Source organism: Micromonospora cabrerizensis, from assembly GCF_022230955.1.
GTDB classification, from domain to species: domain Bacteria; phylum Actinomycetota; class Actinomycetes; order Mycobacteriales; family Micromonosporaceae; genus Micromonospora; species Micromonospora cabrerizensis.
Window position 1 is genome coordinate 1 of sequence record NZ_JAKKFI010000123.1, and the last position, 45,276, is coordinate 45,276.

At 70.1% G+C, this 45,276-nt stretch carries 39 protein-coding genes and 2 tRNA genes; 22 read left to right on the plus strand and 19 right to left on the minus strand.

The genetic code is table 11. The annotated features are described in order from the left end of the window. Nucleotides 1-25 precede the first annotated feature (25 nt). Both LADH09A_RS30295 and LADH09A_RS30300 read right to left on the minus strand, forming a co-directional pair. Nucleotides 26-1,063 (minus strand): hypothetical protein, encoded by a 1,038-nt coding sequence (locus LADH09A_RS30295; protein WP_238649087.1) that lies wholly within the window; start codon nucleotides 1,061-1,063, stop codon nucleotides 26-28. Further along, nucleotides 1,063-1,332, minus strand: a complete 270-nt coding sequence (locus LADH09A_RS30300) for a hypothetical protein (protein ID WP_238649088.1) — start codon at nucleotides 1,330-1,332, stop codon at nucleotides 1,063-1,065. The genes LADH09A_RS30295 and LADH09A_RS30300 overlap by 1 nt, the downstream gene beginning before the upstream one ends. 451 nt (nucleotides 1,333-1,783) lie before the next feature. Between LADH09A_RS30300 and LADH09A_RS30305 the strand changes: the two genes are divergently transcribed. The 6 genes from LADH09A_RS30305 to LADH09A_RS30330 all read left to right on the plus strand — a co-directional run bounded on the left by LADH09A_RS30305 (nucleotide 1,784) and on the right by LADH09A_RS30330 (nucleotide 7,232). Beyond that, nucleotides 1,784-2,239 (plus strand): GNAT family N-acetyltransferase, encoded by a 456-nt coding sequence (locus LADH09A_RS30305; RefSeq protein WP_274530395.1) that lies wholly within the window; start codon nucleotides 1,784-1,786, stop codon nucleotides 2,237-2,239. A gap of 9 nt (nucleotides 2,240-2,248) precedes the next feature. Further along, a complete protein-coding gene (locus tag LADH09A_RS30310) occupies nucleotides 2,249-2,728 on the plus strand; it encodes a hypothetical protein (protein WP_238649090.1) in 480 nt (159 codons plus the stop codon). A 76-nt stretch (nucleotides 2,729-2,804) separates the two neighbouring features. Then, nucleotides 2,805-4,001, plus strand: coding sequence for an MFS transporter (locus tag LADH09A_RS30315; protein WP_238649091.1), 1,197 nt, complete (start codon nucleotides 2,805-2,807; stop codon nucleotides 3,999-4,001). 198 nt (nucleotides 4,002-4,199) lie between these two features. Beyond that, nucleotides 4,200-4,988: a hypothetical protein gene (locus LADH09A_RS30320; RefSeq protein ID WP_238649092.1), complete on the plus strand. Its 789-nt coding sequence runs from the start codon at nucleotides 4,200-4,202 to the stop codon at nucleotides 4,986-4,988. Nucleotides 4,989-5,018: 30 nt separating this feature from the next. Beyond that, entirely contained in the window at nucleotides 5,019-5,963 is a 945-nt protein-coding gene (locus LADH09A_RS30325; RefSeq protein WP_238649093.1) for an RNA polymerase sigma-70 factor, read from the plus strand. An 81-nt stretch (nucleotides 5,964-6,044) separates the two neighbouring features. After that, nucleotides 6,045-7,232 carry an NAD(P)/FAD-dependent oxidoreductase gene (locus tag LADH09A_RS30330; protein ID WP_238649094.1) on the plus strand — a complete coding sequence of 396 codons (1,188 nt, stop codon included), beginning with the start codon at nucleotides 6,045-6,047 and terminating at the stop codon, nucleotides 7,230-7,232. A 129-nt stretch (nucleotides 7,233-7,361) separates the two neighbouring features. Here LADH09A_RS30330 and LADH09A_RS30335 read toward each other — a convergent pair whose 3' ends face one another. Then, the gene (locus LADH09A_RS30335) at nucleotides 7,362-8,438 is read right to left on the minus strand and encodes an aldo/keto reductase (protein WP_238649095.1); all 1,077 of its coding nucleotides are present in this window, start codon (nucleotides 8,436-8,438) and stop codon (nucleotides 7,362-7,364) included. Between the two features lie 90 nt (nucleotides 8,439-8,528). Here LADH09A_RS30335 and LADH09A_RS30340 point away from each other — a divergent pair, with 90 nt between their 5' ends. Beyond that, nucleotides 8,529-9,410 carry an AraC family transcriptional regulator gene (locus LADH09A_RS30340; protein ID WP_238649096.1) on the plus strand — a complete coding sequence of 294 codons (882 nt, stop codon included), beginning with the start codon at nucleotides 8,529-8,531 and terminating at the stop codon, nucleotides 9,408-9,410. Between the two features lie 605 nt (nucleotides 9,411-10,015). Here LADH09A_RS30340 and LADH09A_RS30345 read toward each other — a convergent pair. The 6 genes from LADH09A_RS30345 to LADH09A_RS30370 form a co-directional block, all read right to left on the minus strand. Continuing rightward, the gene (locus LADH09A_RS30345) at nucleotides 10,016-11,446 is read right to left on the minus strand and encodes a hypothetical protein (protein ID WP_238649097.1); all 1,431 of its coding nucleotides are present in this window, start codon (nucleotides 11,444-11,446) and stop codon (nucleotides 10,016-10,018) included. Then, nucleotides 11,443-11,973 (minus strand): SigE family RNA polymerase sigma factor, encoded by a 531-nt coding sequence (locus tag LADH09A_RS30350; RefSeq protein WP_238649098.1) that lies wholly within the window; start codon nucleotides 11,971-11,973, stop codon nucleotides 11,443-11,445. The genes LADH09A_RS30345 and LADH09A_RS30350 overlap by 4 nt, the downstream gene beginning before the upstream one ends. A gap of 237 nt (nucleotides 11,974-12,210) precedes the next feature. Continuing rightward, nucleotides 12,211-13,098 carry a hypothetical protein gene (locus LADH09A_RS30355; RefSeq protein WP_238649099.1) on the minus strand — a complete coding sequence of 296 codons (888 nt, stop codon included), beginning with the start codon at nucleotides 13,096-13,098 and terminating at the stop codon, nucleotides 12,211-12,213. Nucleotides 13,099-13,162: 64 nt separating this feature from the next. Next, nucleotides 13,163-13,882, minus strand: coding sequence for a hypothetical protein (locus LADH09A_RS30360; RefSeq protein WP_238649100.1), 720 nt, complete (start codon nucleotides 13,880-13,882; stop codon nucleotides 13,163-13,165). 93 nt (nucleotides 13,883-13,975) lie between these two features. Next, on the minus strand, nucleotides 13,976-16,753 hold the full coding sequence (locus LADH09A_RS30365; protein WP_238649124.1) for an AfsR/SARP family transcriptional regulator: 2,778 nt from the start codon (nucleotides 16,751-16,753) through the stop codon (nucleotides 13,976-13,978). 83 nt (nucleotides 16,754-16,836) lie between these two features. Then, complete coding sequence (locus LADH09A_RS30370) at nucleotides 16,837-17,631, minus strand: hypothetical protein (protein ID WP_238649101.1); 795 nt, start codon at nucleotides 17,629-17,631, stop codon at nucleotides 16,837-16,839. A gap of 188 nt (nucleotides 17,632-17,819) precedes the next feature. Between LADH09A_RS30370 and LADH09A_RS30375 the strand changes: the two genes are divergently transcribed. The 11 genes from LADH09A_RS30375 (at nucleotide 17,820) to LADH09A_RS30425 (ending at nucleotide 30,448) form a co-directional block, all read left to right on the plus strand. Further along, entirely contained in the window at nucleotides 17,820-20,891 is a 3,072-nt protein-coding gene (locus LADH09A_RS30375) for a BTAD domain-containing putative transcriptional regulator (RefSeq protein WP_238649102.1), read from the plus strand. Nucleotides 20,892-21,003: 112 nt separating this feature from the next. Beyond that, on the plus strand, nucleotides 21,004-21,696 hold the full coding sequence (locus tag LADH09A_RS30380) for an SMI1/KNR4 family protein (protein ID WP_238649103.1): 693 nt from the start codon (nucleotides 21,004-21,006) through the stop codon (nucleotides 21,694-21,696). A 55-nt stretch (nucleotides 21,697-21,751) separates the two neighbouring features. Continuing rightward, the gene (locus LADH09A_RS30385; protein WP_238649104.1) at nucleotides 21,752-22,204 is read left to right on the plus strand and encodes a hypothetical protein; all 453 of its coding nucleotides are present in this window, start codon (nucleotides 21,752-21,754) and stop codon (nucleotides 22,202-22,204) included. Nucleotides 22,205-22,434: 230 nt separating this feature from the next. After that, the gene (locus tag LADH09A_RS30390; protein WP_238649105.1) at nucleotides 22,435-23,139 is read left to right on the plus strand and encodes a TMEM175 family protein; all 705 of its coding nucleotides are present in this window, start codon (nucleotides 22,435-22,437) and stop codon (nucleotides 23,137-23,139) included. A 134-nt stretch (nucleotides 23,140-23,273) separates the two neighbouring features. Next, complete coding sequence (locus LADH09A_RS30395) at nucleotides 23,274-24,101, plus strand: M55 family metallopeptidase (RefSeq protein ID WP_238649106.1); 828 nt, start codon at nucleotides 23,274-23,276, stop codon at nucleotides 24,099-24,101. A gap of 73 nt (nucleotides 24,102-24,174) precedes the next feature. Next, the gene (locus LADH09A_RS30400) at nucleotides 24,175-24,642 is read left to right on the plus strand and encodes a hypothetical protein (RefSeq protein ID WP_238649107.1); all 468 of its coding nucleotides are present in this window, start codon (nucleotides 24,175-24,177) and stop codon (nucleotides 24,640-24,642) included. Between the two features lie 193 nt (nucleotides 24,643-24,835). Next, nucleotides 24,836-25,192 carry a PadR family transcriptional regulator gene (locus tag LADH09A_RS30405; protein WP_238649108.1) on the plus strand — a complete coding sequence of 119 codons (357 nt, stop codon included), beginning with the start codon at nucleotides 24,836-24,838 and terminating at the stop codon, nucleotides 25,190-25,192. Beyond that, entirely contained in the window at nucleotides 25,189-26,145 is a 957-nt protein-coding gene (locus LADH09A_RS30410) for a hypothetical protein (protein ID WP_238649109.1), read from the plus strand. The genes LADH09A_RS30405 and LADH09A_RS30410 overlap by 4 nt, the downstream gene beginning before the upstream one ends. Before the next feature lie 150 nt (nucleotides 26,146-26,295). Continuing rightward, on the plus strand, nucleotides 26,296-29,520 hold the full coding sequence (locus tag LADH09A_RS30415; protein ID WP_238649110.1) for a CBM96 family carbohydrate-binding protein: 3,225 nt from the start codon (nucleotides 26,296-26,298) through the stop codon (nucleotides 29,518-29,520). Between the two features lie 226 nt (nucleotides 29,521-29,746). Continuing rightward, nucleotides 29,747-30,202 (plus strand): hypothetical protein, encoded by a 456-nt coding sequence (locus LADH09A_RS30420; protein WP_238649111.1) that lies wholly within the window; start codon nucleotides 29,747-29,749, stop codon nucleotides 30,200-30,202. Between the two features lie 78 nt (nucleotides 30,203-30,280). Beyond that, nucleotides 30,281-30,448, plus strand: a complete 168-nt coding sequence (locus LADH09A_RS30425) for a hypothetical protein (RefSeq protein ID WP_238649112.1) — start codon at nucleotides 30,281-30,283, stop codon at nucleotides 30,446-30,448. Between the two features lie 30 nt (nucleotides 30,449-30,478). Here the strand turns inward: LADH09A_RS30425 and LADH09A_RS30430 are convergent, their stop codons facing one another. Genes LADH09A_RS30430 through LADH09A_RS30440 form a run of 3 tightly spaced genes read right to left on the minus strand, consistent with a single transcriptional unit; the run spans nucleotide 30,479 to nucleotide 33,181 of the window. Beyond that, nucleotides 30,479-31,177, minus strand: coding sequence for a hypothetical protein (locus tag LADH09A_RS30430; RefSeq protein WP_238649113.1), 699 nt, complete (start codon nucleotides 31,175-31,177; stop codon nucleotides 30,479-30,481). Beyond that, nucleotides 31,167-32,426, minus strand: coding sequence for a hypothetical protein (locus LADH09A_RS30435; protein ID WP_238649114.1), 1,260 nt, complete (start codon nucleotides 32,424-32,426; stop codon nucleotides 31,167-31,169). Before LADH09A_RS30435 ends, LADH09A_RS30430 begins: the two co-directional genes overlap by 11 nt. Beyond that, nucleotides 32,423-33,181, minus strand: a complete 759-nt coding sequence (locus LADH09A_RS30440) for an ATP-binding cassette domain-containing protein (protein WP_372492386.1) — start codon at nucleotides 33,179-33,181, stop codon at nucleotides 32,423-32,425. Before LADH09A_RS30440 ends, LADH09A_RS30435 begins: the two co-directional genes overlap by 4 nt. An 891-nt stretch (nucleotides 33,182-34,072) precedes the next feature. On the opposite strand from LADH09A_RS30440, the gene LADH09A_RS30445 reads away from it, so the two are divergent. After that, on the plus strand, nucleotides 34,073-35,446 hold the full coding sequence (locus tag LADH09A_RS30445) for an AAA family ATPase (RefSeq protein WP_238649116.1): 1,374 nt from the start codon (nucleotides 34,073-34,075) through the stop codon (nucleotides 35,444-35,446). Between the two features lie 12 nt (nucleotides 35,447-35,458). On the opposite strand, the gene LADH09A_RS30450 is transcribed toward LADH09A_RS30445, so the two are convergent. After that, nucleotides 35,459-36,157 (minus strand): AfsR/SARP family transcriptional regulator, encoded by a 699-nt coding sequence (locus LADH09A_RS30450; RefSeq protein ID WP_238649117.1) that lies wholly within the window; start codon nucleotides 36,155-36,157, stop codon nucleotides 35,459-35,461. Nucleotides 36,158-37,445: 1,288 nt separating this feature from the next. Between LADH09A_RS30450 and LADH09A_RS30455 the strand changes: the two genes are divergently transcribed. Together LADH09A_RS30455 and LADH09A_RS30460 are read left to right on the plus strand one after the other, a co-directional pair. Continuing rightward, nucleotides 37,446-37,742, plus strand: a complete 297-nt coding sequence (locus LADH09A_RS30455) for a hypothetical protein (protein WP_372492385.1) — start codon at nucleotides 37,446-37,448, stop codon at nucleotides 37,740-37,742. Between the two features lie 274 nt (nucleotides 37,743-38,016). After that, a complete protein-coding gene (locus LADH09A_RS30460) occupies nucleotides 38,017-38,415 on the plus strand; it encodes a hypothetical protein (RefSeq protein WP_238649118.1) in 399 nt (132 codons plus the stop codon). Between the two features lie 283 nt (nucleotides 38,416-38,698). Here LADH09A_RS30460 and LADH09A_RS30465 read toward each other — a convergent pair. The 4 genes from LADH09A_RS30465 to LADH09A_RS30480 form a co-directional block, all read right to left on the minus strand. Then, nucleotides 38,699-38,775 (minus strand) — tRNA-Ile (locus LADH09A_RS30465). Between the two features lie 121 nt (nucleotides 38,776-38,896). After that, nucleotides 38,897-40,135, minus strand: coding sequence for an NAD(P)/FAD-dependent oxidoreductase (locus tag LADH09A_RS30470; protein WP_238649119.1), 1,239 nt, complete (start codon nucleotides 40,133-40,135; stop codon nucleotides 38,897-38,899). Further along, nucleotides 40,125-42,242, minus strand: coding sequence for an MMPL family transporter (locus LADH09A_RS30475; protein ID WP_238649120.1), 2,118 nt, complete (start codon nucleotides 42,240-42,242; stop codon nucleotides 40,125-40,127). The genes LADH09A_RS30470 and LADH09A_RS30475 overlap by 11 nt, the downstream gene beginning before the upstream one ends. A gap of 109 nt (nucleotides 42,243-42,351) precedes the next feature. Next, a tRNA-Asn gene (locus LADH09A_RS30480) sits at nucleotides 42,352-42,424 on the minus strand. 295 nt (nucleotides 42,425-42,719) lie between these two features. Between LADH09A_RS30480 and LADH09A_RS30485 the strand changes: the two genes are divergently transcribed. Then, nucleotides 42,720-43,130, plus strand: coding sequence for a hypothetical protein (locus LADH09A_RS30485; RefSeq protein ID WP_238649121.1), 411 nt, complete (start codon nucleotides 42,720-42,722; stop codon nucleotides 43,128-43,130). A gap of 63 nt (nucleotides 43,131-43,193) precedes the next feature. On the opposite strand, the gene LADH09A_RS30490 is transcribed toward LADH09A_RS30485, so the two are convergent. After that, nucleotides 43,194-44,201, minus strand: coding sequence for a sugar phosphate isomerase/epimerase family protein (locus LADH09A_RS30490; RefSeq protein ID WP_238649122.1), 1,008 nt, complete (start codon nucleotides 44,199-44,201; stop codon nucleotides 43,194-43,196). A 212-nt stretch (nucleotides 44,202-44,413) separates the two neighbouring features. Beyond that, entirely contained in the window at nucleotides 44,414-44,917 is a 504-nt protein-coding gene (locus LADH09A_RS30495) for a sensor histidine kinase (RefSeq protein ID WP_238649123.1), read from the minus strand. Nucleotides 44,918-45,276: the final 359 nt, after the last annotated feature.

Genomic DNA, 45,276 nt, shown 5'->3' on the forward strand with positions numbered 1-45,276 from the left:
GGGATCCCGGGGCCGCCGGGACCGCTCAGACGTACGGCCGCTTGGCGTACGCCTCTCGCAGCGCGGCCAACCCGACCGCCTTCGGGATCAGGGTGCCCCAACCGGAGTTGAAGTAGTTGGTGCGTACGATCCGCGGCCCACGCTCGGCGTTGAGCTGAGCGATCGCTGCCGGCACGGTGGCGATCCAGGCCGCCTGGTTCGGGATCTCCGCCGACCTGACCCCCCACTCCGCGATGATCACGGGACGGGACAGGGCAATCGGGCCGAGATCCGCCACCGCCCAGTCCTTGGTGCGACGGAAGCGGGCCAACGCGGTGTGGCTGGCGTTGGTGCCGTACGCGTTCCACTGGAGATAGTCGAGGCGGGTCATCAGCGACTCCGGGTGCATACGCTGGAAGCAGCCCCGGTCGAAGCCGCCCAGCCCGACCGAGAAGGTCGTCCCGGTGGGCAGGGTCCGTGCCTTGAACCACGTCAGGATGTAGTTCACCGCCTGCACCGCCCTGGCGTCCGACTCGGCCCAGGTGTAGGCCTTGCCGTCCTCGGTGGTCCCGAACTCGTGGTCGGTGTCGAACTCCGAGGCGAGCTGGATGTTCACCCCGAAGCCGAGCGTCCGGTACTGCGACAGGGCGCGGGCGAACAACCCGTCGCACTGCCCGTTGATCACCTGGCCGTACCCGTACGCCCTCGGCCAGGTGGTGCCGGGACGCTGCTGGATGGTCATCGACGGCGCCGGCACCGTGTAGCTGACGCCGTCCACGGCGAAGTTCTGCGGCCCCTGGTTCGGCGCGCCGTAGTGCTTCAACTCCAGGACCATGTTCATCTGCACCCCGGCCTTTCCGAGGCTGGTCAGCCAGGGCCGGTTGTAGCCGGGGAAGGTGTAGCCGTCGGCGAAGCTGCGGTACTGGGTCAGGGACCGGAAGTTGCCGCCGGCCATGTCGGCGGTCGGGTCGGCACCGCCGGACAGGTAGTAGCCCCCCAGCACCGGCTGGCTCAGGCTGTAGTCGGCGGTGGCCGTCGCGGTGTTCCCGGCGGCGTCGCGGACCTGCACGGTGACCCGGGGCATCACGCCACCGCCCGGTAGACGGCCACGGAACCGTTGTCGGACAACCGGGTCCAGGTACGCCCGGAGTTGTCGCTGACGGTCAGGGCGAGTGGGTCGATGATGGCGGTGACCTTCACCGGCGCGCTGCTGTTGCCCTGCGCGTCGGTGACCACGATGGTGACGGTCAGCGGTTTGGTGTCGGCGTCTGAGTAGGTGACGGTCAGCAGCATCTGGTCACCCGGCGCGAAGACGGATGCGTTCAAGGCTGCGGTCGCGGTGGGAGCGGCCATGTCGGGCCCTTTCTGGCTCGGTCGCCGGTTTCGGCGCGCCTTGTGAGCGACACCGGACCGGCGGGGTCCACAGTGCGAAAGGCCGGCGGGGCACGGGGACGGCGGGCACGGCCGGCGACAGGCGTCGCCTGACTGCCGACGGTGCTGACGTCCTTGTCCCGGTGGGCGAAGGCACCGCTGCGGGCGCCCGCAGGGGTGTCGGTGGCAGCCACGGCCTGTGGTGCGCGTGACCGGCACGGCATCTGTGCCGTGACCGCCGCGGCGTTGGGGCCGGGCTGGGTGGGGACGGCACCGGCGCGGACAATGGTGTCCCCGCCGGGCCGGAGGCTCGGGAGGTGGCCCGCCACCCGTCTACCTCCACCTGCCCCCAAGGGTGCTCTACCAGGGGCTTTACCGTCTTGTCCGGTTTGTGACACCGCCGTTGGGCCGGCGGACGGATAGCTTGGTGATCATGGCGGACTGGGAGCTTCGACCGGCTTCGGCGGCGGACGTCGAGGCGGTGGCGGAGTTGCGGGCGGTGGTGCTGCGGGCGGATCTTGAGCGGCTGGGCCGCTACGACGGGCAGCGGGTGCGGCAGCGCCTGCGGGACGGGTTCGCACCGGCGTACACCTGGGTTGTGGAGGTGGGCGGAGCGTTCGCCGGCTGCGTGGCGCTGCGGCCCGCGGCGGACGCCCACTGGCTGGAGCACTTCTACCTGGCCCCGCACCTGCACGGCAGCGGCCTCGGGACGGCCGTGTTGCGCGCGCTGCTGGACTGCTGCGACCGCGACGGCACGATGGTCCGCCTGAACGTGTTGCGGGGCAGCGCCGCCCGACGGTTGTACGAGCGACACGGATTCACCCTGGAGACCGAGGACGCGGTGGACGTGTTCCTGGTCCGCGAACCTCACCGCACCCTGTCAATGTAACGTTGACACGTGACGTCCGAGCTGGCTGCGTTGGCCGAGGTCCAGGCCACCCGTGCCCGCCTCGACGAGCAGGAGCTGGACCTCATCGACCGTGCCCGCCACGACGGCGCGACCTGGGCGCAGATCGCGACGGCCCTGGGTCTCGGCAGCCGACAGGCCGCGGAGCAGCGCCGACAGCGACTGGTGACCGCGCGGTGGTCCCGACGCCAGCATCTCGACCTCCGGTTCGCGCCGCGCATCGCGGCGCTGCGGAACGCGGTGGCCGACCTCGGTCGGTGGATCGCCGCCGATCGCCGCTGGGACACCCGGTTCGGTCGGGCGGCGCTCGTCCGGAGCACCGTGGAGGTCGCCCTGGATGCCGCCCCGGGTTCGCTGTACGCGTTGGCCCTGCATCTCGCCGCCGATCTCGCCGAGGCGGGCGAGGGCCTGCCGGCTCCCGTACGCGCCGCCGCAACGAGGATCGACGCGGCGCTGTCAATGGTTGATTGACAACGCCGGACGAGTATTGCCCGCACCAGACTCAAGAATCAGGATGTGAGTCCTACCGGCTCAACCTGGGGGGCTCATGCGGCGCAACGCGGCACTGTTCGTGGCGATCTCCCTGCTGTCCGGCTTCGGCAGCAGCGCCATGACCCTCGTGGCCGGCATCTGGATCCTCGACCTCACCGGCTCCACCAGCCTCGCGGCCCTCGCCGGGCTCTGCGTGTACGCCCCGGTCCTCGCCGGCCCGTGGTTGGGTGGTCTGCTCGACCGGGCACCCCGGCGACCCCTGGTCATCGCCGTCAACCTCCTGTTGGCCGCCGCGCTGCTGGCGCTCCTCGCGGTACGCGGGCCGGGACAGACCTGGCTCGTCTTCGCCGTCTCGTGCGCCTACGGCGTCAGCTACGTGCTGATCGACGCGGGCGAGTCGGCGCTGCTGCCGTCCGCGCTGTCACCGACGGAACTCGGCGACGTCAACGGGTGGCGCTCCAGCGCGCAGGAGGGCACGAAGCTCGTCGCTCCCCTGGCCGGGGCGGGCCTCTACGCATGGCAGGGCGGTCACGCCGTCGTCGTCCTCAGCGCGGCCACGCCGGTCCTGGTCGCCGCCCTGTACGCGGCGGTACGCCTCAACCGGACTCCACCCGACCACTCCGCACCGCGGCGAGACGGTCTGCGTACCGGATTGTCGGTCCTGTTCGGACAGCGAGTGACCCGGATCCCGGTCACGCTCGCCGCCGTGTCGATCGCCATGTCCGGCTTCACGACCGCGGCCATCTACTCGGTCGTGGTCACGCAGTTGCGCCTACCGACGACGTTTCTGGGGGTGCTGGCCAGCGCGCAGGGCGCCGGTTCCGTTCTCGGTGGGCTGCTCGTCGGCCGGCTGCTCGCCCGACGCGGTCCCGTCGGCGTCGGCGTCGCCGGGACGCTGCTGTTCGCGCTCGGCCTCCTGGCGCGCTGCCTGCCGTGGTGGCCGGTCACGATCGCCGGGGCGCTGGTCGCCGGCGTCGGCCTGCCCTGGACCCTGGTCGCGGCGGTGACCGCCGTGCAGACACACACGCCGTCCGCGCTGCTGGGCCGGGTCTCCGCGACGGCCAACACCGTGATGTTCGGGCCGCTCGTGGTGGCGATCCCCCTCGGCGCGGCGGCCGTCCACCTCGGCGCCCGCCCGCCGCTCGTCGCCGCCGTGGCGACCTGCCTGGCGGCCGTGGCAGTCGCGCACCCCCGCCCACCGGCCCTACGGAACACCCGCCGGACGGCTGGCCGGGATCCCGCGACCGACTGAGGGGCACAGCGTCAATGGCCGCGTATCGGATGGGTTGCCTGGAAGGCCAGCCGGCGGTCCCGTCCGCGGCGATGTGATCGAGGAGTTCGGGACGGGCCGGCGGGTGCCGCTGCCGTCGTCCCCCGCCTGAGCCGATGGGCGCACCGGAGCTGGCCCGCCCGGGCTACGCTCCGCGGCACCACAGAAGGGGGTCCGCCGGTGCGAGTTCGGTTGCGGCACGTCGCGTTGATGCTGATCGGGGCGGTGCTGGTCGGCACGGTCGGCCTGAGCGTGGGGTCCTGGTACGGCGGTCGAGGCGCGGTGCCGTTCGACGTCGAGCGAGCATCGGGTCTGGCGGCCGAACTACTTCCCGGCACCGAGCCAAGCGGGTTGATGACCGTCAACAGACGTGGCTATGTTTTCCTGGCTCCCGACGACTTCGGCGCTGGATACGCGGAATTCCACTACGGCGCCGCGGCCGACTGCGCACACGTCGAGTCGGGGCGCCGTAACGCCAGATCGTCGGGATGGCAAGGCTTTCATCGCGTACCGGGCACGCCCTGTGATGGCTGGCGGGCAGAGCGGGACGGGCTGGTGGTCATGCTCACCCCGGCGGGTCAGGCGGCGAAGCTGACGATCAGGCAGGCCGCGCCCGATGGCTACCTCGCCATGGTGCTCGCCTCCGCCGGCCTTGGTGCCGCAGTGGGTGCGACGCTGTTCTGGCTGGCCGAACGCCGCCGTCGGCCCGTGCCCAGGTTGGCCGCCACCCTGGCGACGATCATCCTCCTCCCGGCCGCCGTTCCCATCTGGCAGGACCTGTTCACGTACGGGCTCGCCGAGCCGGTGTGGCCGGTCTGGCGGGCCCACGCTCCCCTGCTGGTGACGCTGGCGCTCGCGGCGGCTGGGCTGATCGTCTACCGGAGTCGACGGGAGTCTCGCCGCACCTCCGCAGCCACCGCGAGTGCTGTGGCACCGGCGCCGAGTGCGGTTGCCGGCAGGAGCGAGTGATTCGTCGCGACGGGTGGATACTGTCGGACCATGCCGCTCAGTCCGGACGAGGTCGAGCTGTTCGAACACTCCAGGGCCCGCCTGGAGGCGATCGCCTATCGCCTGCTGGGTTCGGCGAGCGACGCCGAGGACGCCGTCCAGGACACGTTCCTGCGCTGGCAGGCCGCCGACCGGGAACGGGTCGAGACTCCCGAGGCGTGGCTGACGAAGGTGCTCACCAACCTGTGCCTCAACCAGCTCACCTCGGCGCGGGCCCGGCGGGAGACCTATGTGGGCACGTGGTTGCCCGAGCCGGTTCTCGCCGGGGACCGGATGCTCGGCCCGCTCGACACCGCCGAACAGCGCGAATCGGTCTCGGTGGCGGTGCTCACCCTCCTGGAGCGGCTGTCCGCCAACGAACGTGTCGTGTACGTGCTGCGGGCGGCCTTCGGCTACTCGCACGGTGAGATCGGCCAGATCCTCGGCCTCACCGAGTCGAACTGCCAGCAGATCTACCGGCGCGCCAAGCAGCACGTCACCGCCGAGCGGGCCCGTGCGGAGGTCGACCAGGCCGCCGCGCGGAAGATCGTCGCGGAGTTCCTCACGGCGGCCCAGCACGGCGAGATCCAGCGGCTGGTCGAGTTGCTGACCGACGACGTGACGAGCACCGGTGACGGTGGAGGCAAGATCCCGGCCCGGACCACGCCGTTCTCCGGCGCACTGGCGGTGGCGAAGTTCCTGCGCGGCCTGTTCAAGCCCGCCGACATCAAGCGGGACCTGATCGGCGGCAGCCCCGCCCTGCACGTCGCCGTCGTCAACGGCAGTCCGGCGGCGGTGGTCGTGATGGACGGCCGGGTCATCGGTGTCATGTCCGTGGAGGTGACGCCCGAGGGGGTGGCCTCCATCCACACCCAGGTCAACCCCGACAAGCTCGTCCGCGCCACCCGTCAGTGGTCCACGGCCGAGCACGGCGAACCCCTCATGCGGGTGTGGTGACCCAGGTCATAGCGGACGCCTGTCAGGAATCACCTCGCTGTCCGGTTCAGGAAGCACCACCGCCGAGACAGGAGTGACACCATGAAGCACCGCATCGTCGTCCTCGGGGCCGGCTACACCGGAGCCATCGCCGCCGGGCGTCTCGCCAAGCGGCTGCACCCCGACGACACCGAGATCACCCTCGTCAACGCCGACGCCGATTTCGTCGAGCGGGTCCGCCTGCACCAACTCGCCACGGGGCAGGACCTCAAACGCCGCCTCCTGAGCGAGGTCTACACCGGCACCGGCGTCACGCTCCGACTGGCGCGGGTCACCGCCGTCGACACCGAGCGCAGGGCCGTCGCGCTCGCCGACGGGCACGGCACCGACGAGATCGCGTACGACACGCTCGTCTACGCCCTCGGCAGCACCGCCGCCGACCATGGCGTTCCCGGCGTCGCGGAGCACGCGTACGACATCGCCGGCAGGCCGTCGGCGCTGCGGTTGCGCGACCGCCTCGACCAGCTCGCGGCCGGCGGGACCGTGCTCGTGGTCGGCGGGGGCCTCACCGGCATCGAGGCGGTCACCGAGATCGCCGAGGCCCGACCGGACCTCGACGTCGCGATCGCCGCCCGTGGCGGCCTCGGTGACTGGCTCAACGAGAAGGCGCAGCAGCACCTGCGGGGAGTCTGCGACCGGCTCGGCATCACCGTGCACGAGCACGCCGACATCGCGCGGGTCGAGGCCACCGGTGCGGTCACCGCCGACGACCGGGTGATCCCGGCCCAGGTGACGGTCTGGACGACCGGCTTCGCCGTCCACCCGATCGCCGCCGCCACGACCCTGGCGGTCGCGGCGACCGGCCAGATCATGGTGGACGCCTCGATGCGCTCGGTCTCACACCCCGAGGTGTACGCGGTGGGCGACGCCGCACTCGCCGACGGCCCCGGCGACAAGCCGCTGCGGATGTCCTGCGCGTCGGGAACGCCGATGGCCTGGCAGGCCGCCGACGCCATCGCCGCGCGGCTGACCGGTCGGGAGAAGTTCGCCAAGGCCCCGCTGCGCTACTTCAACCAGTGCATCAGCCTCGGCCGCCGCGACGGCATCATCCAGTACGTGACCGCCGACGACCGGGCCAGGTCAGGCCTCCTCACCGGCGGGCTGGCGGCTCGCTACAAGGAGTTCGTCTGCAAGGCCGCGGCCTGGCAGATCTCGCTCCCGGTGTTCTACCCGGTGCGGCGCCACCGCATCGTCCCGACCCGATCGGAGAGCCGCACGGCCGCCTTGTGAGACGCGCGCGTGGGCGGCCCCGTCGTGCCGGAACGTGCTCCGCCACCGCTGTGGTGGCAGTTCCCGCACGGCGGGGTCCCCAACCAGGTGATCACCGTGCGCGTGGGCGTGCCGACCCTCTCGGGGCGCTCAGTACCTGACCTCGCCCACGACGACGGGGGACGCCGCGTTCGGTCGGCCGTCGACCGTCGCGCCCGCGAAGGCGAGGCTCGGCGCGAGGTAACGGTTGTTGTCCGCCGGGAAGTTGAGCGCCGGCGTCGACACCTCGTCGAGTCGTGCCGTCTGCTGCGGCGACAACCGGACGTCCACCGCGGTCAGGTTCGTCTTGAGTTGATCGAGACGGCGCGCCCCGATCAGCACCGAGCTGACCCCCGGTCGGGCGCCGACCCAGGCCAGCGCCGCAGCCGCCGGTGTCACCTCGGCGTCGCGCGCGACCTCGTGGAGCACGTCGATCACCTGCCAGTCACGCTCCGCGGGACTGCCCACCAGAGCGGCACGCGTCGTGTCGACCGTGCTGTTCCCACGGACGAACTTGCCGGAGAGCCAGCCGCTCTTGAGCGGGCTCCACGGCAGTACGCCGAGTCCGTGCTCCGCGGCCATCGGGATGAGTTCCCCCTCGACCGTCCGTTCGAGCAACGAGTATTCGAGTTGCATCCCGATCGCCGGCGTCCACCCACGGAAGTGTGCGACGACCTGCGCCTCGGCTGCCTTCCAGGCGGGCAGATCCGACAGGCCCACGTACCGGATCTTGCCGGCCGTGACGAGGTCGTCCAGGGCGCGCAGCGTCTCCTCGACCGGGACGCCCCGGTCCCAGTTGTGCAGCCAGTAGATGTCCAGGTAGTCGGTGCGCAGCCGGCGCAGCGACTCCTCGGCCTGGGCCACCACGGCCTTGCGCCCGGCGCCGCCACCGTTGGGATCGCCGGCGAACAGGTTGCCGAAGAACTTGGAGCCGAGGACGACCCGGTCGCGCAGTCCGGGCCGAGCGGTCAGGTAGTCGCCGATGATCTTCTCGGAGTGCCCGTTGGTGTAGATGTTGGCGGTGTCGATGGAGTTGCCGCCACGTTCCAGGTACTCGGTGATCATCGCCTCGGACTCGTCGACCGGGGCACCCCAGCCGTGGTCCTCGCCGAAGGTCATCGCGCCCAGGGTGTAGGGGCTGATACGCAGGCCAGAGCGGCCCAGTGTGATGAAACTGTCGAGTGGCATGGCTCCAGTGCACACCTGCGGGCCTTCGATCAGGTAGATCAGAACTGGCAGCACGTTGCCCGATCCTGCCAAAGTCGGCAGGATAGGCCCATGAGTGCGCTGCCCGAGATCCGCGACCTGGTGCTGCGCCACGCTGGCCGACCCGCACCGGCCGGCCTCGTCCTGCACCGCAGCGACTCCCCCACCGAGCCGATGCCGTCCCAGTCCGCGCCGGTCTTCGCTCTCGTCGCACAGGGCGCGAAGTACGCGGTACTGGGAGAACGGGTCTTCTCGTACGGTGCCGGGCAGTTCGTCGTCGCGTCGACGGAGCTGCCGGTGATCGCCCACGTCAGCCAGGCCAGCCCCGCCGAGCCGTACCTGGTGCTGGGCCTCGCGCTGCGCCCGCCGCTGATCGCGGAGCTGCTGCTGGAGACCCCGCCGGCGCGAGGCGAGCCGGCGGCGGGCATTGCGGTCAGCGCCGCGAGCGACGACGTGCTCGACGTGGTGGTGCGGCTGCTGAGGCTGCTTGACCGCCCCGACGACCAGCGCGTGTTGTGGGCGGGGGTGGAACGCGAACTCGTCTGGCGGTTGCTGACCAGCGAGCAGGGTGGCACGGTCCGGCAGATCGGGCTGGGTGACGGCAACGTCGTACAGGTCGAGCGGGCGATCCGCTGGATCCGCGAGCATCACGCCGACCTGTTCCGCGTCGAGGACGTCGCGCGCGCGGCCGGGATGAGCGTGACCTCGCTGCACCGCCACTTCCGGGCCGTCACGACCATGACACCCATCCAGTTCCAGAAACTGATCCGGCTCCAGGAGGCACGGGCCCGGCTGCTGGCCGAGCCGGGCGACGTGGCGGCGGTCGGTTTCGCGGTCGGCTACGAGAGCGCGTCGCAGTTCAGCCGCGAGTACCGGCGACTGTTCGGGCTCCCGCCGGGGCAGGACGCGGCTCGCCTGTCCCGGGTCGACCCGGCGCATCTCGCCGACGTGTGAGGACGCCCGACGGCTGGGGCGTGCCTGGTGACGGCGGGGCACAGATTCACCGTGCGGCGCTGGGCGGGCCGGATCTGCGCTGGAGGCCGGCCCGCCCGCAGGTGCGTGCTGCTGTTCGTGCCCGCACCCGAAGCAGTGTCACGAAGCCGGTTACCCGCCGTGGCCCCAACTCAGCGTGCTCAGGATGGGTTCCGTGGCGACTGCGATATCGCCGGCTTGTGCTGGTGCCGCCAGCACACTGACCGACAGCATCGCTCCGACCGCCACTGCGTAGATGACACGACGAATTCGCATGGGCCCTCCTCGATCACAGGTGTTGTTGTCGCCCGAACGGCGGCAGCATTGACGCGTCGTCGGGCTCCCTCGCGGTCACCCCTGGCCGGTATGCCTCGTCGCCCGATGTCGCTGGGCCGGCGTCAGGGGTGGTCGAAACTCAGCGTATTGACGCCGCTACACGCTCGCTACCGTCGATGCCTGTCCCGAACAGCCGGCTGCCTGTCCAGGCTGCTCACGGGCTTGTTCGGACCTGTACGGCTGCCTCTGTTTCCCATACCGCCCGGAGGGGCCGAGCCGTCCTCGGACGACTCGGCCCGCTTCTCGGTGCGTCAGGGTGTGACCCGGGTGGCCCCACTGCCGCCCGGCAGGCCCCCCGCGTCGGTGTCGGTCTCGACCGGCGGCAACGGGGTCGTCCCGAGGACGCGGCCGTCCTCGGCGTACGCGGTGACGGTGGCCGGCTGGTCCGGCGGCACCTCGGTGGTGCCGGCGTTCGACGCGTCGAGGGTGACCGTGGTCGGGGATGCGGCCCCGACCGTCACCGTGACGCGGGCCGCGTCCGGCGGGGCGATCACCCGCACCTGGCCCGTGGGTGGGCGGGTGCCGTCGTCGGCCCGGACCCGCCAGCCGACCGGCCGTCGGTCGACGCCCTCCGCCGGCAGCAGCAGCCGCAGGTCGCTCGACCAGCCGGTCCGCTCGTCGCCGTGCATGGCGTACGCGATCACTCCGCCACCGGCCGGCTGCACGGTGAGCAGCGCGGCGGCCTGGCCGCGCTCGCTGCCCGACCACCGCACGCGCACCGTCGTGCCGGCAGCCGGGACATGGCTGTCCTCGAGTGCCGTCTGGACGAAGGTGCGCAGGGTGGCGTCGTCGAGCGGCTTACCTCGGATCGGTCGGCGGGTGGCAGTGAGCAGGGCGTCCATCTCCGGCCCGGTCGGGTCGACCGCGGCGTACGGGCCACCGCCCAGGCCGCCCTGGAAGAACACCTGGTCGCCGCGGCTGACCCGGACGACCGGTTGGCTCGGCAGCGGTTCGGGAGGCAGGACGGCGAACCCGACTCCTCCACCGTCCGCCCTGGCGACGTCCTGGTATTCCAGGGTCCCCTCCGGCGTGTATCGGGGTTCGCCACTGATCGTCACGGTGGATCCGGCCGGACCGACGACGACCGCGAAACCGGCCCGGTCAGGGTAGGCCTGCATCAGCGTCATCACCGGTTCGTCGTCACCCTCACTGTGGCCGCCGTACCGCATCTGCTGCGCGCCGGCACCGGCCGGACCCACGTACCAGACCAGCGCCTCCCTGGTCAGCAGGCCGAGCCGCAGCGGCACCGCGACCAGCGCGACCCGGTGGCCCGGCTGGTCACTGCCGTAGACCAGACGGATCCGGTCCCGATCGCCGATCTTCCACGCACCCAACGGGGCGTCGATCCGCAGCGGCGGGTCGGTGCTGATGCGCGCCCGGAGGGTGTCCAGCCAGGCCTGATCCGCAGCCAGCGCACCCCGTGGTGGCGCGTCGAGCAGCGCCGTCGGGGTGGCGGCGACCGCGATGCCAGGTGCCCAGCCGGGCAGGGGCACCACGTTGGTCTGCACCCCGACGAGCGCGACCCCGACCGCGGCGGCCAGCGCCGTGCGGATCAGCCGCGTCCGCTGGTGCCGTCGCTCGCGGCGGGCGAACCCGGGCCAGGGGTCCTCGGGTACGTCGACGCCGTGCGCGGCATTCCGCAGCGCGGGACTGAGCGTCGAACTCGCGAAGCTCTCGGTCATGCCAGTTCCTCCTCGAGCCGTACCGGGGACTGAGCGCCGGGTGGGGTGAACTCGCTGCGCAGCCGGGCCAACCCGCGCGACGCCTGGCTCTTCACCGAGCCGACGGAGCAGCCGAGGACCTGGGCGGTGTCCGCCTCACTGAGATCCTCGAAGTAGCGCAACACCAGCACCGCCTGCGTCCTGGGCGGTAACCGCCGCAGCGCGGCGAGCAGCAGTTGGCGCTCCTCCACCTGCGCGTACGCGTCACGCGTCGGCTGGTTGTCGGAGGTCAGCAACGGCACCTCCAACGGCCGTCGCCGACGCCGCCAGGAGATCGCCGTGTTGACCATCGCCCGGCGTACGTAGACCTCGGGGGCGTCCCTGCGCAGCACCCGCCCCCAGCGCCGGTGGGTCTTCTCCAACGCCGACTGCGCCAGGTCCTCGGCTGTCCCCCGGTCACCGGTCAACAGGTAGGCCGTTCGGAGCAGCGATCCCCACTGTCGTTGGACGAACAGCCGGAACTGTTCGTCGTCCTCGTGCCGACTCACGCCACCTCCAGGTCGCGCCCGCCTCGCGTCTACGTGCGGACGCAGAGTGAGACGCGACCCGCGGCGCCTGAGGTTGAGTCGAGAATCGCACGGAGGATCCCGCCCCACCCCGACCGGTGACGTCGACGCGGAACGGGATCCCCCGACTCCGGCGATCATGGAGTTGTGGTGCCTGATTTGAGGTTTTAGCAGCTATTTTGTCCTCGACCACAACTGCATGATCGGCGGTGCAGGCCTTTAGAACCCGTCCCACTGGCGGGCCGAGCACTTCCAGGTCTTCCCGCCGTCCTGCGAGATGCAGACCACCAGGAGCGTCCCGAGGAAGGGAACTCGGACGGTGAAGATGTGGGCCTTGGTCTTCGCGTACACGACGCCGGAGTTCTCGGCGATGTCGGCCAACGCCCACCCCGGGTCCGGTCCTTCCACCGTCGCCACCCGGCGCAGCGAGTCGACGTCCTTGCCGTCGAGGAGCATCTCGACGTCCTTCGCCGAGGGCTCGCCGTCGCCGACCAGGGTCTCCACGGCGGACGGCCCGTCCACCGTGACTCCGCTGGCCTTCTCGAAGGCCGCCTTCGTCCCGCCGATCGTGGTGTCGCCGGCAAGGTCGAGGGTGAGGATCAGTTCGCCCGTCCGGCTGGACAACAGGCATTCCCAGACGGACTTGCCCGACGCGACGCACATGGTCAGGCACCAGTTCCGACCGCCGGGCACCGACGAGGCGAAGATCAGTGACGTGGTCGCCGTCCCGCTGTCACCCTTGCCGTCGTACGCGCCGTCGGCCAGGTCGGCCATGGTCGTGCCGAGGATGTCCCGGCCGCCCGGCATCGTGCCCACGACCTTGACCCCGTCGACCTTCTCACCGGCGACGAGCGCCGCAAGCTGGTCGCCGGTGAGGTTCCGGCCTCCAGCGTCGACGGCCAGCACCCTGTCCAGGTCGCCGACGGGCTGGCCGGTCAGGTCCTCGAACTGTTGAAGCATCGTCTGAGGCGCACCGGGATGGTCGGTGACCGTCGTCCGGGCCTCACCCTCGGCGGCCTGCGACGGAGCGTACGAAGCTGTCAGCCCGACGATCAGGGCCGTGGCGATGATGGTGACACGCCTGGTGATGTCCCGCAGAGCTGTCATCCTGTCCTCATCTCAGTGTCTGGCAACGCTGTCTCGGTGAACGCTCTCGGTGGGGTCGTACGGGCTACCAGCGACACGTGACCAGGTCGCCGACGTCGTTCGGGGACCCCCAGTCGCAGTGGTCGTCGATCCACTCGCCGACGTCGCTGATCGTGTCGACGATCCACGCGAAGACCGACTTGATCGCGCCCCAGAGGCTGAAGTAGACGACGGTCGTCTCGGGGGTGCCGCCGGCCTCGTCGATGACGTCCTTCGTCGACATGGCGGCGTTCGGCTTCTCGATGACGCCCAGCACTCGTACGCCGGTGTCGTCCTTGCCGGCCAGCAGCGCCTCGACCTGCTCCGGGGTCCGCTCCTTGCCGTCGTCGACCGCCACGATGGCACGGTCGATCAGCACCTCCCGGCTGCCGCTGACGGCCTGGGCGATGCCGGCGATCTCCCCCACCGTGAGGTCGTTGCCGAGCGCGGGGCCGGTGAACCGCCGGACCGAGACGGCACCGGCCGGGTCGATCTGGATCTCGCCGGCCGTGATCCTGTCGTCCGTGTCGAACGGTTCCCAGGCGAACGTCCACTGCCCGCCCTCGCAGCGGAACCGGCCGTGCTCCCGGCCCTCAGGCTCGCTCTCGGTGCGGACGATCCCGCCGCGGTCGTCGACATGCTGGACCACGCAGTCGGTGCCCTTGGTCGGCGGCTTGTCGGTCTGGGCCACGGCTGCGGAGGACATGGCCAGCACCGTCGCGCTGACCACCCCCATGACCGCGAGGCGGTGTGCCGAACGCTTCATCGAATGCTCCACTCCTCGGAAAAGAAACTGGTGTCCGAAGAGTGGCGGGCCGCGCTGAAGCGGCCCGGAAACGGCGCTGAAAGCGGGGGTACGTCAGTGGAGTCGACTGGCGTCGAGCTGTGCCAGGTCGGCACGGATCGCGTCGGCGTCGGCATCGCCCAGCTCGTCGAGGATGCTCAGGGCCCGGCGCCACGCCACCCGGGTCGCACCGAGATCGGCGAGGGCCCGGTGGCTGCCGCCGAGGTTGACGTACGTGCTCGCCTCGGCGTACCGGTCGTTGACCTGTGTGAAGAGGTCGAGTGCGTGCCGGTAGCAGGCGATGGCCCGCCGGTCGTCGCCGAGCTGGTGGTGGGCGTGCCCGAGGCTGTCCCACGTGTCGGCCTGTCCCTGCACGTCGTCCACCTCCTGCAACTTTCGCAGCGCCTCGCCGCACGACTCCAGGGCACGGTCGTAGTTGCCGAGCAGCCCTTCCTGCCAACCGACCGCGTTGAGGGTGTACCCCTGCCCGGCCTCGTTTCCGGCCCGCCGGAACAGGGTCAGCGCGCGTCGGGAATGGTCGAGTGCATGGTGGTGCTGCCCCTGTCGCTCCGCCAACTGGCCAAGGTTGAGGCAGGTGTGCGCCCGCCCGGCGTCGTCGCCGACCTCGGTGAACAGGTCGAACGCGCGCCGCAGGTGGTCGTCGGCCTCGTCGTACCGTCGAAGCCGGGAGCAGGCGAGACCGAGGCTGCGGTGCGCGTGGCCCTGCCCGGTCTGATCGCCGATGCGGGACGCGGCGGCCAGCGCGATGCGTTGCGTGCCCAGCCAGTCCTGCCAGTGCCCCTGCCGGTGCAGGAAGCCGGCCATGGCCCAGGCGAGCCGCCAGGCGTGGCCCTCGAACCCGGCCCGGGCCGCCAGCGGCACGGCCGCCAGCAGGACGGGAACCTCGGCGCCGAGCCACGCCGTGGCGGTCAGCTTGTTCCTGGGCCGCTCCGGTGTCACGCCCGCTCGCGGTGGCGGGAGGCTGATGTCGCTGAAGTGCGGGTGCAGTGCCAGGTCGGCCGCGTGTGCGGTGTGCAGGCAGTGGTCGAGCAGTCGGTGGATGGCGGCCTGGCGGTCGGCCGGTGGCTCAGCATCGTCGGCGAGGCTGGCGGCGTACGCGCGCAGCAGGTCGTGGAACGCGTAGCGCCCGTAGGTGTGCTCGGTCAGGAGGTTCGCCCGGGTCAGCTCGGTCAGCAGGGGACCGCTCGCCTGCGGGGTGATCCCGGCCAGGCTGGCCACGGCGGGGACGGAGACGTCCGGGCCGGGATGCAGGCTCAGCAGCCGGAACAGCCGGACCGCGGGTGGGCTGAGCGTCCGGCAGGACCAGGAGAAGACCGCCCGGACGTCGGTGGCCTCGTCACCGCCGTGGAAGGCGTCCAGATCGCCCAGCTCACCGGCGACCGCCGCCAACGAGAAGTGCCGGTTGGTGGCGGCTCTGGCCGCGACGATGGCCAGGGCGATGGGCAGTCGCGCGCACCGGTCGGCGATGTCGTCGGCCGCGCCGGGTTCGGCGGCGATCTGGCCCGCCCCGAGCCGGCGGGCCAGCATGTCGCGGGCTTCGCCAGGGCTCAGCAGGCCCAGAGGCACCGGTTGGGCGCTCTCGGTGACGACCAGCGGGAGAAGCTGGTCGCGGCTGGTGACGATCGCGAGACAGTCGGGTGAGCCGGGCAGCAGCGGCCGGACCTGCTCCGCGTCGCGCGCGTTGTCCAGCACCACCAGCAGACGCTTGCCGGCCACCGTCGTGCGGTACAGGCTCACCATCAGGTCCGGGTCGCTCGGCATCCGTGCCACCGGAACGCCGAGCGCCTCCAGGAACCCGTGCAGCGCTCGCGCCGGGTCGGTCGGTGTCGCCGCCGGGTCGAAGCCGCGCAGGTTGACGTAGAGCTGCCCGTCGGGGAAGCGCTCGGCCGCCCGGTGGGCCCAGTGCACGGCGAGCGCGGTCTTGCCGACGCCCGCGGTGCCGGACACCACCACGGCGCCGCCCCGGTCGACCAGCGCGTCGAGGGCGGCCAGCTCCGCGTCGCGCCCGGTGAACGTCGGTACGGGAGGAGGCAGTTGCGCCGCCACCGGAGGTGGTGCCACCACGGCCGGGGTGGGTGCGGCGATGGCGGCGTCCTGGCGCAGGATGGCGCACTCCAGATCCCGGAGCCGGGGGCTCGGGTCGATGCCCAGGTTCTCCCGGAGGGCGTCGCGCAGCCGTCGGTACGTGGCGACCGCCTCGCCCTGCCGGCCGTCGCGGTACAGGGCGAGCATCAACTGCGCGTGCAGGTGCTCGTCGAGGGGGTGTTGCCGGACGAGCCGTTCCAACCCGGGGACGAGCCGCGCGTGCTCGCCGACGGACAGCCGGGCCTCGGCGAGCGCTCGTTCGGCCTCCAACCGCAGGCGAGCCAGATGTTCTGCCTGCTCCTCAAGCCAGGCGGACCCGGCCACGTCGGCCAACGGGGGCCCCCGCCACAACGCCACCGCAGCCGTCAGGTGAGTCACCTGCTCGCTCCGGTCCGGCGAGCGCCGGGCCAGTTCGAGGAGGTGCTCGGCGGCCTGGACATCCGTGGACTCCGGCCCGGTGTTGAGCACGTAACCGGGCTGACGCGCCACGATCGATCCGGGCTCGCCGAGCACTCCGCGCAGGTAGGAGACGTGGCGTTGCAGCGTGTTCGCCGCGGTGGCGGGCAACTGCTCACCCCAGACCACGTCGAGGAGCCGGTCCACGCTCACCACCCGGCCCACGTGCAGCGCCAACGTCGCCAGCACCGCCTTGCGGCGCACGCCGTTCACCGCCTGCGCGGCGTCGGCGACGACCACCTCCACCGGCCCGAGCAGCCTGACGCGTACGCCCGTGCCAGCCGTCGACATCACCGGATCAGGCTAGATCCGCAGCCCGGCAACCTCGATCCGATCGTCGCGCAATGGACACGATCAACGGCTGAGCTGCCCCGTCAGCCGGTGTACTTGCCGTTGCGGGTGTCCCCCGACGTGCCGTCGTAGAGCACCTTGCGGTAGCGGTGCACCGAGCCCTTCTTGACCGCCTGCCAGTGGCCGAACGCCACCTCGTAGTCGTGGTGCTTGTAGTAGTCACCGAACGACTTGTAGTAGATCCGGTGCCGGGCGTACCCGCCGCAGTTGGCCAGGTAGCTGTAGGAGTACATCTTCATTCCGCCGAAGTCCGACGAGTAGTACGTCTTCGCCGGGTGCCACACCGACGTCGGGTTCGGGTAGCCGGGCAGTTCGGCCCAGTTGTACGAGTTCCAGTACAGGTCCCAGCAGGTCATCGCCGCCGCGGTGGACATCGCGCTCGACGTCGGCGCCACCAGATCGTCGGCGACCACCGGGGACGCCACGACGGTCCGGTAGGCCAGCTCCGGTGGGGTCGGCGTGCCGGCCGGCGGTTCCGACAGCAGCACCCGCGGCACCGGCACGGACCTGGGCGTGATGCTCAGGTACGTCTGCAACATGCTCTGCTTGTCGTCGTACGCCAGGGGCGCGTTGCGGCCCATCTCGCCGTCCTGACGAAGACCCCAGTCGCCGGACACCTCGTCGCGGGAGAACACCACCCGCACACCGTTGCGGTAGCCCAGCCGCGCCAGCTCGACGTCGCGGTCCACGGGCTCGTCGGCGTACACCCCGGGGTCGGCCCCACCGGCGGCGCTGGCCGGCGCGGCGTTCCACGCGGTCAGCGTCGGCAGGACGACCAGCACCGCGAGCAGTGCGCGTCCCGACAGCACTCTTGCCATCACAACTCCTCATCCGATCGATTGCGAGACGCGGACCCGGACGGTTCGCGCCTCGGCGTTCCTTGCCGGGACATCCTTCGAGACGGGGTTCAGAGCGTCGTCAAGGTGGCGTCAAATGCGCCGGGATTCGGTGTCGTAACGGCGACGCTCCCGTACGCACGGCCGCCGGCACAGCGCCCAATAGGACGATGAACGCCACGACGGATCGGGAGTGGAGCCGGCGGTGCACCGTCGTGGTCGCCGCAGCCGGGTACGGCAAGACCTTCGCCGTGCGGGGCTGGCTGGGTGACCGCCCGGTGCGGTGGTGTGACGGCCCGGACGTGGCCGCTCTGGCGACCGCCGGGCCGGAGTGGCTGGCCACCCTCGGCGCCCGATCCGCGACCGACCTGCCCGCCGACGAACCGAGCTGGCTCATCCTCGACGACGTTCCGCGGCTCTCTCGCCGACGGCTGCAGACCCTGCTGGACACCCTGGAGCAGCTTCCCCCGCAGCTCAGGGTCATCCTGGTCACCCGGCACCCGCCGACGCTGCCCCAGCGGCAGTCGGGGTTGCTGGCCGAGCACGGCCCGACGGATCTCCGGCTCACGCCCGACCAGGTGACATCCGTACTCGCCGCCGACCACGGGCTGACCGACCCGGCACTCACGACCCGGATCCACGCCGCGACCGGTGGCTGGCCGGCGCTGGTCACGCTGGCCGCCACAACGGCCGCCACCGGCGGGAACCTGGACGGCCCGGGGTCACCGCTGGAGTCCTATCTGGTGCGGGAGGTGTTCGCGGAGTTGCCGCCCGAAGCCCACCGTCTCCTGCGGGACGCGGCGCACCTCGACCCGATCCACGCCGACCTGAGCGGTTTCCTGGGGCACCGGCACGGGGTGCACCGACTCGACCAACTGGCTCGCGCCGGCATTCTCGTCCCGGCGAGCGAGGGTGGGCACGCGTACCGGATGGTGCCGGTCGTCGCCAGCGTCGCCCGCCGCCGTTTCCCGCTGGGGCCGCCGGCGGCGCAGCGTCTGCACGCGAGAGCGGCAACGTGGTACGCCGAGCACGGCTACCCCGTCCCGGCCCTCCGGTCGTACGCGGAATCTGGTGTCACCGAGGCGGCGGCGCCGGTCCTCGCCGACCACGGCGCGCAGCTGCTGGCCTCGGGCGGCGCCGAGGCCGTCGTGGACGCCTTCCAGTCCCTGCCCGGCCACGTCCGGTCCGACGGGCTGCGGTTGCTCTACGGGGAGGCGCTACAGATGCGCGGCGACTTCGACGCCGCGCTCGCCGAGTACGCCACGCTGGACGACCATCAGGGGTCCCTCGCCGCCGGGCTCGCCTGGCAGTACGGCCTCGTGCACTACCTGCGCGGTGAACCGCAGGCTGCCCTCGAGGTCTTCCAGCGTGGTGTGCTCGACCCGCACCCGTCCACCGACAACGCCCGGCTGCTCGCCTGGACCGCCTCGGCGCAGTGGACGACCGGGGAAGCCGAGGCGTGCCGCCGCAACGCCGAACGCGCCCTCGCGGCGGCGACAGCCGTCGGCGGCGACGCCGCGCTGGCCGCCGCGCACACCGCGCTCGCCCTCGACGCCAAGCTGCGCGGTGACCGACCGGCGGCCGACGCGCATCACGAGAAGGCGCTCCGGGCCGCCGAGGCGGCGTGCGATACCGTGCAGGTGACCCGCATCCGCGCCAACCGCGCGTCCGCCCTGGTCGGCGAGGGCCGGTACCTCGACGCGCTGGCCGAGGTGCGGCCCGCGGTGGAGTTGGCCCAGACCAACGGGCACGCCGCGATGCTCGCGCTGGCGCTCTGCAACGAGGGCTCGGCCTGTTTCCACCTCGGTCAGCTCGCCGAGGCCATCGCGTGCTACGAACGCGCCGTACCGCTCCTCCAGCGCATGGGCTCCCGCAAGGTGGCGTACCCCCTGGTGGGGATCGGCGACGTCCACGCGCTCCGGGGCCGGACCAACCTGGCCCGCGCGGCGTACGAAGAGGCGCTGCGCGCCAGCGAACCCGTCAACGACCATCAGATCCAGGTACCGGCGCTCGCCGGGCTGGCCCGGGTGCTGGCCACCGAGGACGGCGCTGCGGCGTTCGCCCTGGCACAGCGCGCCGTCGAACTGGAACGCGGCCCGGACTCGGCGACCGCCCGACTCGCACTCGGCTGGGTGGCGTTGGAGGCCGGCGACCACCAGCGCGCCGCCGAGGTGGCGCTGACGGCGTCCACCGCCGCCCGGCTGCACCGCGACCGCGCCGCCCTCGCCGAGGCGTTGGAGCTTCGGGGGGCTGCCGCCGTCGACTCCGACGACACCCGCCACGCCTGGCGAGAGGCGGCAGCGACCCTGCGCGACATCAGGTCGGCGGTGGCCGCGGACCGACTGACGGTGCTGCTCAGCCGGTTACCCGGGGCGGATCTCCAGGAACGCGTCGACGCCCGGCTCGCCGCCGAGCGGCTGACCGCTGCCGGCGTACCGCCACCGACGCTCAGCCGGCAGCGCCCACGCTGCGTCGCGCAGGTCACCGTCCGCACCCTCGGACGCTTCGAGGTGTACGTGGACGGCTCCCCGGTGCTGGCCAACGCCTGGCAGTCACGCAAGGCACGGGACCTGCTCCGGATCCTCGCCGCCCGACGCGGTCGCGCGGTGCCCCGCGAGCAACTCGGCGAGATGCTCTGGCCCGCCCAGGACCCGGAGCGGGTCAGCCACCGCCTGTCCGTGGCCCTGTCCACCCTCCGCGGCGTCCTCGATCCGGAGCGCCGTGGGTCGACGGACCACTTCGTCATCGCCGCGCACCCCAGTCTGGCGCTCGACGTCGATCACGTGGAGCTGGATGTCGAGGAGTTTCTCGCCGAGTCGGCACACGGCCTCCGGCTGGCCGAGCACGGTGACACCGATGACGCACGCGCCACGCTCCTGCTCGCCGAACAGCGTTACCAGGGCGACTTCCTGGAGGACGAGCCGTACGACGACTGGTCCCGACCAACCCGCGACGAGGCACGTCGGGTCTACCTGCGGGTCGTACGCGAGCTGGCCGCGCTGGCACACGGCGTCGACGAGACCGTCCGCCACCTCGGCCGCGCTCTCGAACTGGAGCCCCACGACGAGGGCGTGCACGGCGAGTTCGTCCGAACGTTGACGGCTGCGGGCCGGCACGGCGAGGCCGCCCAGGCGTACCGGCGCTACGTGGAGGCGATGTCCTCGATCGGCGTACCGGCCCGGGCGCGAAGCGACCTGTCACGCCGGACGGCAGCGTCGCGGCAGGTCGGTGACGCAGCCTGAGGTGGCGCCCGCGCTGCGCTGCGCTGACCACCGTGGCTGAGGGTTCCGGGCTCCTCGCGACGTCGAACGACGTACCTGAATGACGTCACCCCGGACTTGTATCGTGCCGTCCGTGACAAACCCCGACTGGTCAGACGTCCGCGAACGGCTCGCGCGGCTGGCCGCCGCGCCCGGCGCCGATGATGTCTTCGGATCCTCCAGCCACGGTTGGCAGCTTGAGCCGCCACTGCGGGCCGAGGAACTCGCCGAGGCCGAGACACAGTTCCAGGTCGAGCTACCCGGCGAGTACCGGTCCTTCCTGGTGGGAGCGGGGAGGGGCGGCGCGGGCCCGGCCTACGGGCTCTTTCCGATGCGCCACACGGACGGACGGTGGCAGTGGGAGGGTGACGGCGCCACCCTCACCGATCTGGACACCCTCGGGCAGCCCTTCCCACACGTCGAGGCGTTCAACCCGGCCGATGACCTACCTGAGCCACCGGACGACGCGGACTACGACTCGGTGGACGAGTTCAACGCGGCCGAGGACGAGTACTGGGAACAGCACGACGCCATCGTCTTCAAGCCCGAGCACTCGATCGGATTGTTGTACCTGTGTCACCTCGGTTGCGCGATGCGGGAGGCTCTCGTCGTCAGCGGCCCCGCCCGGGGGCAGATGTGGGCTGACGACACCGCCGACGGTGGCGGCTTCCGGCCGCTCCACGATGACGACGGGACGCCGCTCGACTTCACCCGGTGGTATCGGCGCTGGCTGAACGAGGCGGAGACCAGCACCGACACCCGAAGCGGTGTCACTGCCTCCCAGTAACGTGCCCGGCGAGCTGACCGAAGCTGTGGCGGCAGAGTCGTACGAGGAGAGTGTGGTGTCTGCGATCGCGTCCCTGACCCTGGTCCCCAGGGACAGCATCACCGAGCTGGCCCGCCTGGCCCGCACATCGCCGTCGTCGTTCCACTCGTACCTGGCGGAACACGGGGGCAAGACGCGGCAGGAGTACGACTGGTCCGGCTACTGCATGCTGTATGTCCTGACCTATCTGGAGGAACGCGGCATCGACCTGGAGCAGTCGGAGTTCAATGCCGAGTCGGAGGCCATCAACAGCGCGTACGGCCTGACCACGCTCATCACTTCAGCCCCGGGGTTGGTGGATCAGCTCGATCCCGGCGCGCACCGGGAGGAAGACCTGGTCGCCCACTTCGCGGAGATGGGGATGGCCTTCGAGGAGAGCGGCACGGCCGGTCTGGACACGCTGAGGCTGCTGCGCGACACCATTGCCGAACTCCGCGACGACCAGGTGTTGCTGATCAACATCGGCTGACGGCGGGCGACGTGATCGTCGCGGGCAGGTCCCGTAGCCGGTTTGGTTCTGGCGACGGCGGGAAACCCGCGACGCCCGGAAGGTTCGGGCAACGGGTCCTTGTCTGCCGAAACGGCCCAGTGGCACCTCTGAGATGCCGCAAGGGGGCGCGGTCGGCGGGTCAGGACACGTTGGGGACGACCGCGCCTGCGGTGCGTGTACCGGCTGCTCTGAGCGTTGGGGGGAAACTCATGCGCTGGTTCCGCGCGGCCCGCGGCGCCTCCACGGAGGGCACAACCAGATCCAGCAACCCGATCGGCGCGGAACGAGACCCGAAGCGGGCAGTCACCTTCAGCGACGCGGTCATTGCCATCGCCGTCACCCTGCTCGTGCTGGAGATCCAGCCGCCGGAGGACACCGAGCACCTGCTCCGTGGCCTCACCGAGCTGTGGCCCTCCTACGTGGCGTACGCCATCACCTTCCTGCTGATCGGGCAGATGTGGGTGAACCACCACGTCATGTTCGACCACATCCGGTCGGTCGACCGTATGCTGCTCCTGCTCAACACCCTGCTGCTGATGGTGATCGCGTTCCTGCCGTTCGCCTCGTCCCTCCTGGCGCACGCGTTCGAGTCCGGCCACGGCAAGCGCACCGCGCTCATCTTCTACGGGGCCACCTACGAGGTGGCCGCCATCCTCTTCAACGTGATCTGGGAGTACGCCAGACGTGGCCGCCGACTGCTGACCTCCACCACCGACAACGACACCGCCCGGGCGATCAGCAGACGTTTCCGCCCCGCGCCGCTCTGGATCGCCGTCGGGACCGCACTGGGCGCCCTCCATCCGGTCGTGGGCCTCGTCGTGGTCATCGCGTTCATCCCCTTCTACTGGCTGCCCATCAGGGGCGAGGTCGCCAGCATCAGGCGCAGCCGCCAGCAGAGTCAGAGCGCCCCTTAGCCATCTGGTCGCGCGACGGCCTTCTACGTCGCTATTGCGCCGTTCGTTCGCTCGGGAACCATGCAGATCGAGGGACCATCGCGCCTGCGCGCGAGGTCGACCGTTGTACCAGGAGCGCGTAGGGTCCCAGCTTCATGAAGGCATTGATCTCGGTGGACCTGGAAGGCATCTCGGGGGTTGTGCATCCCATCGAGACGAATCCGGATCGCTACGACTACGAGCGCGGCCGGGCTCTGATGACAGCCGAGGCGAACGCGGTGATCGCGGGTGTCTTCGACGCCGAACCCGACGCCGTGGTGTGGGTCGCCGACGCGCACGGGACGTTTCGGAACCTCCTGCCGGAGGATCTCGACCGGCGTGCTCATCTCGTACGAGGCAAGCCCCGCCCGCTGGGGATGCTGGCCGGGCTGGACGAGCAGACCGATGCTGTCCTGTTCATCGGCTACCACGCTCGGGCCGGCGCCGGGCCCGCCGTGCTGGCGCACACGATAAGTGACAGCATCCTCGACGTACGGGTGGGCGGACGCTCGCTGGGCGAGATCGGCCTCAACGCCGCCATGGCAGGACACCTGGACGTGCCCGTCGTTCTGCTCAGCGGGGACGACGGCGCGTGTGCGGAATTCGGCGAGCTGGCGCCCTCGGCGGTCACCGTCGCCGTCAAGCAGTCCCTGGGACAGTCCGCCGCGGTGGCCCTGCACCCGCAGGAGGCGCGGGAGCGGCTGCGCCGCGCTTGCGCAGATGCGATCACTCGGCGCGGATCGATACCCCCAGTCACGATGACCGGGCCGGTGGACGTCGAGGTCGACCTGTACGGGCCGTACATGGTCGACCTCGCAGTTCTGGTGCCGGGCGTGGCCCGCGTCGGCGGCGGCCGCACGGTCGCCTTCCAGGCCGCTGACTTCGGCGACGCCTACCGGCTGATTCAGCTGCTCGTTCAACTCGCCAGCATCAAACCCAGCTAGGGCGCGGAGCGGCCCTTCGGGCGCAGTGGTAAGCAGGTCCCCCTCATTCCTGATGCCTTGACAGACTGGGTGCGTGACGCGAGAGCAGGGCCAGGACGAACCCCACACCGACCAACCGTCCTGGCCGCCGACCCTGGAATTCGCCAGGCAGATGGCGAGGGAGCTGGCCGGGGCGGCGGCGGTGAGGGTCGACAACATCGAGGGCGGGATCACGGTAGGCGTCGCACCGCGTAACCCCAGGGCTCGTGCCTTCGGATGGACTGACTTCTCCGGCGACATCATCGTGGGGATCGGCGACCATGGTGGCCGTTGGGAACTGGGCGCCGGCCCCGAAGATGTGGCCCTGCTCCACGACATTGCCCGTTCGGTGATCGCCGGCCGGGTCTCGGAGGTGTTCGCTCCCGGCCGCTCGGCCGTCTCGGTCACGCTCGCTGATGGATCGGTCGAGACCGAGATCGGAGGCGAGGCACCGATGGGCTGCCTGCCGCTGCCCTTCTGGCGGCGTTGGTCCCGCAGCATCCACTACGCCCCGTACGGGTGAGCCGGTGCGAGCGTCAGTCAGGCACCCGGGCGCAGTGGGGACGGACGGCGCGCCGGCAGAGCCTGGACGCTGACTGCTCGCTCTGCCCAGACCGCGGATGTCGCCCAGATGGCTGCTCGGGAGGGGTTCTGGACTACTGCTGAGCAGAGTTGCATCTTGACCGATAGGTCGATGATCTGCTTATGTTGATGACATGACTAAGCCCTCCGCGCCGATGCGAGAACCCACCTATTTCATCCTCGCCGCGTTGCAGGACGAGCCGTTGCACGGCTACGCCATCGTCAAGCGCGCGCAGGAGTTGTCCGACGGGCGAGTGCGGTTGACGACCGGCACGCTGTACGCCGCGCTGGACCGGCTCACCGGCGAGGAGATGGTGCGGGTGGCCGAGGAGACGGTGGTCAACGGTCGCGCCCGTCGCACATACGAGCTGACCGAGCGCGGGTTGTCCGCACTGCACGAGGAGGCGGCGCGCCTGATCGCCGCGGCTCGGGTCGTTCGAGACCGCTCCGTACGGTCGACGGCCGCGACGGTTCGGACGGCGCCGGCATGACCGGCCTGGAGCGCCGCTACCGGTGGCTGCTGCGCGCGTACCCCCGGGCCTACCGGCAGTACCGCGCCGACGAGATGCTGGAAACGCTGCTGGTCACGGGTGAGACGGACCGGAGGCACCCACGGCTTCGGGAGTCCCTCGCACTCGTGGTCGGAGGTCTGCGGGTTCGCTCCGGTGTGGACCGGCTCGGCTCCCGGGAGGCCCTGCGGCACTCCGCGCTGCGACTGACCGCGCTGTCCCTGCTCGTGTGCGGCGTTGCACTTGCGTCCCTGCCGCTCCTGTGGCGCCTGTGGATGCTGTTGCCGGGTGGTTCCGCCAGTTACGAGCATGAGGGGAGCCTGGTCACGCCGGTATTGCTGCTTCTCGCGATCGCCGCGGCAGCATGGGCTCGATACCGCCTCGCGCTCGCCCTGACGATCGGCGCCTTCGGCGCGGAGATCTGGTACGCCGTGGCGATCGACCCGTGGTATCTGGAGCCATGGACGGGCCTTGACACGCTGCTGGGCGTCCGGACGGGTCTCTACCTGCCCATGCAACCCTCCATGTGGGCGTGCGTGATGGCCGCGCTGACGATGGTGCCACTGCTTCGAACGCGTCAGTCAGGGGCGACGCGACCATGGATCTGGCTTGTCGTCGTGGCAATGGCCATCACCGCCGTGACGCCCAATCCGCTCAATGGCTGGGTCGACCAGTTGACCCTGCCGGTCATCGTGGCGGCGGGGCTGGTGGCGGCTCTCGTGGGTGCGGCGCTCGATGTGCGGATATCGATCGCGGCCAGCGCCGTCCTCCTGGCGCTGATCCTGCCCATGGTGGCCTATGAGCAGAACCAATGGGTGCTCCACGGTCTGAGGGATCCTGGACCGCGAGATGTGCTTCTCGGTGCCGTGCTCGGAGTCCTGGCAATCAATCTCACGGTCAGCCGACTGGCCGCCCGCCGGCAAGTCGCCCTGTGAGCAGAGTGGTCGCAAGGATGGATCCTCACGGCTCCGGTTGTTGGCGCGTCGATGCTCCGCGCGAGTCGCCAACGATCGCAGACCTCTTGTGACGACACACCTCCCTCGCTACGGTCAACGCGCTCGTCACGCTTTCAACGGGGGTTGTCTGTGTCGACTGTCATCACGCCTGCGGCTGCCCGCTGGCGCGCTCGGCTGACCGTCCTGGTGCTCGGCGCGTCCTGCCTGGTCGCCGTCTCCGCACCCGGCCCGGCCACGGGGGCCGGACCAACCGGCAGCCGATCGGCTGCCAGTCAGCTGGCCGCCATCGAACCACCAGCCGACATCGTGTCCCGGATCGCCGGCCGGCCGCATCCCCGGCTGCTCGCCACGGCGGAGACCTTCGGCAACGCGCGCAACCGGCTCACGACCGACAGCCGGGCACAGCGGTGGTTCACCGCGGTACGGGAACGCGCCGATCGGATGCTCGACACCAACGCGGAGAAGCTGCCGACCAACGAGCGGCTGACGAGCGGGGAGGTCACCGCCGACGACGTCAAGCGCCGGATCTACGCGCTGGGTCTGGTGTGGAACATCTCCCCCAGCGGAGGGACCAACCCGCAGGAGTACGCCCAACGCGCGAGGGCGGAGCTGCTGGCCGCCGCCAGCCTGCAGACCTGGAACCCGCACCGCAGGTTCCTCGACGTCGCGCAGATGACACACGCCCTCGCGATCGGCTACGACTGGTTCTACCAGTCCCTGTCCGCAAGCGACCGGACGACGATCCGTGACGCGATCATCAGGCACGGCATCGATGCGACCCTGCCCTTGCTGGGCGGAGGGAACTTCACCGCGCCGCACAACTGGAACATCGTCTGCAACGGTGTCGCGCTGGGAGCGTTGGCGATCGGCACCGATGCCGGCGACACGGCCCGCACCAAGGTGAACGATCTGCTGGTCGGCAGCGTCCGCTCCATCCAGTACGGCATCGCGGAGTACGGCCCCGACGGCGCCTACGCCGAAGGTCCGTCCTACTGGCTCTTCGCCACCGAATACCTGGTCACCTGGCTGGCCGCCTTCACCACCGCGACGGGCACCGACTTCGGCGTCTCCGGCCTGCCCGGCCTGGCGAAGACCGGTGACTTCGCCATCCACATCAGCGGACCGAAGGGAGCGCTCTTCAACTACGGCGACGGGGGTACGGGCTTCTTCAACCCACTGACCGCCGGGGGCCGGCAGGTGCCGTATCTGATGTGGCTGGCCCAGCGCCACCAGCGGCCTGACTGGGCCGCCTGGGCTGCCGCCCGGGCCGACGAGGGGGCCACGCCACTGGACATCCTCTGGTACGACCCGGCAACCGCCACCGGAACCACCCATCCCGCCGCGACCGATGCCTACTTCCGGCACGTGGAGGTGGCCACGGCGCGCAGCGACTGGGACGATCCGAACGGCGTCCATGTCGCGACGAAGGGGCTGCGAGCCGGGTCCGACCCGGTCGCCGGCCACCAGAACCTGGACGCTGGTTCGTTCGTCCTGGACGCGGCCGGGACACGCTGGTTCGAGGAACTCGGCGCGGACGACTACGACCTCGCCAACTACTTCACCTGGCAGAACAACACCGGCGGCCGGTGGGACCACTACGTGAACCACCCGCAGGGGCAGAACACGATGCTGCTGGGTGCGGGCCCGACGCCGACAACCGCCCTGGCCCAGGGCGCCCGGATCGTGTCGACCGGCTCCTCCCCCCAGCAGTGGCACGCCATCACCGACCTGACCGCGATGTACGGCGGCCGGGTTCAGCAGGCCCGACGCGGCATCCGACTCTTCGACGACCGTCGTCAGGTGCTCGTCCAGGACGAGGTACGGTCCACGGCGGCGATCGACTACCGGTCCTTCCTGCACACCCGCGCCGACGTCGTGTTGGCCCCGGACGGGCGGTCCGCCACCCTGCACCGGGGGGACGAGCGCCTGGCGGTGCAAGTCGTCGGCCCGGCCGGCGCGACGATGTCCATCGGACTTCCCGCCCCGATGCCGGGCAGCCCCAACCCGCCGGGGCAGAACTCCCAGGCGGGCGTCCGGAAGCTCGTCGTACACCTGCCCGGTGTCACCAACGCCACCCTGGCGCTGCGCCTGACCCCGTTGTTCGGCGGCGAGCAGCCGCCGGCGGCGCCGTCCCTGACGCCGCTCGCCAACTGGTCCCTGCCGGCACCACCGACGACCCAGCTGGCCGGGTTGCACGTGGACGGCGCGCCGGTCGCCGGTTTCACGCCGGACCGCTTCCGGTACGACGTGGTGCTCGCCCCCGGCACCACCGGCCCCCCGCAGGTCACGCCGGTGAGCCAGAGCGGCGGGTACGCCCAGGTGAGCCAGGCGGCCGAAGTGCCCGGCACGGCCACCGTGGCCACCTACCGCCAGGACGGGGCCGCCGGTCCGAGCTACAAGGTCCACTTCCGGGTGCCGGGGAAGACCCGCAACTCGCTGCCCATCGCCTCGGTGACCGCCGGCGAGTACGCCCACCGCGCCGCGGACACCATCGACGGCGACCTGGGCACCACCTGGGCGGGCTCAACCCTCGACGTCGACCTCGGCGCGCAGCGCACCGTCGGTGCGGTGAACGTCGCCTTCGCCTTCGGTTCGCAGCGAAGTTTCGCCTTCGACCTGCTGACCTCGACCGACGGCACCAACTGGCAGGCCGCCGCGACCAGAGCCGTCTCCTCCGCCGCCACGGACAACGCCGAGGTGTACCCGATCACGCCGACCACCGCCCGCTATGTGCGCCTCGTCGGGCAGGGCAACTCGTCCACCAACTCCACGGTGGTCGCCGAGGTTCGGATCTACGCCAACACCACCGACGCGTACGCGGACGTGCCGGCCCGCCGGATGACGCCGACCAACGACGCCTTCGTCCGCTGCGGCGTCGACGCCGGCAAGAAGTTCGGACTCGGAACCCAACTGGAGGTCCGCCACCATCCGAACGACCCGACGGTAGATGCTGATTACCGGCGGTTGAGCTATCTCCGGTTCGAGCCGACATCCGTCCCCGGCACGGTCCGCAGCGCCACCCTGTGGCTCTACGGCGGGATGGGTGCAGACCCCAATGTGGACTTCACCACGTCGGCCGTCCTCAGGGTGGACTTGAACACGAAGTGGCTGGAGGAGGACATCACCTGCGCCGACCGCCCGGAGTTGGGGGCGATCATCGGCGTGATCGGCTCGGACGAGCAGAGGATGTGGCGTCGCCTCGACCTCACCAGCTATGTCAAGGAGCAACTGGCCGCCGGCAAGCCCATCAACATCGGCGTCACACAACTGGCGGCGGGTCACGGCCCGTGGGTCGGCTTCAACAGCAAGGAGGCCGGCTTCCAGCGTCCATTCCTCGAGGTGACGGTCTCTTGAGGCAGCGGAGCGTAGGGACCCGGCCGACGTCGAACGCGGGGTGCTGGGTGGCTTTGGTGTGAGCGAGCGTCCTTGGTGGGGGCCACCGATCATAGGTGCGCCAGTCCCGCGGAAGATCAAGGTTGCTGTCAGCGGAGGTGGTGCCCGGCGGGGTGGTCGGCGGCATCTCTGCGGAGGGCCGGGTTCCGGGCAGAGCCCCGAGGTCCTGTTGCCCTAGCCTGATCCGGTGGGCAAGTCGGGAACGGCTCTTCTGGCTTCCTCGATTTCGGCGGTGGTGGCTATGGCCGTGGTTTGGCTCCAGTACTCACTCGAACGCCGCCGTCAGCAGCGGGCGGACAGAGCCGAGCGACTGGCGGGCTTCTTCGCTGCCTCCCATGCTCTTGTTCTCCACCTCGGCAACCTGGCTCGGGCGCCGCTCGATGAGAAGGATCAGATCGAGGTGAAGGCCCGGGACCTGGAGGACCGCATCAACTCGCGCTTGGCCCAGGTCCAACTGCTTGAAGATCGTGACATCGTGGATGTCGCCCGCCGCTTGGACGGGCAACTCGTCCATCTGGCCAGGCAAGCCCGTACAAAGCAGTGGCCCAGGGATGACTGGCGCGAGGCACGAGCTGACCTGTCCCTCGTGGTCAGTGCCTACCAGTCGGCCGCACGACGAAAGCTCGGTGCCGAGAAGCTGTGAGGCAGTTATCCGCCGGGCTGGTCCGACCGATGCCCGGCCGTCCTGCCTGCACCCGCCGGCTGCCGGATCGCCGATCGCGTGTCCACCGCGACAGTCTGGACGGCTGTCGTCGCGGTGCTGTACGTCGCGACCGTCGTCGTCGCCCTTGCCCGCCCGCGTGGTCGCTGGTGCCCGTTGGTGGTGGGGATCGCGGTGCTGATCGTCGCGGCGTCGTGGGGCTACCGGGCGGTGCTGCACCAAACCTGACCGACGAGCGGGTGCCCGAGGCTGTGCTCCCTACAGTCGTTCCAGGTCCACCTTTCCGGGCGCGCCCGGGTGCCGCGCCGCTGTGACCGGTCGCGTTCTGCTCAGCCTCGGAAATCGCCCTCGCAACCAGTTGGTTTCCGATGTCGCGAGAACAATGCCGATGACGCACACGGCGATGGAGATCCCCCACGCTCCGATCGAATCGATGGGATAGGCGGGGATGGCCCACACATGGACATCACCGTTCGCGTCCCGGGTGACGAGTGACATGGTGACGAAGAGCCCCATCGGCGCCGCCCAGGCGACCTGACGGCCGATGAGCGGCATGGCAGCAAGTCCGACTCCCGTCCACAGGATCAGGCCCCGTAGCGCGAACAGGATGACGTGGTTCTGGTTGTTGACCGCAAGTGCGAGGGTCAGCAGCGCGCCGGCGATCGACAGAAGGGCCGCGACCTGCGCGACCTCGAGACGACGCAGGTTGCGCGCGGCCCGCTGCTCCATCTCGTTCATGTCACTGTGCAGGGCGGCTACTACGAGACAGGCGAGCGGCAGCGGCAGTAGCAGGGCACCGAGCATGGGCGTATTGGGTTGGCCCGACAGTTGCGGCACGTCGACAGCCTGTTGCCCCCAGAATGCCCCCGGAGCCGAGGCGACGACCATCGCGGGCAAGATCATGGCAAGCCGACGAGGCCTCAGGAAAGCCCTGGCCTGTGCCAAATCAAGCGTCACAGTACGGTCCCTCCAGGATGCGGTAGAGCCCTGCAACGGCAGCTCTCTGCTGGTCTTCAGCCAGACTTCTCAGGTCTGTCGCCGCAGCCAACCTTCCGGCGGGCAACCGCTGCGCGACGATCGGGCCGGCGCTGCCGACCAGAATCCAATCCATGACCCGGATCCACGCCTCCGTCCAGGACTGCGTCTGTGGCGAGTCGTAGGACTCGCACGTGCCGAACGGCGGGAGCATCTGCAGGGTCATCATGTACGCCGTCGAGAAGTCGGTGATGCCGAGCGGGAACCCGTCGTCCTGGCCGGTCGGTGAGCGGCGCAGTCCCTCCTCGACGAAGGTGATCGAGGTGACCGGCTTCGGCGTCATCGCCGTGGCCGCCGTGATCCGTTCGGCGAGGTCCAGGGCGTGTGGGAGGTACTTGCGGTTCTCCGGCCAGACGCACACCCGGATGTTCGTCCCGGCGCATCGCGGCTCGGCGGGAGCGTCACGAGGGCGGGAGACCTCCCCCGCAGCGGCGACACCGGTGACGGCGAGGCCACCGACGACAACCGCGACGAGTGCGGCCCCGACGCGCTGGACCGCTGGGAGCCGGAACTGCCGGCTCAAGGGCGTTCTGGGCGACCAGACCACGGCGGCGACCACGGCGACGACCGACAGGAACGTTCGGGCGGCGAGGGCGCGCGGAGTCAACTCCACCTGCGGCCTACCGGAAAGCACGACGAAGGAGAAGACCGGCTGAGAGGTGGTGGCGAAGACGACAACGAGTACTCCCGCTCCGGCGATCGGCGCGGCAATCTTGGTGTGCAGGTGACGACCGGCCAAATCACCGATGGCTGTCGCGGTGATGATCGTCGTCGCACCCAGCAGCAGATAGCTCGGCCAGATGGCGATGTCGTCGGTGGCCAGGGCGGTGGTCACGACTGCGGCAACGACCACCGCGGCGTAGGCGGCGATGGCGTACGCCCCGGTCGCGGCGATCCGCATCGCTTCCACGATCTCCGGCCGGCGAGCACTTGCGGAGATGCGGTCCGCCATACCCTGCCGAGCGGCGCGACCGGACGACCACGCGGCTGCGGCTGCGGCTGCCGCGCTGAGAAACATCACCGGTCGCTGGGCATAGGCACTCGTCTGTGGCCAGACGCCGATCCACTCCCGGTCGAGACCGAACAACAGCACCGTACCCAGGACGACGAGCGGGACAAACAACCAGCGCATCGGTGATCGCCGCAGCTCGATCAGCAGGATTCCGATCACTTGTCGCTCCTCTCGCCCGAGGCGGCCAGCAGGGTGGTGTAACCCCGCTCCAGTGGCGAGTCGCCGATTGCGTCGTCAGCTGCGCCTGCGGCGAGCATGTCGGGGGTGTCGAGGAAGGTGATGCGGCCCTGCACCATCACTGCCACCTCGGTGCACATCATCCCGACATCCTCGACGAGATGCGTACTGACGACAACGGCGCACGTGGCGGCCAACCTCCTGATCAGGAGGCGGAACTCCATACGCTGCAGTGGGTCCAGGCCGACGGTGGGCTCGTCGAGGATAACGAGCTTCGGCGTACCGACGATGGCCGACGCGATCCCGCAGCGCCGCAACATGCCGCCGGACAGCGCCTTGAGGCGGGTGGTGGCCCGGTCGGAGAGATCGACCATCGCCAGAGCGTCGTCGACCGCGGCTGCGGTATCCGCGGTGGGCAGCTCCCGGAGCCAGGCGGCGTATCGGACGAACTCCCGCACGGTGAAGGAGCCGAAGTAGCCGAAGTCCTGCGGCAGGTAGCCGATGTCCCGACGAACTCGGCGCGCGTCCGCGACGGAGTCCACCGGCGAGCCGAGGATGCGCAGCTGTCCTGACTGTGCGGGAACGACGGTGGCCAAGGTCCGCAGGAGAGTGGTCTTCCCCGCGCCGTTCGGGCCGAGCAGACCCAGCACGCCTTTCCCGAACTGTAAGTCCAGCCCCTCGATGACGCGCCGCGATCCGTACCCTTGGCGGAGCTCCCGCGCGTCGATGGCGACGATACTGGTATCGACCTTTACCACGTGATCAGTCTCCTTATGCTGACGGCCTGAATTGAGGTGCGGCCGTTTCCGGCCGCACCTCAATTCGCTCTCACACTACTGCCAGTCGACCCCTGCGCCGGTTGCCTTGTTCCAGCATTCGTAGGCCCTCTGCCCGGGACCGGTCTTCCAGCTGGAAGTATAGTCGCCCTGGTAGTCACACTCGACCCAGAGACGCCAGGTGCCGTCGCCACCGCGGCAGTCCGTCCAGCCCGCAGTATTCCGATAGTCGCTGGTGCAGGTGGTTCCGTCAACCGTCTCGGTGACTGCGGCGCCGGCGGGGGCGCCGAAAGACAGGAATGCGGCCGCGGTAACGCCGACCAGTGCCATTGCTCGCTTCAACGTGCCTCCTCGTGGTTGGAGTCTAAAAGGCGCAGTCAGCGCCAACGGACATTGGCGCCAAGAACTTCGTTCCAACACTCGTAGCTGTCGCTTCCACCACCGGTGTGCCAGTCACCGGTGTGGTCGGCCTGCCAGTCGCACTCGACGTAGATCTTCCAGGTGCCACTTCCTCCGCTGCAATTGGTCCAAGCAGCGGTGTCCCGGTGGTCGGTCACGCACGTCGTGCCGTCCTGGCTTTGTGAGATAGCCGCTTGGGCGGGCGCCGCAGCCGCTATACCCACGCCAGCGATTAACGCCGCTCCTGCAATGGCAGATCGCAACCTCATGCTTGACTTCCTTTCTGGTGGCTGATGTGAAAAATCCTGTCACGGGCTCGCATAGAGGCCGCATACGGCGAGCACTCGCTGCGCATCCGGCCCACTTCCTCGCAAAAAGTCACGAAGATCAACCTCGATGGATAATGGGGTGCGCTCCGGCGTCGTCCAACCAGCCGGTAGCCTCTGTCAAGTGATGACGGACGACTTCGACGCGGCCGACTTTGCTCGGCAGTTCCGGGCCTTCATGACCGCGGTTTCCCGGCTTGCCCCAGCCGAGAAGCCCTCCGCGCTGCGGCAACAGCTCGAGTCGCACCTGGGAAGGGAACCCGACGGACTCCCGGTGTTGACCGACTCGTTTCCCGTGTTTGAGCACCCCAACGTTCAGGTGGCGCTTGACGCGTACCTCGACGCGCCGGGGAGGACAGCCGACCTGCTGGGGATCAGTGGCGCCAACCGCGAGCACCACGGCTTGGCCGACATCGTGAACGCCACAGGCCGTCATCAGCAGTTCGAGGTGGGCGCCGTCGACTACGTTTCGGTTCCGGTTGCCGTCGACACGGACATGACATGCGTGAGCTTCGGACTCCTGTTGGTCGTCTCGTCGGACGACCGCCTCGTCGTCCTGATGCGCGTCGGCGCGCGCCGCACCGGTTCGCAACAGGTGCAGTTGGAGGTGCTCACCGCTGACGTGGATGTGGCGAGAAGGTTCCTGGACACCATCCGGAAACTGGCGGTCGAACACAGCGTCTTCCGTGGTCAGGTTCTCTCGTTCGAGTCACACGAGTTCGCCGACGGTCTGGGACCACTACGGTTCCATCGCCGGCCGGAGGTCGACCAGGCCGACGTGATCCTCCCGCCCGGCGCGCTGAAAGCCCTGCACAGACACGTTGTCGGCACGACTGAGCACCGTGCCCGCCTCCAATCCGCCGGCCACAGGCTCAGGAGAGGTGTCGTTCTCTACGGACCGCCCGGCACCGGCAAGACCCACACCCTGCGACATCTGATCGGCCGGGCACCGGCCGCGACGGTTCTGATCGTCACCGGCTTCTCCGCGCAGTTCATCCGGGAGGCGTGCACGCTCGCCAGGACGCTCGAGCCGGCCATCGTGGTGCTCGAAGACGTGGATCTCGTCGCCCAGGGGCGTGAGCACCCCTCCGCGGCGCTGACCAATCCCTTCCTGGCGGAGATGCTGAACATGATGGATGGGATGGCGGAGGATGCGGACGTCACCTTCCTGCTCACCACCAACCGGCTGGAGGTGGTCGAGGAGGCTCTGGTGCAACGCCCCGGTCGCGTGGACCTCCTGGTCGAGGTTCCGCTGCCGGACGAGACGGGCAGGTCCCGGCTGCTGGCGCTGTACGGAAGAGCGCTCCTGCTGAGTGACACCGATGTGAGCAGAATCGTCGCCTCAACCTCCGGCGTCAGTGCCTCATTCTTCGCTGAACTGGGCCGCCGGGCCGAACTGTTGGCGGCGACAAGCGGAGATGCCCGGGCGGACGTCGGCCACGTCATGCGAGCGCTCGACGAGTTGCACGACAGCAGATCGGCTTTCGGAAAACGCCGGTAATCGTCTCGCGGGCTATGTTGAACCCATCTGGGGTGACGAAACCTCGTCGCCCCGAAGGATCGCGACGTGCAACTCCTGCAGTTCGGACGACGGCTCGATGCCCAGTTCCTCGCTGAGTGCGGTCCTCGCCTGCTGGTAGGCGTTGAGCGCGGCGGAAACCGAGCCTCCTGCGTAAAGGGCCTTCATCAGCAGCATCCAGCACGGTTCCCGGAGAGGGTCAGCGGCCAGAACGTCCCGGACGTTGGGGATAATGGATGACGCGTGGCCCTGCGCGAACTGTGCGAACATTAGGCATTCCTGGGTGCCGATCCGCTGTTCGTCGAGCGCGTCCAGGCGCCTTCTCAGGCGGCTGGAACCAGCCACGTCGATCCCGGCCGGACCGCGCCACAATTGGAGCGCTCGCTCCAGCGTCACGGCGGCGGCCTTCGTGTTTCTCGCCCGAAACTCGCGCTGACCCTGTGTCGCAAGAGCGCGGAACGTGTGCACGTCGATAATTTCCGGGTCGACATCCAGTTGATAAGACGCTTTCAGCCCGACACCGTTTCCCGGAACCGTCAGGAGCGAATCACCCAACCGCTCGTCCACACTTCTCAGGGCGCCCCGAATCAGGGCGACGTAGTTTCGCACATTCGCAGCGGCTGACGATATCTGGTTTTCCCAGAGCGCCTCCGTCAATGCGTCGAGGTTAATATGCTGCCGGGCATCAAGCATGAGCGCGACGGCAAGGGCGCGAGCCTTCGAGGAAGTTATCTTCGCGTTCCTCGCTTCGTTCGCGATACACAACGGACCTAGTATGCCTAACATTGCCGCTCCCCGTGTAGCTTGATACGAGTACATCAAATGAGACGTACCGATGTCCACCGCAGGGCTCGGTTCCGCTCGGAGCAAGGCCGCTAGAGAACGGGATAGCCGCTGTTCAGAGCCCTGGTTGACCAATTACAGAACGGCCACTTCGCACCAACCCGGCCGTGCCCGCTTTGCCAGCATCCGCCGGACTTATCAGTCTTTTCACCATGAGCAGCCTGTCCGCCCGGCCCTGGATCAGAGGATGGCATTCCAACGCTCGTGCGTTGTTTCCTCGACGGCGTGAAACGGCCGGAGACATCGCCACCCGGGCCACGCCGCCAAAGACCCACCCGACCCGCGCACCGCGACCCGCGATTTCCGGCGGTCGGAACCTGCGACGCTCTGGTCCCACCCGCTGCGGTGGGCGCGGTGATGCCGACAGGCGGTGATGCCGACGCGTCCTCGCGTGGAGCAAGCCGCTCGTCGGAGACGCCGGCGGCATGGCTGAACAGGGAAAACGGCTGGTGGGGCGGGCGGGACTCGAACCCGCGACCGAAGGATTATGAGATCAAGATCGGCGACCCGGCGAGCTGCCCGGATGGCCTTCTAGTGGTTGAGACGGCGGGGCTTGTTGTCGTCGTCGCGATTCTGCTGACCCGCCTGGTGCTCATGGTGATCAGTCTGTTCAGGCCACGAGACTCCCGGTCCGACGACGGGCCGCTTGACCACATGCATTACCCTCCGCCGGATGGGGGCGCGGGGTGGCGGTGGAGACTAGTTTCAAGCTGCCCGCGGAACCCAGACCGTCAGTTTGGAAGGACGAAGATCAGCGCCGACAAGGCCGTGGTGGGCCAGGTCGAGGACGTAGCCACGTGACCGCTCATGCCCTCTGTTGACCGTCTGGGGTACCGGCTACTGGCACGTGGTTGGCACGATCGCCTGGGGATGTCATCCCCACGCACGTCGAAACGGGATCTCCTCGGTCAGGCAGGCTTGTCCCTGTGCGAGGTTCCCCGGTCGTGTCAAGGCTCGCCCTAGGCGGCCGCGGAGCGGCTTGGCCTTGGCGCGACCGGGGGCTCTCGCGTAGCCCTCGTGGTGCCTGGGCGAGGGGAGCCCCGCCCCACCCGTTCTTCGCTGATCTCCGAGGGGAAGGCCGGGGTCCGGGGCGGAGCCCCAGTAGTAGACGTCTCGCCGTCCCACCTACGGTGAAGTCGTGATCGATATGCAGGTGAGGACAGAGCAGGGGGAGATCCTTTCCCGGGGAGCCCGAGGCTTCGACTGGTCGCAGGAGCTGATCGATCTCGACCCGTCGGCCTATCCCATGCTCAGTGGCCTCTGCGCCTTCCTGGACACGATGTTCAACGAACGTCAGCTACCGCTCCTGATTGACGAGTTGGACCGCTTGCCGTCCGGCCATGCGCTGCATGACGAGAGCCGAGCGGAAATCCGCCGGCTCTGCGAGGTCGCTCGGATGGGACCGCACCGCTATCTGTGGTTCCTGGGCGACTGAACCTGCCGCCAACGAGCAGAGCAGCAGTACCACCATCGACAACAGGCAATCGGTGCGCAGTGTGGCCGGCCGGCCCGGCCGATGCCGGCCGAAGGTCGCCAGCAGGCCGGGGCCGGGCCGACGCGGCCCGCTTGCGGGCCGCCTTGATTCTTAAGAGGTCAATTCGGCAGTGAAACCGGCTCGCCAAGCTGTCCCGTCACGGGCTGATGCTTGACACCTGCGTCCCGCTAGATGCTTGACATGATCGTTCTGGTCGAGGCGCTAACTTGCCCTGGTGAGCTACGACATGTTCGTTCAGCGGTTCGAGCAGGGCGATGCCGCCCCAATGGCGGGTGATGCCTTCCTGGCCGTCTTTGCGCCGAGGGCCGACCGTCGGGAGCCTCAGCACAGCTACTGGCACATCAGCGCCGACGACGGCGGCACCGCAGACCTCTACGCCACCCTTGCCGACGACACGCTCGACAGTCTCATGATCAGCCGGTTCTCCGTGGGCGCCGTTCTCGACCTGCTCGTCAAGTTCGTCGGACTCGCCGATGCTGTTGTGCTTCCACCTGGCCGCCCCGCCCTGCTCGCGCACGAAAGTCAGCGGTGCCACCTTCCCGAGGAACTTCGCGCCGACGCCGTGGTCGTTCAGGCGGGCGCGGACGTGGAGCGCATCCTTGGGAGCTGCTAGGCGATGTGTAAAGCATGTGCTGGGACGGATCTGTCAAGCATCAGGTGAGACTAAACAAACCCGGCTCGCCAAGCTGAGTGCAGTAGACCAGGCACGCCTCGGCGGCCATGACGCTGGACGTGTACGCGGACCTGTTCGAGGACGACCTGGACCAGGTGGCGGACCGCCTCGACCGGGCGGCGGGTCGTGCGGCTGCGGACTCAGTGCGGGACTGAGAGCGTTGGCCCGGACCTCGACGCGGTTCGCCCGGGTCGTCGGCAGCATGGCTGACCAGGAAAACGGCTGGTGGGGCGGGCGGGACTCGAACCCGCGACCGAGGGATTATGAGTCCCCTGCTCTAACCGGCTGAGCTACCGCCCCGAACACCGCGCCGGATCTTATCCCGCTCGGCGATCAGCAGCCAGCACCGAGCCGGCCGGCGCCCACGCCTGCACCAGCACGATGGGCTACAGGAATATAACAGCGCGCTGGGGTGCGCCCGTCAGCCGGCGCGCAGCTCCTCCAGCACCTCGCCGGCCGCGCGCCAGCCACTGGCGAGAGCGCCCTGGATGGACGGGCTGTCCCGGTGGTCACCGGCGACGAACAGCCCTTCTCCCAACGACACGGGCTTGCGTAGCCGCCCCTGCGGAGGTGGCGCGGCGGGCAGCGCGTTCGGGACGGCCAGTGTGGTGAGGTGGGTCCAGTCGGCGGTGGAGTTGCCGTACAGCCGGGTCAACTCGGCCCGTACGGTCGGCTCGGGTGGGGCGCTCGGGCCGACCACCGACGTCGCGACGAGGTGTCGTCCGGTGGGCGCGTACGTCGGGGCGGCGTTGCTGAGCACCACCGTGTTCGCCACGATCTCACGCCGGTCGCCGTCGACGAGCAGGATCGGTTCGGTCAGCGGCGGCTCGGGCGCGCTGTGGTAGTAGGTGGTGTAGCTGTGCATGCGTACCGTCGCCAGGGCCGGCAGCAGCGCGGACGCGGCGGGTGGGTCGACGGCGACCACGACGGCCCGGCAGCGGATGTCGCCGGCCTGGGTGCGGACCCGACCGGGGGCGACCTCCGCGACCGGGGTGTCCAGGTCGAGCAGGTCGGCGGGGAGCGGGTCGGCGATGGCCAGGGGCAGCGCGGCCATTCCCTCGGCGGGCAGGCCGATCCGGCCGCGGGCGAACGACCGCAGCACCATCGCGAGGACGTGGCTGGACGTGGCCAGTTCCCGGTCGATGAACACGCCGGACAGGAACGGCCGCAGCAGCTCCTCGATGATCGCGTCGGAGAGGCCCGCCCGGCGTAGCGCGGTCTCGGTGCTGGTCTCCGGTGCGGCGAGCAGCCGGGACGTGGGCAGGGTGGCGCAGCCGGTGGCGAGAGCGGCGAAGCGCAGTCGGTCACGCAGGGAGCCGATGCCGGCGAGCGCGGTGCCGGGGGCGCCGGTCGGCTCCCGCAACGGGTTGACCAGCCGCAGCAGGTCGTCGCCCTTGCGCACCAGCACGCCGGAGGTGAAGTACCCGAGGTCGAGCCGGTCGGTGTCGAGCAGCGTGCCGAGCCGGGGGTAGGCGGTGTTGAGCACCTGGAAACCCCGGTCGATGAGGTGCCCGTCGACCACGTCGGTGGCGACCCGGCCGCCGAGTCGTCCGCTGGCCTCCACCAACCGCCAGGGCACGCCGGCGCGGTGCAGCCGGCGGGCGGCGGCGAGGCCGGCCAGGCCACCGCCGACGACGACCACGTCGGTCTCAGCCAGCATCGCGCGCCTCCCGCTCACCGTTCGCCCGGGACAACCGGCCCGGCCACCAGATCTTCGGCCCGATGTCGTACGCGAGTGCGGGCACCAGCAGCGACCGGACGATGATCGTGTCGATCAGTACCCCGATCGCGACCGCCGTACCCAACTCGACGAGCACCACGAGGGGCAGCACGGCGAGGGCGGAGAAGGTCGCGGCGAGCACGATGCCGGCGGAGGTGATCACCCCTCCGGTCACGGCGAGGCCGGCCAGCACACCGGCGCGGGTGCCGCGCTTGACCGACTCCTCCCGTACCCGGCTCATCAGGAAGATGTTGTAGTCGATGCCGAGCGCGACCAGGAACACGAACGCGAACAGCGGGAACGACGAGTCCACGCCGGGAAAGTCGAACACGTGGCGGAACAGCAGCGCGCAGAGGCCGAGGGTCGCCGCGAAGCTGAGCAGGACGGTGGCGATCAGCAGCACCGGGGCGAGCAGCGCGCGCAGCAGCAGGGCCAGGATGACCGCGATGACCAGCAGCACCACCGGGATGATGACGTTCTGGTCGCGCTTCGCGGCGTCCGAGGTGTCCACGTTGATCGCGGTGAAGCCGCCGACGACGGCGTCCGCGCCGGGCACCTGGTGTACGGCCACCCGCAGCTCACGGATGGTCCGCTCGGCGCCGTCGCTGTCGGGCGGGTCGGCCAGGGTGGCCTCCAGTTGCACCCGCCCGTCGATGACCTTGGAGGTGGCGTTCTCCTCGGGTGGGCCGGTCTGCGGGCCGGTGGTGAGCGGGCGGACGTCGGCGACGCCGGGCACGCCCTGCGCCACCTGGGCGACCTGCCGGGCGGTCTGTTCGGTGGTGAAGATGGTGGCCGGGCTGCCCGTGCCGGCCGGGTAGTGCCGGGCGATCACCTCCTGGCCGTCGACCGAGTCGGTGCGCTGGGTGAACAGGTCGGACTGGCCGAGGGTGGTGGCACCGAGCTGGGTGAGCCCGAGCGTGAGGACGGCCAGCACGACCGCTGTGCTCAGCCAGATCGGTCGGGCGTGCCGGGCCACGAAGCCGGCGATGCGGCTCCAGATGCCGTGCTCGGCGCGTGGGTCGGCCTGATCCTCCCGGGGCCGCCGGGGCCAGAACGCCCAACGGCCGCCGAGCACCAGCAGCGCGGGCAGGAAGGTGAGCATCACCAGCAGGGTGGCGGCGATGCCGATGGCGGCGACGGGGCCCAGCGCCCGGTTGGAGTTGAGGCTGGACAGCAGCAGGCACAGCAGGCTGACGATGACCGTGCCGCCGGACGCGATGATGGCCGGCGCGGCGCCCTTCCACGCGGTGCGCATGGCGTCCCAGGGGCGGTCGTGGCGGTGCAGCTCCTCCCGGTAGCGGGCGATCAGCAGCAGCGCGTAGTCGGTGCCCGCGCCGAAGACCAGCACGGTGAGGATGCCCTGGGCCTGCCCGTTGAGCTTCACCACGTCGGCGTCGGCGAGCAGGTAGACGAACACCGAGGCGAGGGCGTACGACATCCCGGCGGCCAACAGCGGAAAGATCCAGAGCACCGGGCTGCGGTAGACGACCAGCAGGATGATCAGCACCACGACCAGGGTGACCAGCAGCAGTGGCCCGTCGATGGCGGCGAACACCTCGATCAGGTCGGCGAGCAGGCCGGCCGGTCCGGAGACGTCCACGGTGAGGCCGTCCCGGTCCGCGCCGGTGATGTCGCGCAACTGTTCGACGACCGTGCCGATCTCCTCGCCCTCGGCGTCGTCCACGGGTACGACGACCTGGAGTGCCTGGCCGTCCTCGCTGGGGATGGGCGGGGGCAGCGGGGTGACCACGCCGGGCACCTGGGCGAACCGGGCCGCGTCGGCGCTCACCCGCTGCCGGTCGGCGTCGGTGATCCCGGAGGGCCGCTCGTAGACGACCAGAGCAGGGATGGTCTGCCGGTCGACGAACTCACCGGCGAGGCCCTGGGCGCGGGTCGCCTCGGCGTCGGTGGGCAGGAACGCGGCGTTGTCGTTGGTGGCGACCTCGCTGAGGCGTCCGGCGTACGGGCCGGCCACGCCACCGATCACCAGCCAGGCCAGCACGACCACCACCGCGATCAGTGTGGCCCTGCCGCCTCGTCCGGACATCCGCACTCACCCCATCCTGCCGGGCAGACAGGCCGAGGGAGGGCGAAACCGGAGCCGCGCACACGAAGACGCCCGTCGGCCGGGGGCCGACGGGCGTTGGGTGGAGAAGCTCCCCCGATTGGACTCGAACCAATAACCTGCCGGTTAACAGCCGGCTGCTCTGCCAATTGAGCTACAGGGGATCGTGCACCGCTCGGCATCGGATCTCGCCGACGCCGTGCGACGGGACAAGAGTACAGGACATTCCCCGGTGGTGGTCCAGTGGGTTCCGCCCGACGGCTCGATGATCAAGACACGCAGGTCAGGGTAAGCGAGGCATCGACAATCGGGCTAAATCGCCATCCCGGCACAAGCATGCTTGAGCGGAGAGCAGGATGGGTAGTTAGCTGCGGACAGAGGACGCAGGCGCGAATTGGTCGCCTTCCGACGGGGCAACTCGACGGGGCGACAGGCGCGTCAGGTACGGAAGGAGCCGCCATGCGCGGAAAGATCATGTTTCTTGGCGGGCTGGCTGCGGGATTCGTCCTGGGCGCCCGTGCCGGCCGGGAAAAGTATGAGGAGCTCGTGGTCCGGGGCCGCAAGGTGCTCGACCACCCGACCGTCCAGGAGGCGGCGGGGGTCGCGCAGGCCCAGGCCAACAAGCTCTACAGCGAGGGCAAGGACAAGCTCGGCCAGACCAAACTGGGCGAGAAGCTGGGCAACGGCAACGGCAACGGCAGCACCGGCAAGCAGGAGCTGACCGCCGCCGACGACGCGTTCGCCGGCACGCCCGCAACCGTGGGCGCCAAGGCGGGCACCAGCACGGTCGGCACGACCTCCGGGTCGCCGTCGTCCACCAACCCCCGCACCAAGCCGTCCGGCTCGGGCACGAACGCCAGCACGCTCTGACCAATCGCACGTTCACGGGCCGGTCGCCGCAGGCGACCGGCCCGTGGTCTGTCCGAGGTGCGGTCAGTCCTTGCTGCTGAACGCCGCGTCGAAGGCGGCGCTCGGGGCGTCGAAGGCCAGCCGGCGGACGAACTGCAACGCCTCCGGCGCACCGACCAGCCGGTCCATGCCGGCGTCCTCCCACTCGACCGAGATCGGGCCGGTGTAGCCGATCGCGTTCAACGCGCGGAAGCAGTCCTCCCACGGCACGTCGCCGTGCCCGGTGGAGACGAAGTCCCACCCGCGGCGCAGGTCGGCCCAGGGCAGGTGCGAGGCGAGCCGGCCACGCCGGCCGTCCCCGGTGCGCACCTTCGCGTCCTTGCAGTCCACGTGGTAGATCCGGTCGGCGAAGTCGAAGATGAAGTTCACCGGGTCCAGCTCCTGCCACACGAAGTGCGACGGGTCCCAGTTGAGCCCGAACGCGGGCCGGTTGCCGATGGCCTCCAGCGTCCGCTTCGTCGTCCAGTAGTCGTATGCGATCTCGCTGGGGTGCACCTCGTGGGCGAACCGCACCCCCACCTCGTCGAACACGTCGAGGATCGGGTTCCACCGGTCGGCGAAGTCCTGGTAGCCGCGCTCGATCATCGACGGCGGCACCGGCGGGAACATCGCCAGGGTGTGCCAGATCGACGAGCCGGTGAAGCCGACGACGGTCTTCACCCCGAGCTTCGCCGCCGCCCGCGCGGTGTCCTTGATCTCCTCGGCGGCCCGCTGGCGGACGCCCTCGGGCTCTCCGTCGCCCCAGATCCGGCCGGGCAGGATGTCCTGGTGCCGCTCGTCGATCGGGTGGTCACAGACCGCCTGACCGACCAGGTGGTTGGAGATCGTGAAGACCTCAAGGTTGTGCTTCGCGAGGGTCTCCCGCTTGCGATCGACGTACGAGTCGTCGGCGAGCGCCTTGTCGACCTCGAAGTGGTCGCCCCAGCAGGCGATCTCCAGGCCGTCGTAGCCCCACTCGGAGGCGAGCCGGCAGACCTCCTCGAACGGAAGGTCGGCCCACTGGCCGGTGAAGAGCGTGATGGGTCGCGCCATTGTCCTTCTCCCCTGATGTGATGGGGATTCCTGGTGCGGACCGGGGCGAGGGTGACCGGACGTACACGGCGTTCGAGCGGTCACCGGTGGGTGCGGAACACACCTGAGCCCGGCGGGTTGCGCCTCCCACCGGGTCACCGGCCACCAGCACGGTCGCCGACCCCCACCTTATTTCCGCAGCACCCCATCGGGGAAGCCCCGCGGTCGGCCGATCATCCGATCATTTCCTCGGGTGCGGGCAGCGCGGCCCGCACGGCGAAACCCCCGCCGGCGCGCGGGCCGGCCGAGAACGTGCCGCCGAGCCGCTCCGCGCGCCTGCGTACCCCGAGCAGACCCCGCCCGGCACTCTGGCCGCGACCGCCCGACGGCGCGGCACCGGTGCCCTCGTCGCGTACCTCGATGGTGATGCCCGTGGCGTCGTAGCGCAGGCGGACCGCGACCGGTGCGCCCGGGGCGTGCCGGCACGCGTTGGTCAGCGATTCCTCGATGATCCGGTACGCCACGACGTCGACCGGGCCGGGCAGCGGCCGGGGTTGCCCGGCGAGGCTCCACCGCACCGGCTGACCGGCGGCGAAGCCCTCCACCAGCGCGTCGAGACGATTCAGGCTCGGAGTCGGCCCGGACGGGTCGTCCGGCTCGTCGGGCCGGCGCAGCGCGTCACCCAGCCGGTGTCCCTGCGCCAGCACCATCCCGCGCCACTGCGCGAACCGCCCCATGCAGGTCAAGGTACGGCAGTCGGCTGTGAGCCGGTCCCCGGCGTCGCCGGAACGCGCCCACTCGGTCGGCGCTCACGACGGCACCGCGTCGACGGGCCGCGTGCGACGGGCGAGATCTGCGAGTCGGGGCACTCATCGGTACGAGCGCTATACCTGTGAGTCATAACTATGACTCACAGGTATAGCGCTCGCGGGTGACACCGCTCCCCGAGCCTCGCCGCTCAACCAGAGCCGACGAACCCGGCCGGTCGGGGCACACCCGGCCCGGCATGGTCGGCGCTGGAGCGGGAGGGGCCGAGGCAGTTAGAGAGCGACCCTGAGGGCGCAGACGGAGAGGGGGGGGGCACGCCTTGGGGTGG

Bases quoted from the DNA above. Each gene is read 5' to 3' on its own strand.
- LADH09A_RS30295 (WP_238649087.1), bottom strand. From the start codon at position 1,063: ATGCCCCGGGTCACCGTGCAGGTCCGCGACGCCGCCGGGAACACCGCG.
- LADH09A_RS30300 (WP_238649088.1), bottom strand. From the start codon at position 1,332: ATGGCCGCTCCCACCGCGACCGCAGCCTTGAACGCATCCGTCTTCGCG.
- LADH09A_RS30305 (WP_274530395.1), top strand. From the start codon at position 1,784: ATGGCGGACTGGGAGCTTCGACCGGCTTCGGCGGCGGACGTCGAGGCG.
- LADH09A_RS30315 (WP_238649091.1), top strand. From the start codon at position 2,805: ATGCGGCGCAACGCGGCACTGTTCGTGGCGATCTCCCTGCTGTCCGGC.
- LADH09A_RS30325 (WP_238649093.1), top strand. From the start codon at position 5,019: ATGCCGCTCAGTCCGGACGAGGTCGAGCTGTTCGAACACTCCAGGGCC.
- LADH09A_RS30330 (WP_238649094.1), top strand. From the start codon at position 6,045: ATGAAGCACCGCATCGTCGTCCTCGGGGCCGGCTACACCGGAGCCATC.
- LADH09A_RS30335 (WP_238649095.1), bottom strand. From the start codon at position 8,438: ATGCCACTCGACAGTTTCATCACACTGGGCCGCTCTGGCCTGCGTATC.
- LADH09A_RS30340 (WP_238649096.1), top strand. From the start codon at position 8,529: ATGAGTGCGCTGCCCGAGATCCGCGACCTGGTGCTGCGCCACGCTGGC.
- LADH09A_RS30345 (WP_238649097.1), bottom strand. From the start codon at position 11,446: ATGACCGAGAGCTTCGCGAGTTCGACGCTCAGTCCCGCGCTGCGGAAT.
- LADH09A_RS30355 (WP_238649099.1), bottom strand. From the start codon at position 13,098: ATGACAGCTCTGCGGGACATCACCAGGCGTGTCACCATCATCGCCACG.
- LADH09A_RS30360 (WP_238649100.1), bottom strand. From the start codon at position 13,882: ATGAAGCGTTCGGCACACCGCCTCGCGGTCATGGGGGTGGTCAGCGCG.
- LADH09A_RS30365 (WP_238649124.1), bottom strand. From the start codon at position 16,753: ATGTCGACGGCTGGCACGGGCGTACGCGTCAGGCTGCTCGGGCCGGTG.
- LADH09A_RS30370 (WP_238649101.1), bottom strand. From the start codon at position 17,631: ATGGCAAGAGTGCTGTCGGGACGCGCACTGCTCGCGGTGCTGGTCGTC.
- LADH09A_RS30375 (WP_238649102.1), top strand. From the start codon at position 17,820: ATGAACGCCACGACGGATCGGGAGTGGAGCCGGCGGTGCACCGTCGTG.
- LADH09A_RS30390 (WP_238649105.1), top strand. From the start codon at position 22,435: ATGCGCTGGTTCCGCGCGGCCCGCGGCGCCTCCACGGAGGGCACAACC.
- LADH09A_RS30395 (WP_238649106.1), top strand. From the start codon at position 23,274: ATGAAGGCATTGATCTCGGTGGACCTGGAAGGCATCTCGGGGGTTGTG.
- LADH09A_RS30405 (WP_238649108.1), top strand. From the start codon at position 24,836: ATGACTAAGCCCTCCGCGCCGATGCGAGAACCCACCTATTTCATCCTC.
- LADH09A_RS30410 (WP_238649109.1), top strand. From the start codon at position 25,189: ATGACCGGCCTGGAGCGCCGCTACCGGTGGCTGCTGCGCGCGTACCCC.
- LADH09A_RS30445 (WP_238649116.1), top strand. From the start codon at position 34,073: ATGACGGACGACTTCGACGCGGCCGACTTTGCTCGGCAGTTCCGGGCC.
- LADH09A_RS30450 (WP_238649117.1), bottom strand. From the start codon at position 36,157: ATGCTTGATGCCCGGCAGCATATTAACCTCGACGCATTGACGGAGGCG.
- LADH09A_RS30470 (WP_238649119.1), bottom strand. From the start codon at position 40,135: ATGCTGGCTGAGACCGACGTGGTCGTCGTCGGCGGTGGCCTGGCCGGC.
- LADH09A_RS30475 (WP_238649120.1), bottom strand. From the start codon at position 42,242: ATGTCCGGACGAGGCGGCAGGGCCACACTGATCGCGGTGGTGGTCGTG.
- LADH09A_RS30485 (WP_238649121.1), top strand. From the start codon at position 42,720: ATGCGCGGAAAGATCATGTTTCTTGGCGGGCTGGCTGCGGGATTCGTC.
- LADH09A_RS30490 (WP_238649122.1), bottom strand. From the start codon at position 44,201: ATGGCGCGACCCATCACGCTCTTCACCGGCCAGTGGGCCGACCTTCCG.
- LADH09A_RS30495 (WP_238649123.1), bottom strand. From the start codon at position 44,917: ATGGGGCGGTTCGCGCAGTGGCGCGGGATGGTGCTGGCGCAGGGACAC.